The sequence below is a fragment of the Flavobacterium bernardetii genome (assembly GCF_011305415.1).
Taxonomy (GTDB): Bacteria; Bacteroidota; Bacteroidia; order Flavobacteriales; family Flavobacteriaceae; genus Flavobacterium; species Flavobacterium bernardetii.
Genome location: NZ_JAANOQ010000006.1, coordinates 115,343 through 173,013, shown reverse-complemented (window position 1 = coordinate 173,013; position 57,671 = coordinate 115,343). Strand labels below are relative to the sequence as shown.

Here is a 57,671-nt window from a genome sequence, read left to right as displayed (position 1 = left end):
AACATGGTCTAAAGGCAGAAAATACGCACCAACTATTCATGCTTTAAAAGCGAAATTAAACGCAATTAAAGAATCGGAAATCAATCACTTGAAAAAGAAAAACGCCGATTTTAATGAAGAATATGCTGAAATTATTACCGCAAAATTAATTCAAAAAATAACCAGTCATTTTGCCAATCATTTAAAAGATGATAATACCGTTGTGGAAGAAAGTGTGGAATGGATTAACAAGGTTTTTCAAATTGATAACTTAACCATTAAGTAATTAAGGAAGTTAAGATGACAAAAAAAGAGGTAACTGATTTATCATACAAAATTGTTGGTTTAGCTATTAAAGTACATAAAGCACTTGGTCCAGGACTTTTAGAAAGTATTTATGAAAAATGTTTTAAATATGAGTTGGAGAAAAATGGTTATGACGTTAAACAACAAGTAATAGTTAATTTAGAATATGATGATTTAGTTTTTGATTCTAACTTAAAAGTTGATTTATTAGTAAATGATTGTATAGTTATTGAATTAAAATCTGTTGATAGACTAATGCCAATTCACGAAGCACAACTATTAACTTATATGAAAATATTAAAAAAGCCTCAAGGGTTGCTTATTAATTTCAATACAATAAAAATTACAAGTGAATTAATACCTTTGGTAAATGATTTTTTTAAAAAATTAGATGAAGAATAATTCTTAATTTTAACAAACTTAAAAATCTTAATTCCTTAATGGTGAGAAAAAATTAAATTGAAACTTGAAACCTGAAACTTGAAACAAAAAATTATTAGAATAGGAACTCGCGATAGCGAATTAGCACTTTGGCAAGCCAAAACAGTTGAAAAACAGTTAAACGATTTAGGGTATAAAACCGAAATTACTGCCGTAAAATCGGAAGGCGATATTGTTTTAGACAAACCTTTATACGAATTAGGAATCACCGGAATTTTTACGAAGACTTTAGATATTGCAATGATTCAAGGCAAAATTGACATTGCTGTGCATTCCATGAAAGATGTACCTACGCAATTGCCAAACGGAATTATTCAAGGTGCAGTTTTAGAAAGAGCTTCCACGTTAGATATTTTAGTGCATAAAGGAAATTTAGATTTTCTAACGCAAGAAAATAGCATAATTGCCAGCAGTAGTTTACGAAGAAAAGCAAGCTGGTTACACAAATACCCAACGCATGCTGTAGAAGATATTCGCGGAAACGTAAATACACGCTTACAAAAAGTAGCCGATTCTGAAACTTGGAGTGGCGCCATTTTTGCCGAAGCAGGTTTAGAACGCATTAACGTAAAACCTTCCACTTTTATTCCATTAGATTGGATGATTCCAGCGCCAGCTCAAGGTGCGATGTTGGTAGTTTGTAATGCAGAAGATTTATTTTCTTTAGATGCCGTTTCGCAATTAAATCATGTTGAAACAGAAATTTGTACTTATATTGAACGTCAATTTTTAAGAACGTTAGAAGGTGGTTGTACCGCGCCAATTGGAGCAATAGCTACTTATAACGAGAAAGAAGATGTAATTGATTTTACAGGTGTCTTATTTTCAATTGATGGAAAACAAAAACTAGAAGTCAAAAAAACAGTAGAAGTTTCCGAATGGAAAAAACTAGGATTCCATTGTGCTCAAGAAATTTTAGCCAATGGCGGAACAGCAGTAATGACTGAAATTAAAGAAAAACTAAAGAAATAATGTCTGATAAAACCACAATACTTTCAACCAAAACACTTTCTACAATTCAAAAACAAGTATTGTTAGACGAAGCTATTCAAGTCATTGAAGCCGATTTCATTAAAACAGAAAACGCTTCTTTCGAAATTAAAAACCTGAACAAAAATTTGATTTTTACGAGTCAAAATGCGGTTTTAAGTATTTTACAACATCCAACAATCGAACAATTAAAACAAAAAACGGTTTTTTGTGTGGGATTAAAAACGAAAGAATTACTAAACGAAAACGGTTTTACAGTTGAAGCGTACACAGGTTACGCGGAAGATTTAGCCGAAATTATTACGTTGGTGTATTCAGATGAAAGTTTTACTTTTTTTAGCGGAAATCTTCGAAGAGATACTTTGCCAGAAATGTTAACAGAAAACGGAATTAGTTTCAATGAAATTAAGGTCTACGATACGACTTTAACACCACATAAAATCTCAGAAAAAGTAGATGGAATTCTGTTTTTCAGTCCATCAGCCGTAACAAGTTATTTGAAAAAGAACACGCTTGCCAACGAAAAATTATTTTGCATCGGAAATACAACTGCTGATGCTTTAAGAGCGGTGTTGTCTGAAACTAAAATTAAAAACATCAAAACGGCGTACCAACCAAGTGTTGAAAACGTGATTGAACAAGTTATAGAATATTATAAAGCCCCCTAACCCCCAAAGGGGGAATTCGGAAAGCTTAAAAAAAATACTAAATTAAAAGTTTTAAAAAATTAATAAAATGAAAAATAACGATATTCAAGTTCCCCCTTCGGGGGTTAGGGGGCTTAAAAACGATTTATTCCTACGTGCCTTAAATAACGAATCTGTAGAACGTCCACCAGTTTGGATGATGCGTCAAGCCGGAAGATATTTACCAGAATTTAGAGCGTTACGCGACAAATACGATTTCTTCACTCGTTGTGAAACGCCAGAATTAGCAGCAGAAATTACAGTTCAACCAATTAGAATTGTAAAACCAGATGCGGCTATTTTGTTTTCAGATATTTTGGTTGTACCACGTGCGATGGGAATTCACGTAGAATTAAAAGACAATTTAGGACCAATTATTCCAAATCCAATCCGTACTTCGCAAGATGTAGAAAAAGTTTTCGTTCCAGATGTGAATGAAACGTTGGGTTACGTTTTTGATGCGATTAAATTGACCAAACAAATGTTGAACGATGAGGTGCCATTAATTGGTTTCGCAGGTTCGCCTTGGACAATTTTCTGTTACGCCGTAGAAGGAAAAGGTTCTAAAAGTTTTGATACTGCTAAAGGGTTTTGTTTTTCGAATCCAGTTGCAGCTCACGTTTTATTACAAAAAATTACAGATACAACTATCTTATATTTAAAAGAAAAAGTTAAAGCAGGTTGTAACGCCATTCAAATTTTCGATTCTTGGGGAGGAATGCTTTCTCCAGTAGATTATCAAGAATTCTCATTTCAATATATCAACCAAATTACCGAAGCTTTAGCAGAAATGACTCCAGTTATTATTTTTGGAAAAGGATGTTGGTTTGCCTTAGGAGATATGGCAAAAACAAAAGCTTCTGCATTAGGAGTTGATTGGACGTGTTCTCCAAGAAACGCCCGTTATTTATCAGGTGGAAAAATCACGTTACAAGGTAATTTCGATCCATCAAGATTATTATCGCCAATTCCAACCATCAAAAAAATGGTACACGAAATGATTGACGAATTCGGAAAAGACAATTACATCGTAAACTTAGGTCACGGTATTTTACCAAATATCCCAGTAGATCACGCCAAAGCATTTGTGGAAGCGGTGAAGGAATACGGTCAGTAAGCAGTCGCAGTTTTCAGTGTCCAGTTTTTAGTAATCAGTTGTAAATGAATAAAATTTTAGTTTTCAGTTTGTTTTTTTTGAGTTTAAATACATTTTCTCAAAACACAAAAAAGGACAGTCTTGCCATACAGAAGATTGTTAAAAAATACAATCCTAAAAATGAAATTCAAAAAGTAATCACTATTTCTGATAGTGATGAAGTGAATTTAATTAGTAATTATATCGTTAAAAAAAACACTGAGAAGGCTAAAGCGGATGATAAAGCAAATATTATTTTAAATTCTAGTATTGGTAAAAGATATATCAAAGGAGATAAATCCCTTATTTCTGAAATAGTTAAAGTTCTTGAGAGTAATGATGGAGAGAAAATAATTTCAATATTGAAAGATTTAGATCTTGATTATTCAGAAAGAAAAAAAGGGCTAAACTTAGAACAAAACATTTTAAATTCGATTGTTAAATTATTAAATAATCCTGATTTTGAACATAGAATTATTCAGTTTTTAGGTTTTAATAATGTTGTTGGTAGTGAAAAAATTTTAGAAGAAAGATTTTTATCAGGAAAGTCAAAAGATAATGATAGAATTTTCTATTGGCTAGCTTCTAATTTTAATAATAAAAAAGCTTTAGATTATATTCATAAATCTTATTTTGATAAAAAATTTGATGTAGAAAATATGGATTGGTTTTTAAGTAGTTTTTCAGAATATATTGAAAAAGAAGATGTAGAAGCTATTCAAAAAATAAGAGAAATAGCTTATGATTATTTGCAAAAAAAACCCATACAGAAATCAGATTTAGAAAACAAACTTCAGTTGAGTATAGTTGGAGGTAGAGCTACTACTCTTACAATGTTGGAAGTTTTAATAAAAACGAAAGATAATAGAGTTACTAATATCCTAAATGATTTCTTAACAAGTTTAAAAGGAACAAAATACTTTAACGAAGTTCTTTTAAATACGGAGAAACTTTTATTTTTTACTTTTTCTAGTGAAAAGAAAAGAGAGTTTATAGTAAAGAATTTAAATAGTAAAGATGATTTTTTTGATACTTTAGATGTTATCAAAGAAGAAAATCAATTTTTTAAAGATCCAAACATATGTAAACAGATTCTTTTAAATTTTGAGAAGTTTAATTTTACAGACGAATTTGAATTTTACAGGTTAATAAATCATTTTGAAGATCTTGAAAAGGAAATGGTTATCAATACTATTAAAGAAAATATTAGTAATGATTCTTTAAAAGAATATTTAATAAAAAGGTATTCTGTTTCTTTGTGGTCTATGAATGAAATCAATGATTTTCTTTTAAAAAATGAAATCATCAGCACAGAAATTTCAAATGAAAAAATCGAAAATTATAAAAAGAAAGAGTTTTCTGTTGAAAATTTAAATACAATTGAAGCATGTTTAGATATTTCTGAAATTAGTTTGAATTTTGATACAGAAGTTGGAGAATTTCCAGTAGATTATACTGTTCTGTTAAATGATTTTGCTAAAATTTCTAAAAATAAAATTCAAGATATTAAATCTTATTTACAATATAAAGTGGATTACGATAACGGAGAAGCTTATTATCAATTTTTGGTTTCCTATAAAAATAAATGTTATGTTTTGATTCCAGAAAATTTTGGTGATTGGTATGATATTGAATCTTTTGAAAAACTATTAAATGTTATTATTTCAGATACAAATTGTAAAGAAGAATTTGTTTCTATAAGTACCGGCGGACAAGATGCTTATTATATTTTTGGAGAAAAAGATAAAGTAAGTTTAATTCGTAATACATTTTATCCAGAATATAACAATGAAAAATAAATTCTACACCTACATACAAAACCTTCAAGACCAAATTGTTGCTGGACTAGAAGCAGTTGAAGGAAAAGCCAAATTTCGTGAAGACATTTGGGAACGACCAGAAGGCGGCGGCGGAAGAACACGCGTAATTGAAAACGGTCAAGTTTTTGAAAAAGGTGGTGTAAATATTTCTGCAGTTCATGGTAAATTGCCAGATTCGATGCGAAAATTGTTCAACGTTGGTGAAGCTGATTTCTTTGCTTGTGGTTTGAGTTTGGTTATTCATCCCAAAAACCCAATGGTGCCAACAGTTCATGCGAATTGGCGCTATTTCGAAATGTATGATGATAACGGAAATGTAATCAACAGTTGGTTTGGTGGTGGACAAGATTTAACTCCGTATTACCTGTTTGAAGAAGACGGAAAACATTTTCATCAAACGTGTAAAACCGCTTGTGATAAGCATAATCCAGAATTTTATCCAAAATATAAAAAACAATGTGACACCTATTTTTGGAACGCTCACAGAAACGAAGCCCGTGGTTTAGGAGGTTTGTTCTTCGATTATTGCAAGGAAACGGATGACATGAAAATGGAAGATTGGTACAATTTCGTAACAGAAGTTGGAAATTCTTTCTTAGAAGCGTATGTTCCAATTGTAGAAAAAAGAAAAGATTTACCTTTCACTTCAGAACAACGCACCTGGCAAGAAATTCGCCGTGGTCGTTATGTAGAATTCAATTTGGTTCATGATAAAGGCACACTTTTCGGACTAAAAACCAACGGAAGAATAGAAAGTATTTTGATGAGTTTACCACCACATGTGCAATGGGTATACGACCATCATCCAGAAAAAGGTAGCACAGAAGATAAATTGATACAAGTTTTAGAAAATCCGATAGATTGGATATAATTCCAGCGGAGTTACATATTTCTAGAGAAAAATTAATGCAAGTTTTAGAAAACCCAATAGATTGGATATAAAATCAAATAATTATGAAAAAAGCAATAATTATAGTTTTAGCAACTGGTTTGTTTTCTTGTAACTCACAAAAAGGAATACAAACAGACTACGAAGTAAACAAAAATGAAACATTCGAAGTGATTCTAAAGTCTAATCCGACTACAGGATATTCTTGGAAATGGGTAAAAAATCAATCTTCAAAACTGGTTGACTCAGTAAGTACATCTTATACCCAAGATAAAGCCGAATCTGGCATGGTTGGTGTTGGTGGAAAAGAAATTTGGAAATTCAAAGGAAAAGAATCTGGTGTTGATACTTTAGTTTTTGAATACGCTCGTTCTTGGGAGAAAAATACTGCTGCTGAAACAAAAAAAGTAGTGGTAAGAGTAAAGTAAAATTCTAAATCAACAAACAAAAAATTTAGATACAGTAAACTCCGGCGGAGTTAAACATTTATAGAGAAAAGTTAATTAAAGTTCTAGAAAATCCGATAGATTGGATGGTGTGCTAAGATCACAAATCCCACATCGTAAATCGTAAATAAAAAAATTATGTTTCCATTACAAAGAGGCCGTCGTTTAAGAGTAAACGAATCCATAAGAAGTTTAGTTCGTGAAACCACATTAAGTCCAAGTGATTTTATGTTTCCGATGTTTATTACAGAAGGTGAAAATGTACAAGTAGAAATTCCTTCTATGGTTGGAATTTGTCGTCGTTCGATTGATTTAACAGTGGAAGAAGTGAAAGAAATTTTCGCTTTAGGAATTCGAGCGGTAAATATTTACGTAAAAGTAGACGAATCCTTAAAAGACAATACAGGAAAAGAAGCTTGGAATCCTGATGGATTGATGCAACGCGCCATTAAAGCCATAAAATCAGCTTGTCCAGAAATGATTGTGATGCCAGATGTAGCTTTAGATCCGTATTCGATTTATGGTCATGATGGAATTATTGAAAAGGGTGATATTGCTAATGATGCTACCAATGCAGCTTTAGTAAAAATGGCCGTTTCTCATGCGCAAGCGGGTGCCGATTTTGTAGCACCAAGTGACATGATGGACGGAAGAGTTTTACGTTTGCGTGAAGGTTTAGATGCTGCAGGTTTTCATAATGTTGGAATTATGAGTTATTCTGCGAAATATGCTTCTGCATTTTATGGTCCGTTTAGAGATGCGTTAGATAGTGCGCCAGTTGATAATGTTGAAATTCCTAAAGATAAAAAAACGTATCAAATGGATTATGCCAATCGTATCGAAGCGATAAAAGAAGCCTTAATGGATGTGGAAGAAGGTGCCGATATGGTGATGGTTAAACCAGGAATTGCGTATTTAGATATTGTTCGTGAAGTGAAAAATGCCGTGAATGTTCCTGTAACGGTTTTCCATGTTTCTGGAGAATATGCTATGATTAAAGCCGCTTCAGAAAGAGGTTGGTTAGATCATGATAAAATTATGATGGAACAATTAATGTGTATCAAAAGAGCGGGTGCGAGTTTAATTTCGACTTATTTTGCCAAAGAAGCTGCGATTTTATTAAATAAATAATGAAGTGATATTTGTCATTTTTATTCTTGAAATAAAGTTATAGATTTGACAATCAAAATAAATTCGAAATGAAAAACTATAGAAAACTTCTTTGTTTAGCGGTACTGACTTTAGGTTTTGTTAGCTGTGGCGAAAAAAAAGAAACGGATCCAATGGGAAATCCTATTGAGGAAACAAAAACCACAACTACAGCACTTTCTTCTAAAGATTTAGGAAAAGAATTGTTTGAAGGAAAAGGAATGTGCGCTACTTGTCACAAACCGGATGCCAAAATTGTAGGGCCAAGCATCAAAGAAATTGCTAAAATGTATACCGAAAAAAAAGCGAGTATTTCCATGTTCTTACAAGGAGAAGCCGATCCAATTGTTGATCCGACTCAGTTTGAAATTATGAAAGCAAATTTCGCGATAACTAAAACAATGACCGAAGAAGAGCTTAAAGGCTTGGAAGATTACATGTTAAGTATAAAATAAAAAAAGCTCAAAACTATGTTTTGAGCTTTTTTGTGCGGGTGAAAGGACTCGAACCTTCACACCTTGCGGCACCAGATCCTAAGTCTGGCGTGTCTACCAATTTCACCACACCCGCGTGTAATGGAGTGCAAATATATAAACATTGTTTGCTTCTACAAAATAATTTTGTTTTTTTATTTTTATCTTAATGAAATTCAAAATATATCTTATAAAAAATTAATGTTTTTATTGTGTTATTCAAAAAAAATTAATGTTTTTTATCGATTATTTTTATATTTTATCGATTATATTAAAATAATTATTATTATAGCCCTCTATAATATTAATTATCCCCCAGATATGAAATCAAAATTACTAAAATTTGGTTTGCTTTTTTTTGTCGCTATAGTTGTTTCTATAGTTACTTTTAGCGTTTTTTCTGATTCAGAAAAAGTAAAAAGCAATTCCCTAAAAGATGTTCCTCAAACTAATGATGATTTAGTTGTTGAAGAAAAACAGCAAGATGTAACTACAAAAAATTACATTGTTGATAATCAGAAAGATAATTTTAAACAAAATGTCGTTTCTAAAGTTCAGATTTTGTCTGAAAAGCACTCTCAATTATTAGAAAAGCCAAACCAATTAAGTGAAATTGATGTTTTAAGAAAGAAACATCAAGAAATACTTGATAAAGAATTTTTCAAGAAAACATTTTTATTATCTAAATCTGAAAGAAAGGCTGAAGGACTTCCTCCTAATAAATATTTTGAGCAAGATTATGCGTTAACTGCTAATCCAACCTTAGGAAGACCTACTGGGGAAAATTTAGCAGAAATTAGAGTTCAATTAGAAAATATTAGAGAAGCTGCATTAACTAATAGAACTCCTGGTGATGGTGCGGATAACCCATGGATAGAAAGAGGACCAAATAATGTTGGTGGTCGTACAAAAGCATTAATTTTTGATCCTACAGATGCTACTAACAAGACTGTTATTGCAGGAGGTGTTAGTGGAGGTTTATGGAAAAATACAGATATAACGGTAGCGACTGCTTGGACAAGAATGGCCTTGCCAGAAAATTTAAATGTTTTAACACTTGTAGTTGATCCAATAAGTTCAAGTACTTGGTATGCTGGTACTGGAGAATCTTATACAGGTGATGTTGTAGGAAATGGTATATGGAAAACAACAGATGCTGGTAAAAGTTGGTATCAAGTTTTTGGAGGTGGTGCAACAACTTCAACACAATATTCATTATTTAATTTAACAGTAACTTCATCTGTTATTGGTGCAACAAATAAAAATTATGTTACTTCTTTAGCAAGTTTTGGTGATCCAATACCTAGCAGTCCTATAATTTCTGCTCAAATTGCATTGGTTAATGATGGAACAGCACCAACTGATGATGCTTGTTCGTTATTACCAGCAAATTCAATGGCTGGAAAAATTGCTTTAATAAGAAGAGGGACATGTACTTTTGAATCAAAAGTTCTTCAGGCGGAAGCTGCAGGTGCAGTTGCAGTAATTATTATGAACAATGTTGCAGGTGGTGGCGTACTAGGTATGGCAGATTCTGGTTTAGGTGTTACAATTCCTTCTCTTATGGTTTCAAAAGAAGACGGAGATTTACTTGTTGCTGGATTATCAGGTGCAATTGGAACTTTTAACCCTACTTTACCTGGACAGTTTAACGGAAACGGAGTAGTTAATGTACAATTAATTAATGACATTGCTATTAAAAATAATGGTGGTGTTTCTGAAATATACGCAGCTGTCGGAGATGGTTTTGGAAGTGGTTCTTATTTAAATCATAGTGCTTATGGTGTGTATAAATCTATCAACGGAGGCGCAACATGGACAAAATTAAATTTACCAACAACAGCAAGTGGTAATCAAACTTGCCCAATGGATATAGAAATTGCTGTTGGAGGAAAAATTTGGGTTTCTTCAACACACAGTACTACTTTTAATGATGGTGGAGGGAAAATATTTGTATCTACAGATAATGGAGCTACTTTTACTGAAAAACATTCTATTGTTGGTAATGGAGGTGGTGCACGTGTAGAAATTGAAGCGTCGCATACAACTGCAGATAAAATTTATGTTTTATCACAATTAGATCAGGCAGATCCTGCAGCTCCTGTTAAGGAAGTTCAATTACTAAGAACGCTAGATGGATTTAATACCGCGCCAACAGTTTTACCTTTGCCAGGTACATCTCCAGGAACTGAAGCTCGTTTAACTACTTATGGATTTACAGGTGCGCAAGCTTTTTATGATTTGTTTATAGAATCAGACCCAACTAATGATGCCAATGTATTTGTTGGAGGAATTAACATTCATAGATCTACAAACAGTGGTGCGGCATGGACTCAAATTACAAGTTGGGGTAGTGATGTGCATTCTGATCAACATGCTATGACATTCAGACCAGGAACACCAAACTCAGCAATTTTTGGAAATGATGGTGGAGTTTATTATTGCGCAAGTTTATCTGCAGCTACTTTAGCTTCAGGTACTGATGTTGTTGCAAGAAACACTGGATTTAATGTAACTCAATTTGTGGGTGTTGCAGTTTTACCAGGTGGTATTGCTGGAAATTCAGGTGACTTTTTTGTTGCAGGTGCTCAAGATAACGGTAGTAACTCTTTTCCTCAAACACCAAGTTTAACGGTAGGAGCAGCGGCTGGTGTTACTGGAAGTTTAGAAATTCAAGGTGGAGATGGTGGTATTCCGTTATACTCACAAGATACAGATGAATATATGGTTACGAATTATGTATATAACGATAATGTTGTGTGCAGACCAATTAATAATACTGGAACAAGAACATTAAATGATGCAACTGTTGATAGAGGTTTGTTTTATTCAGCCTTTGCTTTAGATTCTGCAAACGATATTGTGTATTCTGATTTTTCAGATAGTGCAACAAGAATTTATTATATTAGAAGATATATAAATATTAAATCAGGTACAGTTACAAGAGTTGATTTAACGAATGCTTTGTTAACATCATACCCAACAGCAATTTCTCCAGGAAAAGTTACAGCTACAACATTATATGTAGGAACTGCAAATGGAAAATTATTAAAAATAATTAATGCAAATACTGTGACTGCTGCAAATTCAGCTTCAGCCGTGCCTGCTACTTCTGGTTGGTCTGAAATTACTGGACCAAGTTTCGTAGGTTCAATTTCTGATATTGCTTTTGGAGCAAATGACAGTCAAATTTTTGTAACTATGAGTAATTATGGAGTTACAAGTATTTGGTATACACTTAATGGAGGAACAAACTGGTATAGTTTAGAAGGTAATTTACCTGATTTACCCGTAAGATCAATTTTACAAAACCCTTTAGCAACTAATGAGCTAATGATTGGTACAGAACTTGGTGTTTGGTATACTATAGGATTTAATCCTGCAACTTCTGCAACTCAGGCGTTAACTTGGCATCAATCTTTTAACGGAATGAGCAATGTAAAAGTTACGGATTTAGATTTACAACCTAATTCACCAACAGCACCAACAGCATATACTGTTTATGCTGCAACATATGGAAGAGGTGTTTTTTCAAGTCAATTATGGTTTTGTGGAGCAACATCAACAACATGGAATGGTTCTGCTTGGAGTGCTGGGGTTCCAACCTCAAAAACCGCAGTAGTATTTTCAAGGAATTATACTTCAACAGCAAGTTTAGATGCTTGTTCTGTGACAGTAAACACAGGAGTTGCGGTAACATTTGCTACTGGTCATACTTTAAGAGTGGGAGATAATATTACTGTAAATGGTACAGGATCATTAACTATTAACAATGATGCAGCTTTAATTCAACACGGAAAACATGCCGTGAATACAGGAAATATCATTGTAAAAAGAAATTCTGCTTCAATGGTAAGATTAGATTATACAGCATGGTCTTCTCCAGTTTCAGGACAACAGTTACAAGCTTTTTCTCCAAGTACGGTTGCCACTCGTTTCTACCAATATTTATACACGGGAACAACAACTCCAACTGCTTATCAAGCCGTAACTGCAACAAATAATTTTGTAGCTGGAAAAGGATATATGATAAGATCAGCAAATAACTGGCCTGTTACTGCTACAGTATTTAATGGTCAATTTACAGGTGTTCCTAATAATGGAATTATTACTCAGCCAATCGGTTTAGGATATAATCTATTAGGAAACCCTTATGCATCGCCAATAAGTTCAGATGAATTTATTGTTGATAATGGTTTTGTAAGAACATTATATTTTTGGACGCATACTGCTCCAGCTAGTGGAGGAATTTATCCAACAAATAATTACGCGTCTTACACATTATTAGGTGGTGTAGCATCTGCATCTGGTGGAGCCATACCAAATAATAAAATACAAGTAGGTCAAGGATTTTTCGTGAATTCTGTAGGTGCATATACTGCAAAATTTACAAATGAAATGAGAGAAGATGCTATAACTACAACTCAATTTTTTAAAGGTGGGAATGCATCTAGCAAAAAGATTGAAGAAGAGAAACATAGAGTTTGGTTAAATTTAAACAGTAAAACAACTCCAATTAACCAAATCTTAATTGGTTATATTCAAGGAGCTTCTCCTGATGTTGATGAGAAAATAGATGGTAAAATGTTAGACACATCTAACACGATGCTATATAACTTTATTGACAACAAAGAATATGTAATTCAAGGAAAAGGATTACCATTTACAGACCAAGATATTGTTAAATTAGGATTGAAAGATGTTGAAGCTGGAGATTTCGAAATTAACATTGAACAAGTAGATGGATTATTTGCTAAACATGATGTATTTATTAAAGATAAGTATACAAATGCTATTCATAATTTAAAAGAAGGTTCTTACTTCTTTACTTCTCCAGTTGGTACTTTTAATGATAGGTTTGAAGTAGTCTATAAAACAACAACAAAAGAAGAAGTAGTAGCAACAAATACAGTTGATGTTTTAGTTAAAAATGATATCTTAACGATTAAGTCATACCAATCTGAAATTTCAAGTATTGAAGTTTATGATGTTTTAGGAAAACTAATTTTCACTAAATCAGGAATAAATAGTAAAGAATTCAATACCAATCAATTAACATCTAATAATCAGGCTTTAATTGTGAAAATTCAATTAAAAAATGGAGAGATTCTAGTAAAGAAAACTATTTTATAAGTTTTTTATAAGTTTTTAAAAAAGCCCACTTTTGTGGGCTTTTTTGTTAAATAGTGTATTTCATCGATTAAATGTATTTTTTCATCGATATTATTATTTTTTTTAATATTTTGGTCCACCAAATTTAATAATTATGAAAAAAACCTACACATTTTTTATTAAACTTACTTTTTTTATGTTAATCCCTGTTGTTTTCAATAATGGGTACTCACAAACAGAAAAACAAGTACAAGAGATAATAAAAGATTATGACATGATTAAAGCAAAACAATTGCTTCAAAATGTAAAACAAAGAGAGCTTCGTGAAAAAGGAGAAGTGGAAGAATTCGCGAGAAATAATAATTTGCCAATTTATAGAGAAAATAAAAATGGTGGATTTGATCAATTAATGCGAATAACTGACGGCATTCCTATTTATTATTCTATTGATAATGCTGAAGCGGCAATATCAACACGTGTTCCACATTTAAGATCAGGTGGAAGTTTAGGACTAAATTTAACAGGAACAGGTTTAGTGCCACGTATGTGGGATGGCGGACCAATTCATGCACACCAAGAATATGCTGGTAGAATAGCAATGGTTGATAACACTGTTAGAAATTCAAATAGTTTTCACGCTATTCATGTTATGGGAACAATTATTGGTTCTGGAGTTACTGCTGCCGCTAAAGGAATGGCTCCAGCTGCAACATCTAGATCATTTGATTGGGATAATGATGAATCTGAAGCTATTACCGAAGCTATGAATGGGATGTTGTTGTCAAACCATTCTTATGGAACACCAATTACCAATCAAACTACTGGTGTTAATTTACCGGCTTGGTATATGGGGTCTTACGTGCAAGATTCTTATAATTGGGATGAAATTGCCTATACTTTTCCAAATTATTTACCAATAATGTCAGCAGGAAATGATGGTGGTAACAATGGTAATGCAACCCCAACTACTGTAGGTTATGATAAATTGAATGGAAATAAAAATTCAAAAAATGTTCTTACTATAGCTAACGCTAGAGACGCAACTGTTGACGCAACTGGAGCAATTACTGCAGGAGGCGCAATTCATGGCTCTTCAAGTCAAGGACCATCTGATGATAGGAGAATTAAACCGGATGTTTCTGGAGATGGAGCTGGAACGGGTTCAGGAATTTATTCTGCAGGAAATGGTTCAGGAACTGGTGGTTCTACTACACAATATACAACAATGTTAGGAACTTCTATGGCTGCACCTAACGTAACAGGTACATTGACATTAGTTCAACAACATGCGAATAATGTTAATGGTAAATTTATGAGAGCTGCAACACTTAAAGGTTTAGCGTGTCATACTGCTACAGATAGAGGTAGACCAGGTCCAGATGCTCAATATGGTTGGGGTTATTTAGATGCTAAAAAATCTGCAGAAACAATTACTGGAAATGGAATATCTTCATGGATTTCTGAAGAAACTTTGACGCAAGGACAAACTTACACAATGCAAGTTGTAGCAACTGGAGGTACAACGCCTTTATTAGGTTCGATTTGTTGGACTGATGTTGCAGATGAAAGTAAAGTTAATAATGGAATTCTAAATGATGCTGTCGCTGATTTAACTAATGATTTAGATATTAGAATAACACAAGCTACTAATATATTTTATCCATGGAAATTATTACCAGTTGCAACTGATAATGCAACTAGAGCTGAAGATAATAATGTTGATGTTGTTGAAAGAATTAATATTGATGCACCCACTGCAGGAACTACTTATACAATTTCTGTAACTCATAAAGGAGTTTTAGCAGATGGCCCACAAAAATTCTCATTAATAGTTACTGGTATTACATCAAATTTTACATTTAAAACATTAGCAGATACACAATTAAAATGTTCTAATACGGGTAATGCAGTTTATAATTTTTCAGTTAACAAATTGGGTGGTGCAAATGTGAATTTTACTTCTGCAAATGTTCCTGCTGGAGCTAATTTAGTTTTTAGTCAAAGTGCATTTTCTGCAAATGGTACATTTGATGTAACCATTAGTAATTTAGCTAATGTTGCTGCAGGATCATACACAATTGATATTATTGGAAATAATGGGATAGAAACTGAGATTAGAAAGATATATCTAAAAGTTTTTCATCCAACATTCACTACACAAACGTTATTAAGTCCTGCAAATGCTCAAACTGGCGCTACGACTATTCAAACATTAACTTGGCAAAATGATTTAAATGCTACAAATTGGGATGTTCAAGTTTCAACAATGCAAAATTTCTCAACAATTGCCTTTTCTGGAAACGTAACAACACCATCGTTTACGGCAATTGGATTGGCTTCTAATACTACTTACTATTGGAGAGTTAAACCAAATAACAGTTGTGCAGCGGGAACATATTCTACTGAAAGAAGTTTTAGTACTGCGATTATTGATTGTTCAAATACACCTTTTATAGCAACTGATTTTACTAATGGAACTATTGCTGCTACTGCAAATGCACTTGCAACAGTTCCTGTTACGGTATCTGGTGGTTTAATAATTGGAAAAATTACTGCAACTATAAATCTAACACATACGTATGTTCAAGATATGACAATTACTTTAACAGGTCCTGCTTCTATTGGTAGTCCAGTAATTAAATTGCAAGAAGAAGCTTGTGGTGGTCAGCCAGATATAGATTGTACTTATGATGATTTAGGAGCAGCAGCTAATTGTAACCCAACATCACCAGCAATATCAGGTTTAATTAAATCATTCGAATTATTACATGGTTTGGATGGATTACAAGCAGATGGAACTTGGATTTTGACAGTTAATGATCCTTATAATGGAGATGGAGGTTCAGTTAATTCATTTAGTTTAAAGATTTGTAATAAACAAATTCCATTGTCTTCAACTTCGATAGTTTCTAACGAAAATTTGAATATTTTTACCCAAAATGAAAAACTTAATATTATTTCTTCTGAAGAAATACAGTCAATTACTGTTTTTGATATTCTTGGAAAGAATATTTATAAAAAAGAAAATGTTAATGATAAATCACATGTAATTTCATCATTTTCAAATAAAAATCAAGTTTTAATTGTTAAGATTGTCCTTTCAAATGGACAAATAGTTGAAAAGAAAGTCATTTTTTAAGAATTTTAATAATTGATGATAATTTATAAAGCCCGCAATTTTGCGGGCTTTTTTTATTTATAATATGCATTTCATCGATTATTTTTAAATTTTTGATAATGTTAATGTTTTTTTTATAAATTAGTAAACCCAAAATAAATTATTATGAAAATTACCTACTCATTTTTTATTAAGCTTACTTTTTTTATGTTAATTGCTGTTGTTTTCAATAACGGTTATGCTCAAACAGAAAAACAAGTACAAGAAATAATAAAAGATTATGATATGGCTAAGGCCAATCAGTTACTGCAAAATGTAAAACAAAGAGAGTTTTTACAACGAAAAGAAGTTGAGGCTTTTGCCAAAAAAAACAACTTACCTATTTATAGAGAAAATTCAAAAGGGAACTTTGATCAATTGATGTATATTACTCCTGAAGGAATTCCAATTTATTATTCTATTGATAATGCGGAAGCAGCAATTTCAACACGTGTTCCACATTTAAGATCAGGCGGAAGTTTAGGTTTAAATTTAACCGGAACTGGAATGGTACCACGTATGTGGGATGGAGGTCCAATTCATAACCACCAAGAATATACAGGTAGAATTACTATGGTTGATGGAACAACTAGAAATGCAAATAGTTTCCATGCCATTCATGTTATGGGTACAATTATTGGTTCTGGAGTTGTGGCTAATGCAAAAGGAATGGCGCCAGCAGCAACAGCTAGATCTTTTGATTGGGATTCTGATGAATCTGAAGCTATTACCGAAGCTATGAATGGAATGTTGGTATCAAACCATTCTTATGGAGTGCCAATTACAAATCCATCTACAGGAGTTAATTTACCAGCTTGGTATATGGGGTCTTATGTAGATGATTCTTATAATTGGGATGTAATTGCATATACTTTTCCAAATTATTTACCAATAATGTCTGCGGGAAATGATGGATCAAACAATGGTAATGCAACCCCAACAACAACGGGTTATGATAAATTAAATGGAAATAAAAACTCAAAAAATATTTTAACAATCGCAAATGGAATTGACGCCACTTTTAATGTTGCGTCACCTTATGCAATAACAGCTGGCGGAACTGTACATAGTTCTTCAAGTCAAGGCCCATCAGATGATAGAAGAATTAAACCAGATGTAACTGGAGACGGAGCTGGTACTGGTAGTGGTATTTATTCTGCTGGTAACGGTTCAGGAACTGGAGGTTCTACTACACAATATGCAACAATGTTAGGGACGTCTATGGCTGCGCCTAACGTTACAGGAACATTAACATTGATTCAGCAACATGCAAATAATGTTAATGGAAAATTTATGCGAGCTTCTACTCTAAAAGGACTAGTTTGTCATACAGCTACAGATAGAGGTAGACCAGGACCAGATGCAAATTACGGTTGGGGTTTAGTTGATGCAAGATCTTCAGCGGAATCAATTACAAATAATGGTTTAACATCTTGGATTTCTGAAGAAGAATTGGCTCAAGGACAAACTATTGTAAAACAATTTGTAGCCACTGGTGGAACAACGCCACTTTTAGGTTCTATTTGTTGGACTGATGTTCCAGATATTTCTAAAGTTAATACTACTTCAACGGTTAATGATGCTGTAGCAGATCTTACGAATGATTTAGATATAAGAATAACACAAGGCGCTTCTACTTTTTTCCCTTGGAGATTAACAAATGTCGCTACCGCTAATGCAACAAGAGCGGGAGATAATCCTGTTGATAATGTAGAAAGAATTAATGTTGACACGCCAACTGCAGCTACTGTTTACACAGTAACTATAACACATAAAGGGGTTTTAGCAGATGGGCCACAAAAATTTGCTTTAGTGGTAACTGGAGTAACTTCTAATTTTACTTTTAAAACATTAACTGATACTCAAACAAAATGTTCTAATACTGGTAATGCAGTGTATCCTTTTTCTTTAACAAAAATTGGAGGAGCTAATGTAGTAATGAGTTCAGCAAATGTTCCAGCTGGTGCGACTTTAGGCTTTAGTACAAATAATTTTTCTGCGACAGGAACTTTTGATGTTACTATAAGTAATTTAGCAGCTGTTGCAGCTGGAAGTTATACAATTGACATAATCGGAAATAACGGAACAGAAACTGAAATTAGAAAAATATTTTTAACTGTTTTTCATCCAACTTTTTCATCTCCAACGTATACATCTCCAGCAAATGGTTTAATAGGGGTAACAACAAGTACTTCTTTATCTTGGCAAAATGATGCAAATGCAACCGGTTGGGATGTTCAAGTTTCAACATCGCCTACATTTAGTGTATTGGCTTTTTCAGGTAATGTTACAACACCTTCATTTAATTTGACGGGATTAGCTTCACAAACAATTTATTATTGGAGAGTTAGACCAAAAAACAGCTGTGCTACACCTGCTTATGAAACTATGAGAAGTTTTCAAACAGCTATCATAGATTGTACACCAGCTTCATTTGTAGCAACTAATTTTTCTAGTGGAGTTATAAATACTACAGCAAACTCTGTTGCTACTGTTCCAGTTTCTGTAACAGGTGGTTTAACAATAGGTAAAGTTACTGTAAGTGTAGATATTTCTCATACATACGTTCAAGACATGACAATCAGATTAACAGGTCCAACTTCAATCGGTAGCCCAGTTGTGATATTACAACAAGAAGCATGTGGCGGTCAACCTGATATTAGCTGTACTTATGACGATGCTGGTATTGCTCCAGCTTGTAATGTAACATCTCCGGCAATTTCTGGAACAATTAAAACTTTTGAATCACTTAGCGCTTTTGATGGTTTATTAGCTAATGGAACTTGGACTTTAACAGTTAATGATCCTTATAATGGTGATGGTGGAAGTATTGATGCATTTAGCTTAAAAATTTGTAGTAAGTCTGCAATTTCACCTGTTCCAGTATTAACTTCAAACACAATAAATGTTGTTGCCACATCAACTTCTGTAATAACTTCTGCAGATTTAAATGCGACTTCAACAGCTCAAACAGATTTACAACAAACATATACTTTATTAGAATTACCCTCTTTAGGAAACTTAAAAAAGAACGGAACTAATTTAATAGTAGGAAACACATTTACACAAAAAGACATTAATGACGGAATTGTTTCTTACACAAATACAGAGGTTACTACAACATCAACAACATTTAAAATAGATGTAAAAAACGCAAGTAATGGTTGGGTTCCAAGTAGAACAGTTACAATAAACATTGTTCCTTGTGGAAGCGTAACGACTACTTGGAACGGTTCAGCATGGACAAACGGAACTCCTACAAAAATTACTGCTGTAACTTTTTCTGGGAATTATACTTCAACTGGAAATGTTGAAGCTTGTTCTGTAGTTGTAAACGCAGGAAGTAATGTAACAGTAAATTCGGGCCATACCTTTATATTAAATGGTGCTCTAACCGTTAATGGAACTGGAACATTTACAGTAAATAATAATGCAGGATTAAGACAAATTGATGCAGCAGTTGTTAATGTAGGTAATATTATTGTAAAAAGAAACTCTGCAGCTATGGTACGATTAGATTATACCGCATGGTCTTCACCAGTTTCTGGACAACAATTGCAATCATTTTCGCCAAGTACTTTAGCTACAAGATTTTATCAATATTTATTTACAGGATCTACAACTCCAACAGCTTACCAAGCAGTAACAGCAACTAACAATTTTGTTGCTGGGAAAGGTTATATGATTCGTGCAGCAAATAACTGGCCAGTAACTGCTACAGTTTTTAACGGTCAGTTTACAGGTAACCCAATAAATGGGAATGTTCCTCAAAGTATTGGAATTGGATATAATTTAATAGGAAATCCTTATGCTTCACCAATTGATGCAAGAGCCTTTTTATCATCAAATCCTACAATTGGGACATTGTATTTTTGGACACATACAGTAGCTGCTGTAGGAAGTACTTATCCGCAAAATAATTATGCTTCATTTACTACATTAGGCGGAGTAGCTGCTGCTGCTGGTGGCGCAGTTCCAAACGGAACAATTCAAACAGGACAAGGTTTTTTTATAAATGCAACCGCTGCTGGGAATGCAAATTTCTTTAATACTCAGCGTGTAAATGCATCTGTAAGTACTCAGTTTTATAAAAATTCAAACGAAGTGTCAACAATTGTCGAAACTGAAAAACACAGAATTTGGTTAAACTTAAATGATGCAACAAATTCATACAATCAAATATTAGTCGGTTACACAAATGACGCAACTAATGGGTTTGATAATGCTATTGATGGTGAAGTTTTAGAAAAGTCTAATACTATGTTGTATAATGTTATTAATGATGCTGAATTTGTGATTCAAGGTAAAGGATTACCATTTGTTGATACGGATGAAATACCATTAGGATTGAAAGCTACACTAGCTGGTAATTATAATATTTCATTAGAAAATGTTGACGGTTTATTCACTACACAAGATATTTTCCTAAAAGACAAAGCAACAAATAGCATCCATAATATTAAAGCGACACCTTATAACTTCTCTACAACAGAGGGTGTGTTTAATAACAGGTTTGTATTGGTTTATAAAAATGCACTTTTGTCAAATGAAAGTTTTGAGTCAAATGAAAGTTTAATGATTTTTACCAAAGATGAAAAACTTAATATAAGTTCATCAGAAAAAATGGAGTCGGTTAGTATATTTGATCTTTTGGGAAGAAATATCTATAACAAAGAAAATGTAAATGATAAATCACTTATTATTTCATCCTTCCTAAATAAAAATCAAGCTTTAATTGTGAAAATTAAATTAGCAAATGGGCAAACAATTGATAAGAAAATAATTTATTAATCATATTTAAAATTAACAAATCAAAAAAGCTTCACAATTTGTGAGGCTTTTTTGCATTTCGTCTAATTTATTGTCTGTTTGTCGGTTTTTGTTAAATATTTTTTTATATTCGTAACCTCAAATTAAACGAACCTACTACTATAATGAAAAATAAACTACTTAAGACCAGTGCTTTAACAGGATTAATTGTGTTTAGCTGCTATTTTGCCAATCAAAATGGATATTTACAGCAATTTAATCTAGAAAAAAAGGAAACTACGAAAAGCACAACGAATAATAATCAAAATGTTTTAGAAAGCTCAGTTTTAAAAACTGTTGAAAATACAACAGAACCTATTATTGCAAATTCAAAACAAAATTTCAGAAAAAAAGAATTAGTTTCTTCAAAACATGAAATTCAATCTATTGAAGAGAATGTTTCGACTTTAAGTAAAAAAGAATTCGATTCTATTGAAAAAATACGTGAGAAATATCAAAATGCAATTGTAAATCATCCTTATAGACAACGAATGAGTTTGCCGAAAATGGAGAGAAAAGCTATGGGTTTACCACCGAATGCTTACAATGAGCAGGAATGGTTGTATACTATGGATCCAAATTTAGGAAGACCTACTCCTGAAGTCACTTTAGATTTACAAAAAACGTTAGATAAACAATTGGAAATAGGTAGAGTTCCTGGTGATGGTTTAGACAATCAATGGGTAGAACGTGGACCAAATAATGTTGGTGGAAGAACTAGAGTTTTGGTGTTTGCTCCAGGAAGTACTACTAGAGTGTTTGCTGGTGCTGTAAGTGGTGGACTTTGGGTGAATAATGATATTACTAACGCTGCTACTTCTTGGACTCAAGTTTCGGGAGTGCCAAGTAATATGGCAGTTACCTGTTTTACAGTAGATCCTCAGAATTCTCAAATTATGTATTTAGGAACGGGTGAAGTATATACTTGGGGAGCTGTAAACGGAAATGGTGTTTACAAATCTATCGATGGTGGAACAACTTGGAGATTAATTTATGGAACTTCAATTGGTGCAGCACTTGCTGATCAATTATCATATATTCAAGACATTATTGCTTGGAGAAATCCTACAACTGGTTTAACCGAAGTTTATTTTGGTGCGGATGCCATGTTTTATTCTGAAGCAGTTGGAGCAACACAATGGGTTGGAACGAACACAGTAGGTCTATGGAAAAGTACTGATGGAGTAAATTTTGCAAGATTCACAAATGTTGCTTTGCAAACTGCAGCAGCAACTTATTGTGCGCCAAATAGTTTTTCAATAGATTTTGCAGGAAATCTTTTTATGGGAACTAAAAGAAGTGCTTTCGGAGCTGGTGGTGGAAGAATTTATAGATGTACTACTGGAGTAGATTGGGCTTTAGTGAGAACTTTAGCTGGAGTAAGCGGAAGAGTGCAATTAAAATGTTCTAGACAAACTGCCGGAAGAGCAATTGCTCTTTGTGAAGATTACGCCACTGACCTACCAGTTATTAAAAGATCAACAGATAATTTTGCGGCAGTTGAAACAACAATAGCTTTGCCAGTAAGTATAGGAGCTCAACCACCAGCTGCAAACGATTTTTGTAGACAACAAGCTTTTTATGATTTAATGATTGGATTAAACCCATCAGATGATAATGAAGTATATGTTGGAGGTATTGAAATTTTTAAAACAAATGCAGCTTTTACAGCAAATGCAGCAGGTATGTGGACACAATTAACGGATTGGACAGTTAATCCTACAGCTGCCGGAAATGCAGCAGCGGGTACTTTAGATGGAGTACATTCTGATCATCATGTAATGGCTTTCTGTCCAACTCAAACTTCTCGAGTAGTATTTGGTTGCGATGGCGGTGTGTATTATAGCAACAATTCTGGTACTGCTATTGGAGAAAGAAATAAAGATTACAATGTAACTCAAATTTATAAAGGTTCGTTAGATCAATCTGTTGCAAATAATAAAATGCTAGGTGGTTTGCAAGATAATGGATCGCAATTAATAAATAATCCAGCAGGAATTGGAGCTGGTATAGAAGTTTATGGAGGTGATGGATGTTGGGAATTTATTGATAAACAACAACAATATATGGTGAGTTCTTATGTGTACAATACTTATATATACGTAACCTATGCGGGTGTGGCAACTGCTTATATAGCTGATGATAATGGAGGAAGTGATGGAGATTTTGTTAATCAATGTGCTTTAGATAGTAATTTAAATGTTTTATATGCAAATGGAACTACGGGGGCAACTTATAGAATTTATAGATATGCTATAAATCCAGCTAACGGAGCCACAGTAACTACAACTTTATCTAATGCGGCAATAAACGCTATTCCAACTTATTTTGAAGTTTCTCCTTATACAGCCGATAGAGTTATGGTTGGATTATCTAATGGTAGATTAATTAGAATGGATGCAGCTTCTGGAGCAACTGCTTATACACAAATCGCAACTCCTTTCGCAGGTGCAATTTCTGATATTAAATATGGAAATTCTGAAAACGATTTATTTGTTACCATGCATAATTATGGTATAACAAGCGTTTATTATTCTGCAGATGGTGGGGCAAACTGGTCAAATAAAGAAGGGAATTTACCAAATATTCCAGTGAAGTGTATCTTACAAAATCCAAATGCTACCAACGAGGTAATTATTGGAACAGAATTAGGAGTTTGGTATACGGTTGACTTTAACGTGGCTAATCCAAATTGGAGAAGAGCTAATACAGGAATGAAAGACTGCAAAGTGTTGTCATTCGATTATAGAGCAGCAGATAGAACAATTTTAGCAGCAACTTTTGGACGTGGAATGTGGACAGGGCAATTCTGGCAATGTGGAACTACTACAAAAACTTGGAATGGTACAGCTTGGTCTCCTGCTGGAACTCCAACCTCAAAAGATGCAGTAGTTTTTGCAGGGAATTATAATTCTACTGCAACTTTAGATGCTTGTTCGGTAACGGTTAATGCTGGTGCTAACGTTGTGTTTAATTCAGGACATTCTTTAAGAGTGGGTGAAAACGTTACTGTTAATGCAACTGGTTCATTAACTATTAATAGCGGAGCGGCTTTAGTTCAATATACGAAGCACGCTGTTAATACAGGTAATATAATTGTAAAGCGTACTTCTACAAACATGGTTCGTAACGATTATACTGCTTGGTCATCGCCTGTTGTTAATCAGAATTTATTAGCGTTTTCACCAAATACTTTGGCGAATCGTTTTTATACCTATAATACAGTTAATACAGGAACATCAGCTACAGCTTACACTTCTGTAGCGCCAGGTTCAACAGCATTTGCAACAGCTAAAGGATATATGATTCGTGTAAATAATAACTGGACGTTAACTCCAGCGGCATATAATGGCCAATTTACAGGTGTACCAAATAACGGAACCTTAACTTTTGCCGTTGGTACTGGTTATAATTTATTAGGAAATCCGTATACATCTCCGATAAGTGCTTACCGATTATTAATTACGAATCCAAAAGTAAATACACTTTATTATTGGACGCATACTGTTGCTGCTGTTGCAGGATCATATCCACAAAATAATTACGCTTCTTATACAACTATTGGAGGAGTAGCAGCTGCAGCTGGTGGAGCAATTCCGAATGATAAAATTAATGTAGGACAAGGTTTCTTTGTTCTAGCTGCGACTCCTTATACTGTAACTTTTGAAAATGAATTGCGTGAAGACGCAACAACAACTACTCAGTTTTTTAGATCACCTCTAGCGGTTGAGAAAGATCAAGAAGCAGAAAAACACAGAATCTGGTTAAATTTAAATGATGGTACGAAAAGCTACAATCAAATATTATTAGGTTATACAACTAATGCAACAGATGGTATTGATAATAAAGTAGATGGTAAAATGCTAGACACCTCTAAAACGATGTTGTATAATTTAATTGACAATAAAGAATATGTAATTCAAGGAAAAGGATTGCCTTTCTCTGATGAAGATGTAGTGAAACTAGGGTTAAAGGTTACTGAAGCAAGTAATTTCGAAATTAATATTGAACAAGTAGATGGATTATTTGTGAATCAAGATGTGTTTGTTAAAGATAGTTATACTGGTGCGATTCATAACTTAAAAGAAGGTTCTTACTACTTTATTTCTCAAGCAGGAACTTTCAATGACAGATTCGAATTAATCTACAAAAAACAAACAAAAGAAGTAGAAGTAACTTCTGTAAATGCAGTTAATGTATTAGTGAGAAATAACGAGCTAACAATTCAATCGTATCAATATGCCATTGCAAATGTTGAGGTGTATGATGTTTTAGGAAAAGTAATATTCACTAAAAACGGAATCCATAACAAACAATTTAATACGAATCAAATCACAGCTACAAAACAAGCTTTAATTGTGAAAATTCAATTAGAAAATGGTGAAGTTGTAACAAAGAAAATTATGATGTAATCTTCAATATATAGAATAAGTAAAAAAGCCTGTAATTCTAAATTACAGGCTTTTTTTATTATAGAATCTGAACCAAGTTCAGATTGACAAATCAACTTTTATGCTTTATTGATTTTTATGTAATTCTGTAAAGTATTTATAGAATAACGGAATCGTTTCAATTCCTTTCATATAATTAAAAATTCCATAATGTTCGTTTGGTGAGTGAATCGCATCGCTATCTAAACCAAATCCCATCATAATTGTTTTGCTTTTTAATTCTTTCTCAAACAACGCTACAATTGGAATACTTCCTCCAGAACGAACTGGAATAGGTGTTTTTCCAAAAGCCTCTGAATACGCTTTTGAAGCCGCTTGATATCCGATGCTGTCAATTGGAGTTACATAACCTTGACCACCATGATGAGGTGTTACTTTCACAGTTACAGCACTTGGCGCAATTGATTCAAAGTGTTTTTTAAACAATTCTGTAATATTTTCCCATTCTTGATTCGGAACTAAACGCATAGAAATTTTAGCAAAAGCTTTACTTGCAATAACTGTTTTTGCGCCTTCACCAGTATAACCACCCCAAATTCCGTTTACATCTAAAGTTGGACGGATAGAGTTTCTTTCATTTGTAGTATAACCCGCTTCACCGTAAGTATCTGCAATGTTTAAGGCTTTTTTGTAATCGTCTTCAGAATACGGTCTTTTTGCCATTTCGGCTCTTTCTTCTAATGATAATTCTTCTACACCATCATAAAAACCTGGAATCGTAATGTGATTGTTTTCATCATGTAATGAAGCAATCATTTTTGTTAAAACGTTAATTGGATTCGCCACAGCACCACCATATAATCCAGAGTGTAAATCTCTATTCGGACCAGTAACTTCTACTTCAACATAGCTTAAACCACGTAAACCAGTAGTAATTGATGGTTGTGTGTTAGAAATCATTCCCGTATCAGAAATTAAAATCACATCACAAGATAATTTTTCTTGATTGCGTTCTACGAACCAACCTAAACTTTTTGAACCTACTTCTTCTTCGCCTTCAATCATGAATTTCACGTTACAAGGTAAATTGTTGTTCGCAATCATGTATTCGAAAGCTTTTACATGCATGTACATTTGACCTTTGTCGTCACAAGCACCACGAGCGAAAATAGCACCTTCTGGATGAATTTCTGTAGTTTTAATTACAGGTTCAAACGGAGGTGAATCCCATAATTCAATTGGATCTGCTGGTTGCACATCATAATGTCCATACACCAAAACAGTTGGTAAACTTGGGTCAATCATTTTATGCCCGTAAACAATTGGATAACCAGGTGTTTCACACATTTCTACCACATCGCAACCTGCTTTCTCTAAGCTTGTTTTTACCGCTTCAGCCGTATTAATTACATCTTGAGCATAAGCGCTGTCTGCACTTACAGAAGGCATTTTCAGTAGTTCAATTAATTCTTTAATGAAACGTTCTTTATTTTCTTGAACGTATTGTTTTATATTTTCCATGGTTGTTTTTTATAAAGTTCAAATATACGAAATGAATTTTAAAGGGAAAAGATAAAAGGCAAAAGGGAAAAAGCAAAAGATAAAAGATAAAAGGGAGAAGGGAAAGGAGGGAATTGGAATGTAAACAACACAGATTGGAGAAATTTTAGAAATTAGTATAATTTTTTTAATTTTTTGTTGGAAAAATCAATATCTAAAATCAAATTTAACAAGCATGATTAGCGAAATTTTTCAGATCTTTAAAATTTCTCTAATCTGTGTTGCGAAAAAAATCAAGTAAAAAATTAAAAAGCACCATTAAATAGCTGATTTAAAAATAATTGAACATTGAACATTGGAAATTGATAATTATTATTATCTTTGCACCCTTAATTAACCGAGGTCGAGTACCTCAAATTTAATCCACAAGATTATGCCAGTAAAAATTAGATTACAAAGACATGGTAAAAAAGGGAAACCTTTTTTCTGGATCGTAGCTGCTGATGCACGCTCAAAAAGAGATGGTAAATTCCTAGAAAAAATCGGAACTTACAATCCAAACACTAACCCTGCAACTATTGATTTAAATATTGATAGTGCTGTTCAATGGTTACACAATGGTGCACAACCAACTGACACTGCTAAAGCAATTTTATCTTATAAAGGTGCTTTATTAAAACACCATTTAGATGGTGGTATCAGAAAAGGTGCTTTAACTCAAGAACAAGCAGATGCTAAATTAGCTACATGGTTAGAAGCAAAAGCTGGAAAAGTTGACGCTAAAAAAGACGGTTTAAGCAAAGCGGATGCTGATGCAAGAGCTAATGCTTTAAAAGCGGAAAAAGTAGCTAACGAAAAACGTATGGCTGCACAAGCTGAAGCTGCAAAAGTAGAAGAAGTAGTTGAAGAAACTGCTACTGAAGAAGTTGCTGCTGAAGAAGCTACAGAAGCGCCTGCTGCTGAAGGAACTAACGAAGAAACAGAAGCTTAATATACTGCGATTATGCGTAAAGACGAATGTTTCTATTTAGGCAAAATCGCTAAAAAATTTAGTTTCAAAGGAGAAGTTCTTATCTTTTTAGATACGGACGAACCTGAACTTTATCAAAATTTGGAATCAGTTTTTATTGAATACAATAAAAATCTGGTTCCATTTTTTATTGAAAAATCTGCCATTCATAGAGATAAATTTCTTAGAGTTAAATTTGAAGATGTTGATACGGAACTAGAAGCCGACAACATGAAAAATTTAGAAGTGTATTTACCTCTAACTATGTTACCGAAACTTGAAGGTAACAAATTCTATTTTCACGAAATTATTGGATTTAAAGTTGTCGATCAACGTTTAGGCGATATCGGAACGGTTCATGCTATTTTGGATAATGCGGCACAACCTATTTTTGAAATTTTCAAAGGTCAAAAACAAGTTTTAGTCCCAATGATTGATTCTTTTATTATTGAAGTCAATAGAAAAGACAAAGAATTGGTTTTAGATACACCAATTGGTTTAGTGGATTTGTATTTGGAGTAGTCAACTTCAACATTCAAAATTCGTTATTCAACATTCAACATTCATTTTATGTTCAAATTCAAACAATTTTCAATTGAACAAGAAAAATCTGCCATGAAAGTGGGAACAGATGGCGTTTTATTAGGCGCTTGGACACCTTTAATCAATAATCCTTACAACATACTTGATATTGGTGCTGGAACAGGCTTAATTTCGCTTATGTTGGCTCAAAGAAGCTATGCGGAGCAAATTGATGCGATTGAAATTGAAGAAAATGCATACGAAGAATGTGTAGATAATTTTGAAAATTCATCTTGGGGCGACCGATTATTTTGTTATCATGCCGGTTTAGATGAATTTGTGGAAGAATTACAAGAAATTGACGAAGAAACACACGAGTTTGAAATGCTAGAACAATATGATGTTATTGTTTCCAATCCACCCTTTTTTACTGAAGATTACAAAACACCAGAAGAAGCTCGCGATTTAGCTCGATTTGCAGATGCACTTCCTTTTGATGAATTAATCGAAGCGGCTTATTTGTTATTGTCTGAAAATGGAATTTTATCAGTTATTATTCCCTATTCCGCAGAAGAAAATTTTATCGCTTTAGCGAAACAATCTTTATTGTATCCTTTAAAAATCACCAGAGTTAAAGGCACACCTACTTCTGAAATTAAAAGAAGTTTATTGGCATTCACTCGTGTCGAACAAACGCCAATTATTGGTGAATTAGTAATTGAAACCGCTCGTCATCAATACACTCCAGAATATACAGAACTGACAAAAGAGTTTTATTTGAAGATGTAGTTTAGGCTTTTTCAGTTGTTTATATGCATCTTTTTCAATAAAAAATCTCATTAACAGTTATTTAGTCATTAGAAGTTGATTGTATAACTACTATCACCTAAATCCAAATTTTCCATGAAAGAGTTTGAAACTATATTTTTTTTCATGTTCTAATTTTAATACATCTATTTCATAAGGCACCATAAACATACTTTCTCTAAGTTTATTAGCCACTTTGCTATTAAAAAGATGCTCATCAAACCCAAAAGTAGAAAAATAGAAACCATTTGTTTCGTGTTCTTTACAGGAACAAACATTTGCGCCAAACAATGTTGTAAATGCAACATCGTTATAAAAAGCAATGTCTCTCGGGTGTATGTTTCCTTTTTTTATTTCGTTAATTAACTGTTTGTTATCAAATTCTTTAAAAAAACAATAATCAAAATGCATAAAATAAGGAAAAATAATTGTTTGTACCAAACCGCCTTCTGGTTCTTTGTCAAAAGTTTTAGCTTTAGGTTGTTGTGTTATTCGGTATTTAATATCCTTATTTTTGATTTTTGCTTCCGAAAAAATAGTGGAATCTAAAATCCCGAGCAATCTTTCCCCAGGAAAACCTTTAGTAATTATTCGTTTTTTTAAAGAATACATGCTTTTTTGTTTAAACGATTTATACTCTTTTGTGTGTTTATTGCATTGATCGTTAATAGCAATATCATATACAAAATCTAAATAATCGAAATCTATTTTTTTTAGGTATAATTTTCTCGTTTTATTATATTTTTCTTTTAACTTATTTTCTTTTTCTAGCTTAGCGATATCTCCAAAAATTGGATAATTTTTTAAATGTTCTATTTTGAGTCCAAATTCAAATCCTTTTTCAATATATTTTATAAATGGTTTGTTGCTGTGTTTTGCAATTTGAGCGCATACAATTAAATCTTTTAAAAAAATGAAATCATAATCTTTAAATACCTTTTCATAATAAAAAAGTGAGCTATCAATATTTTGTTCTTTAAAGAAAAATATTTCTGCTCGGTTTATGTTTTTGTGATAGTTTGTATAGTCGGTTTCTTTATTATTCTGCGAATAAGTTAATAAAGAGAAAAGCAAAAAGAGAATTATTTTTATCATTTAACGTTATCTATTGTTTTATTTAATTTCTAACCATTTTATTACGCATTGTTTATTTTTTATAAACGTTATAAGAATAGCTTTGTTGTATGGAGTGTCGAGTAATTTGTATAAAACGCCAATTATGGATGAATTAGTCATTGAAACCGCACGTCATCAATATACTCCAGAATATATAGAATTGACTAAAGAGTTTTATTTGAAGATGTAGTTTTATTTAGATTTTATCCAATCTAATACATACGTTTTTGCAACTTCATCGATTTCATATAGAGATGTATTAAGCTCTAGGTTTTTAGAACTTGTTAAATAATGATTTAATGATTCAAAAACTTTAATATCAATATTTTTATTATTTATTTTTTTTAGAATAGAAGTGTTTGCAACTGGATCCACAAATATGTCATTGTCCCCAATTAAATAAATTGTTGGAATTGCAATGTTTTCGTAAACAGGAATAAAATTCTTTTTTAATAATTCTAAGTAAGACGAAAAAGTAATGTACCATCCAAAATCATTTTTTTTATAGCCATATTTTTTCATAGTACTATAAATCACTTTTTTTAAAGACATTTCATCTAAAGTAGCATTTCTATCTATAATTTTTGAAATACTATCCATGACCTTGAATTTAGTTTCATTATCACTATATTGAAGGTTTTTTTCTTGTTTGTTGAGTCCTGTTTTAATTTGATATTTTAATGATTCTGTTGCTCTTTCTACTGGAGTAGCCCATTGGATTAAAAAATCACATTTCAACCCTTTTTCTACAGCGCCTATTGTGATTAATCCTCCATAACTATGACCAATAAGTCCAATTTTTTTATTTATAAATTTCTCTGTTGTTTTTAATTCATTAAAAATAGATTGGAAATCTTCTGTCATTTCATTTATCGTGTAGGAGTTGTTGTTAAAAACACCTTCTGATTTTCCCACACCTCTTTCATCATATCTAAAGACTGCGATATTATTTTTTAATAATAATTCAGTTAAGATAAAATGTGAATTTCTAGTGTCTTTACCTGAACCTGGAACAATAAATACAATTTTGTCGTAGTTTGCTTTTGGTGTGATTAGCGTTCCAGTAAGTTTTATGTTGTCTTTTTTTTGTAAAACAGAATAATCATAAAATTCATAATTGTCTTTATTTGAAATCTCTTTTTCATAAAACATGATGTCTTGTGAAAACAGATTTAAACTCAATAATAAAAATAGGATAACAGAATTTTTTTTCATTTTATTTGTTTGATTTTTCTTATGATTTTGCTAAAATATATATAAGTATTTTAATAACTATTTTTTTAACGACTTCTTAACTTCTAAAGAATAGATGAAAATATAATTTTAAAATTACTCCACTTGATACATACTTCTAAACTGACAAAAAATTCTTTCAATTAAACGTAAATCTTCTGTGATAATAGCTGCAGAACTACGTATTTCTTGCTGAAATAGGATTTTCTTTTTATACGAAGTTTCCAAACCTTTTGGCAAAGCAATATCTATAAGTAAATTCCCGTCTTTGTCTGGCGTTAGTGAGATTCGTTTGAGATAGAAAAAATAGTAATAAATTATATGGCTAATAACTTTAGAATATGTAATAAAAAACTTATATTTGAGTATTAACCTAAAAATACTATTTTATGAAAACACGAAAATTAAATTTATCAGGATTCATTCAAAATGAATTAAGTAAAGAAGAAATTTTAACAATTAAAGGAGGTTTGGTTGGTGACCCACCAATAAAATATACAATACCAACACCAGCATCACCAATACCACCTATGCCACCTCTAACAATTTATCCTGAGCCACCTGGAGGAAATACAGTAGGTAATGGAGCAGGTTAGTAATATTATTTTGACTTTGAATTAAGTAATTGTTTGTAAATAGTTATGTATTGAGTCAAGTTAAAATTATATTAATAATTCAAGTTTTTAATGGATTGAACAGGAGTTATGCTTGTTCTTTTATTTAAAGATTTTGTAAATGAAATAGCATTCTTAAACACTCCACTTTCTGCAATAGCTTAAGTGGAGTGTTTTCTATATTTAGGATTTATAATCATCTCATTTATGGCATAATTAATTTTCATTTACTCCACTTGATACATGCTTCTAAACTGATAAAAAATTCTTTCAATTAAACGTAAATCTTCTGTAATAATAGCTGCGGAACCGCGCATTTCTTGTTGAAATTGAATTTTCTTTTTATACAAAGTTTCCAAACCATTTGGCAAAGCGATATCCATTAATAAATTTCCATCTTTATCTGGCGTTAATGATATTCGTTTTACTTTTCCTTTTAAAATTCCGAATTCTTTGTCAGGATAATTGGCTAAACGAATATTTACACGTTGGTTTTCTTTAATTTTTCCTGAGTTTAAAGCGGCTGCTTTTAGTTTACCAATGAAGCCATTTTGTTGTGTTGGAATTATGGCAAACATATTTTCTCCTGCTGTAATGTTTTGATTCACTGACCAAATTTGTAAAAACGAAACAATTCCTTCATCGGAAGCACGAAAAACATAGTTTAATTCCCAATCTTTAATGGCTTTTTTTAGTTGGTAAAACGCTTGTAACACATTAGTTTCTAAATTGGTGTTTTCTTTATTTTCGTTAATTTGAGTGGTTTGATTGTTTCTTTTTAAATCGTTTATCGAAGATTTAGTTTGAGAAATGGAGCTCAATAAATTTTTATAATTTTTCTCCGCTTGCAAATAAATTAAGCGTTGTTTTTCGATTTCTTGTGCTGAAATTACCCCTTTTTTAAATAGGGTTTCTTGTCGGTTGACATCATTTTTTTGAATTTGTAATTCATTTTCAGTAATTGACTTTTGAGCAATTAACAACTCTAATCTTTCGGCTAATTGTGTCTTTTCATAACCTTGCGCATTAGTTTCTACATCAAAAGGATGTAACTTTTTGTTTAAATGATCTGCAATATATTGTTTTTGAAAAACAGCAAAACTAGCTTCCACTTCTCCCAATTGAGCATTATTAAATTTTTCAAATGGGAATTCACTTTTATTCAAATCGATGTTTTCTATAGTCGATTTCAACAAAAAAACATCTTTATAGTTTGCCGAGTTTTCAATCACCGCTAAAGGTGTGTTGGCTTTCACGTTGGCTTTGTCTTCAATTAAAATCGCCTGAATTTTCCCATGTACTTTTGCGACTAATTTTTCTGGTGGCGTGTTAGTAGTGATAATAATTTCGCTTGTCACTACATCTGGATATCTGATAAACCAAGAAGTGAATAACAACAATAAAATAATTCCAAAAATTAAAAAGGTGCCCCAACGGATCATCCAATTCGGAACTTTGGTAAGAATATCTTGTACTTCTTCGCTGCGTAGTTCGAAGTCAGGAGCTGGAAGCTGGGAGTTTGAAGCTGGGAGTTTAGCGTTAGGTGTTTTAAATTCAGTCATTTTTTACTTTCGATTTAAAAGCAATTAACATATTCATTAAGTTAAAAGCTTCATTATATTGTTTGTCAAATATCTCTTGTGTAATGTAGTTTCTTCTTTTTGATTTATGTAAACAAGTTACAGTTTCAGCTAAAGAACGAACAGAATAACCAAGAAAACGATTAAATTCTGCATTTGATTGTAAGATTGAACCTTCTGAAATATTTAAAGCAACAGAATCAGAAGCTCTAAGTATTTGAGAAGAAAGGTTATATATCTCATGTTTAGGAAATAGCAATGACATAGTATAAATTTCTTCGCCATAGTCCATCGCTCTTTGCCAAATTATTAATTTTTCAAATTTGAAACTCATTGATATTAATTTTTATTTTCCATTATCTTCCATCTTCCATCTTCCATCTTCCATCTTCCATCTTCCATCTTCCATCTTCCATCTTCCATCTTCAGACTTCCCGCTTCTAACTTCCTAACTGCAACTGATTTCGCACTAAATTAAAGTAGTTTCCTTTTTTTGCCACTAAGGTTTCGTGGTTTCCTATTTCAATTATTTTTCCTTTTTCTAATACCACAATTTGATCAGCATTCATAACCGTGCTTAATCGGTGCGCGATAACCACAACGGTTTTGTCTTTGAAAAATATATCTAGCTTTTCCATGATTTCTTTTTCGTTATTCGCGTCAAGCGCAGAAGTCGCTTCATCGAAAAACAACATTTCTGGGTTTTTATAAACCGCTCTTGCAATTAATAAACGTTGTTTTTGACCTGTACTCATTCCAACACCTTCAGAACCAATTTTGGTGTTATATCCTAAAGGTAAACCAGAAACATATTCTTTAATATTCGCAACATCTGCTGCATAAACCAAACGCGCTTTGTCGATAATATCTACGCCAATAGCAATGTTGTTAGCAATTGTATCATTGAAAATAAAACCTTCTTGCATTACGGCACCAATATTGTTTCGCCACGCTTTTTGAGAAATGTTTTTTAGTTGTGCATTTCCAATTGAAATTTCTCCGTTTTGTGGTTCGTAAAACTTTAAAAGTAATTTCATGAGAGTGGTTTTTCCACTTCCGCTTGTTCCTACAATGGCTGTGATTTTATTGGCTGGAATGGTAAGGTTTAAATTGTCTAACACGGAAATATCGGAACCTAAATAACGAAATGATAGGTCTTTAATCGTAATGTCTTCATTATTTGGAATATCATTGGATTGATGTACTTCTTGTTGAACTTCGTCTTCTTTTTCGTGAATTTCAGATAAACGCGCTAGGGAAATTTTAGCATCTTGAAGTTCTCTTACAAAACCAATAAGTTGTGAAATGGGTCCATTTAAACTTCCAACTATAGAACTAATGGCCAGCATCATTCCTAAGGTAATTGTACCATCAATAACCAGTTTGGCAGATAAAACAAGGATAAAAATATTTTTTAATTCATTAATGATTTGAGAACCTGATGATTGTGTTTGTTCTAAGATTAAACCTTTTGTAGAAACGCGGAATAATCTCGCTTGTACATATTCCCAACCCCAACGTTTTTGTTTTTCGGCATTGTGCAATTTGATTTCTTGCATTCCGTTTATCAATTCAATTACTTTGCTTTGTTCTTGTGAAACTTCTGAGAAACGTTTGTAATCTAATGTTTCTCGTCGCTTTAAAAAAAGGGTAATCCATCCGAAATACAAGATACTTCCAGCGAAGAATACAAAAAAGATCATTAAATTATAGTAAGCTAAAACGCCGCCCATCACAATCATGTTAAAAACAGAAAAGATAACGTTTAAGGACGATGTAGTCAATATTTTTTCAATTCGATGGTGGTCGTTGATGCGTTGCATGATATCACCCGTCATACGAACATCGAAAAAAGATATAGGTAAATTCATTAATTTGATAAAGAAATCAGAAATTAATGAAATGTTGATTCTAGTAGAAAGGTGAAGCATAATCCAGCCTCGAATTAATTCTAAACCCATTCTTCCCGCAAAAAGGAACAATTGAGCAAATAAAATCATGTACACAAAGCTCATGTCTTGGTTTTGAATACCAACGTCGACAATACTTTGCGTTAAAAACGGAAAAATTAATTGTAAAACACTTCCTGCTAGAAGATTAACAGCTAATTGTATTAAAAACGATTTATATTTTAGTACATAACGAGATAATAAGCCAAAACCTAAGGACTTTTTCTTACCATCTTTATCTGTAGTGACACTTTCTAAATCGTAAAAAATGGGTGTTGGTTCTAATAATAAAGCCACACCTTCTTGAGTGAAATTGTCTGCATTGTTTCCAATCCAGAATTTTATAAAATCAGTTTGATTGTATTCTATTAATCCGAAACCCGGATCTGAGACTAAATATTTTCCTTTTTTGATGTCATAAAGTACCACGTAATGTTCTTTATTCCAATGCAAAATGCAAGGCAAAGGCGCTTCGTTTAAGCGTTCTAAGTTTAATTTAACACCAAGGGTGCGAAAACCAATTTTTTCAGCAGCATCAGATAAAAAAAGCAAATTACTTCCTTCTCTTGTGGTTTCACTAAAATCTCTTAATTGTTGTATGTTTATGTTTTTGCCATAATGTTTACCTACTATTTTTAAACAGGTGGGGCCACAATCTTTGCTATCGGCTTGTTTGTAATTAGGAAATTTTTTCAATTCTTTTAATTTGGGTTCAAAAATAGTTAAAAACTACCTAAAAAATATTTTTAGGTAGTTAATGAAAATTAAGTATTATCGCCGTCACATGATCCTGTTCCAGTAGCTGAACACTTAGTTCCTGTCCAGATCGGTTTTTGAAATCTTGGTAATGCTAAGCATTGTGATTGACTCATTGTGAATTGGTAAAACTGGCATGAGCAAAATTGACTAAAATCGATGGCTATTCCACCTTTAATTGATTTCTGCTCATTTTTCTCAGTTGTTTAATTATCAATTTCTTTAAATTGGTTATACTGCTTTTAATGATTCTTCATATTTAAATTCTTTTTGAAAGTCAGTAATAAAGAATTTTAATTCACCTATATTATATTCATCAGGAAATAAATTTTCGTTAATTATTTTTATAGGTGTGTTGTTAAATTCATTTTTCAAACACCAAAAATATTGGTTCTGTAATTGTTTGTTGGTAAGTAAATGTGGTATTTCAATGTTCCATTTTCTTCTCCAAGTTTTTAAATCGGTTTGGTTAATATACCAATCTATTATAGCTTCTTTCGCTTTTTCTGGATCTTGTTCATTTAAAGCTAGCAAATTTTCCGCAACTGATTTATTAGGATTTTCTGTATTGCTAGGATTAACATTAAAAAGAATATTTAAATAGATTTTTTCAGAATAGTTTTGAAAAACCTCATAGGCTTCTTCAAATGTTTCACGACTAGTATTGCAACTTGGGTTTAATATTAGTGTTAATTGTGTAGAACTGTTTTTCTTGCCAAATGTTATCCCTTTTAATTCGTCAAAACCATCATATTCGTCAATACTTTTATAATGAAATTGGAAAAAATTGAAATTCCTTTTAAATTTTTTTAATTCCTTTATTTCTTTTTCAAATTTAATTTTGTTTACTACGATTTGATTCACAAAAAACCAAAAACATATCAGTAAAAGAGTTGAAAAAATGATGTTATAGAACGTTAATAGGGAAGTATTAATTCCATATATGTTAACAAATTCAAAAACAACACTTTGAATGATGATTATGAATGAAACCGCAATGTATAAAGTATACCATTTTTTTAGCAGATTTAGCATTTTGTTTATTTTTTAAAATTAATTAATTTGGGATGCAATCTAAAATTCTGTTTTTGTTTTTTTACAATCTGTTTCAATTGTTATGGATGTTGAGGTTTTATTGACATTCACAATGTTATTTTCATATACGGCCAAAAATTTATCTGGTAAATCCAAAAATTGTTCTTTAGAAGCCTTAATGGCTATGTTCTCAATAGAAGCAAATTTTGAGAATCTTTAATTGCAAATAGGCTAGGATAATTGGGATGAGATAAAAATAAATCTTCTAATGATTCTTTCTGGTTACTATAACCATTTTTATCTAAATATTTGTTCAGAAGAGTAACCATCTTATTGTTTTTTAAATTACTAATAGTAAGTATTCATAAACAATGATAAACTTTTCTAGGTCTGTTTAGAATAAGTAAAAGACAATAAGCGTCGTTTTTTTGCTGTTTTATGAATCTGACAATACTACAAAAAGGAATTCAGAAAAAATTACGGGAAAACCGCAATTTTATAACTTATTTTTTTAGATTTTAATTTCCTTAAAATAGGATAAAGTTAATTTATTATTGGATTTTCTTTTAAACAAGTTGAACCGGAATCGTTGCTATCGGCTTGTATGTGATTGAGGAATTTATATACTATTTTGGATTCTAATCAACAGTTATAAAATCTTCAAACAACGAATCGTTTTTTAACGTAGAAAATTTAATAAAATAGTTTCCTTTTGGGAATTCAATAGTGGTGTTTTCTATGTCATAAATGAAAATAGAAATTGGAATAGCGTTAAATTTTAGTTTATTATATTCGTTTTTATTGTAAATTTTAACTAATGTATTTTCCTTTTTATTAATTATAAGTTTTTTAAATTTTAGGTTTAGTTTTCCAAATTCTTCGTCTTTATATACATCTATTAGCGAAGGTTTTATGTTGTTTACAATATAAAAATCAACATTTGTAGCCAATCCATTAAATGTATTAAAATCTGTTGATGAGAAAATCTCAAACTCGGTTGGAATATCAGAAGTTATTTTTATTTGGTTTAGCGTCACAGGATTAATTCCGGTTAGTTCCTTGAAGTATTCTGCCATTCTTTTTTTTGGAGGATTTGTTTCCAAAATATGATCTATACCAGCATAGACGAATATTTTTGCATTTGAATCTTTAGTTATAATTTTTTTCAATTTTTAAATCCGAACAAATCTTATTTCTATTAAAATCAACAATACCTCTTCTATACCAAAAGGTACTCTTTTCATTAACTTCGTATTTACCTAATTTATACGTTATTCCTTTATTTGAAAGACCTATATTTATGTCATTTACATTTATTTCTCCAAAAATACAGTTTAGCTCAATATGTGTAAATAAGTGTTTTATCCAAGTAATCACATCGTCAGTACTTCTGTCATCACTTTCACTTTGAATATTAACTATCATCCTTTATTAAAACTATCTATTACATCATCTGGTAATGCTGGTAAAAAAACTTCTGCTCTCTTAATATTTACTGTGTTTTTATCAACCTTAAAAGGCAATGTTCCGTAAATTGTGAATCCTGTTTTTTCTTTACTGATATAATCTTCATAAATAGCAAAAAAAGAATGAGGCAAATTTCCTTTATCTATCTCCTTGTTAATATAAGGAATCATAAAATTCCAAAAATCATTCGCTTGTTTGTACGTATCTCTATTATGCCACATTATAGGCCACATTTCGTTTTTCCAACCAAATTTTTTAACTAAACTTACACACTCTAACGCTATTATTGAATCTGTAATTTTAAAAGAATCCCAAAAAGCATCATTTTTTTGTTTAACTGTAGATAAAAACAAGCTTTCATTAACTCTGTAAAATTGGTCTATTTTAATAAGTTTCTCAACTTCAATAAAAGCTTCAGGATTTTTCATCATTTGAAATTTCTTTTTTATTAAATCAAAATATTTAGGTGAAATCACCTTATTAATTTTATTTGAAATTGAATCAGAAAAAAAATAATCATAATCAATAACTTCTAATTCACTCCCTGCAATAATTGCGTTTTCAACTTCTCTTATTCCTTGCTTAGATTTATTAATTTTGAAATATATTGATGCTTTAGCCATATATAGATGCCCATAAATATTTATTTCTGAATGTTTTTTTGCAAATTCAATACTTAAATTATAATATTTTAATGCCTCAGGATAATTTCCATTTTCATCAAGGGCATTAGCTTTATCTACATTATGTAAATATATATCATATTCATTTTTAACTGTCTGATCACTACTTATTATCTTTATGAAAAAGAATATTGATAAATAGAAAAATTTAATTCTCATTTGACTTAATTTTAAAAATTAAAGAGGCTTAAAAAAGCCTCTTGTTAATTAATTTGACCACTCTCTATAGTCAATTGATGTTCCAGCTCCGTCAGTAATACCTCTTGTTTTTGTTCCGTAATTAACTTCATCACAAGTTGCACCTCCGTTTTTAGTCGTTTCAACCACTTTTCCACCAACAATTTTTAATATATTTTGAATTTCATTTTTTTAAATGGTTCAAACTTGTCTTTTTTTATACTTTCTAATTACATAATTTTAATTTCTAAATTATATAATTGGTTTTATATTCTTAAAACAATGTCATCTTCTTGTCTACGTGCACTTAGTCCTGACCTGAACACTGTAAGTGCAATACTACAAAAAGCAATTCAGAAAAAATTACGGTAATACCACAATTTTTTTAACTGATTTTTAGATTTTAATTCCCTTAAAATCAGCTAAAGTTAATTTAATGTTGGATTTTCTTTTTTCAATAGCGCTTAAAGATAAAGGCAAACTATTTATTAATTCTTTTGTTTTAACACCCTTATTTGTTAGCGATAAAATTTGAAAATCATATTGGTCCAGTTTTATTTTTGTTTGATTTGCCCATTTATAAACTTCTAACATTTCTTCGCTATAAAACAGTTTGTCTTTTTTTAGAGAATCTATTATAGCTGTGAAAGTAAAATTATCAACGTCATTTTTTGAGATAAAAACTTCTGGATTAACAAGATGTACAGCTTTTAACAAAATGTAAAATTCTGTATGCATTGTTATGAAAATTATTTTTGCATTTGGGTGTTTTGATTTAAAATGCAAAGCTAAATCAATACCGTCTTCAATGTTCGAAATGCTGTTTTTAGGCATGCTAATATCAAAAAGAGCAATGTCAATTTCTTTTTCTTCATTAATTATAGAAAGGGCTTTTTCTACTGATGTGGCTTCTAAGAAATTTTCAAACTTAAATGAATTTGTTTTTTTAAGCATAGTCACGTATGTGTCCAAAATGAAAGGATGGTCATCAACTAGTAATATGTTTTTCATTTAATGTTTTTTGAAAATAGGATAACGGCGACTTATTAAAATTCGTATATAAAGTTTTGAAAAAAATATTTACAATAAAATTTCCGACAAAAATACAGTATTAATAAAAATAAATTTGATGCTTGACTGTATTTTTAACTTTTGTTCTTCAATAAATCTAACAAATCAATTTACATTTGTTAAAAAATAATTACTTTTGCAATTCAAATTGATTTTTTAAAAAACAAACACATATGAAGCCAGATTTATTTCAATCGCCAGACTACTATTTGTTAGACGATTTATTATCAGAAGAGCATAAATTAGTACGTGATGCTGCAAGAGCATGGGTAAAAAAAGAAGTTTCTCCAATTATTGAAGATTTTGCACAACGTGCCGAATTTCCTAAGCAAATTGTAAAAGGTTTAGGTGAAATTGGTGGTTTTGGACCATACATCCCAGTAGAATATGGTGGTGCAGGTTTAGATCAAATTTCTTACGGATTAATCATGCAAGAAATTGAAAGAGGTGATTCTGGTGTACGTTCAACATCTTCTGTACAATCTTCATTGGTAATGTATCCAATTTGGAAATACGGAAACGAAGAACAACGTATGAAATATTTACCAAAATTAGCTACTGGTGAAATGATCGGTTGTTTCGGATTAACAGAGCCAAATTACGGTTCAGATCCAGGAAGCATGATTACTAACTATAAAGATATGGGTGATCATTATCTTTTAAATGGTGCTAAAATGTGGATTTCAAATGCACCTTTCGCAGATATTGCTGTAGTTTGGGCAAAAAATGAAGAAGGAAGAATTCACGGTTTAATCGTAGAAAGAGGAATGGAAGGTTTCTCAACTCCAGAAACACATAACAAATGGTCATTACGTGCTTCAGCAACTGGTGAACTTATTTTTGATAACGTAAAAGTACCTAAAGAAAATTTATTACCAAATAAATCTGGATTAGGTGCGCCGCTTGGATGTTTAGATTCAGCGCGTTACGGAATCGCTTGGGGTGCTATTGGTGCTGCAATGGATTGTTATGATACGGCTTTAAGATATTCTCAAGAAAGAATTCAATTCGATAAACCAATTGGTGCCACACAATTACAACAAAAGAAATTGGCTGAAATGATTACTGAAATCACAAAAGCACAATTATTAACTTGGAGATTAGGTGTACTAAGAAATGAAGGAAGAGCAACAACTGCTCAAATTTCTATGGCGAAAAGAAACAACGTTGATATGGCTTTAACAATTGCGCGTGATGCACGTCAAATGTTAGGCGGAATGGGAATTACAGGTGAATATTCTATCATGCGTCATATGATGAATTTAGAATCAGTTGTAACTTATGAAGGAACACACGATATTCACTTATTAATTACAGGAATGGACGTTACAGGTTTCCCAGCATTTAAATAATATCACAATGCTATTGTCAAGCTGAACTTGTTTCAGCTTCTCGAAATTTAGATTCTGAAGCAAGTTCAGAATGACAAATATTAAGTTTTGAATTAAGAAATAGATAAAATTGATTAAAAATGCTTCTCTTTTTAGAGAAGCATTTTTATTTTTGCTAAACTTTATAATGCAAAATTACGTAAGTAAGAATAGATCAAATAATTTTAAGTAAGATGAACACACAAGAAGTTAAAAACAGTATTGAAGATATAAAACAAGAGTTATTAAACCATTCGCTTTATAAAAATGTGACTTCAATTGAAGAGTTACACGTTTTTTTAGAGTATCATATTTTTGCCGTTTGGGATTTTATGTCGTTGTTAAAAGGATTGCAAATTCATTTAACCTCTGTATCTATTCCGTGGAAACCAATTGGAAATCCGGAAATTAGATATTTAATTAATGAAATTGTAGTAGCAGAAGAAACGGATATTTCTTTCGATGGAAAAAGACAAAGCCATTTCGAAATGTATATCGATGCGATGAACGAATGTGGTGCGACTACAAATCATATTTTCGACTTTTTAGATAATGTAGAGAAAACAAAAAACATATTTGTTTCGATTAAAGCTTCGAAATTACCAGAAGAAGTAAAGGCTTTTTTAAATTATACTTTTACGATTGTAGAAGAAGGGGAGCCGCATAAAATTGCTTCAGCATTTACATTTGGTAGAGAAGATTTAATTCCGAATATGTTTACCGAAATATTAAGAAACTTCCAAGTGAATTTTCCAACCGTAAACTTATCAAAACTTATTTATTATTTCGAAAGACATATCGAATTAGATGCTGATGAACACGGACCAATGGCCATGAAAATGATTGATGAATTATGTGGAGATTGTCCGAAAAAATGGGCTGATGTGAAGCAAGTTGCACACGATTCTTTACAAATGAGAATTCAACTGTGGAATTCAATTGATACTGTAATTACGAAACAATTAGTATAATAAAAAAGGCGACCATTGCACTACCCCCAAAAAGTTAGACACTATTTGGTCGCCTTTTTTGTTTATTTAAGATCATTTAAATCTGCTGTCTTATTAGGTGTTAGCTCTTCTAAACGTGCTAAAATTCTTTTGTGCATATGTTTGTGTTTTCGCACATCACCTGCATAATATCTGTTGTTTTGATGATATGTGGCACTATCAATTTTATATTTTTTATATATAAAGTCTTTTGAATCTATGTTGTTGGTTTGTAAAACTTCTGGAGAATTAGCTTTAGTTGCTTGTAAAACGGCAACATCAAACAAAATGTTTTCCATCGTTTCTTCGTCTAATAAAACTTTTGGCTTTTTAACGGGATTCTCACTACAAGCGAAAATTGTCAAAACAACACATAAATAAATGACTTTTTTCATAACTATTCTCTGTTAAAAGTTAATCGTTGTCCTGCAATTACATCTTTTACTTTTCCATTGGCATAAACCAATTTTCCGTTAACAAAGGTATGCGAAATACGTGATTTAAAATTAATTCCTTCTAAAGGAGACCAACCACATTTATATAAAATATTTTCTTTTTTCACGTTCCAAGGCATATGCGGATTCACTAAAACTAAATCGGCAAAATAACCTTCTTTGATGAAACCACGATTTTCTATTTTGAAAATCTTAGCCGGATTGTGACACATTTTTTCTACAATTTTTTCTACAGAAATTTTACCTTTAATATACGCTTCCATCATGACAACTAAAGCATGTTGTACCATTGGTGCGCCACTTGGACAGCTTGTATATTTGTTCTGTTTTTCTTCGAAAGTATGAGGCGCGTGGTCTGTTGCAATAACGTCAATTCTGTCATCAAGCAAAGCTTTCCATAAACCATCTTGATCAGTTTGTGTTTTTACTGCCGGATTCCATTTGATTAAATTTCCTCTAGTGTCGTAATCTTTATCGGTAAACCATAAATGATGTACACACACTTCAGCCGTAATTTTTTTGTCTTCTAACGGAATTTTATTTGTAAACAATTCTGTCTCTTTGGCTGTAGAAACATGGAAAATATGTAAACGAGCGCCCGTTTTCTGAGCTAATTCAATTGCTTTTGATGACGATAAATAACAGGCTTCTTCACTTCGAATTAAATGATGTTTGTTTACAGGAATGTCATCACCATATTCGGCAATGTATTTCTCTAAATTGGCTTTAATTGTTGCTTCATCTTCACAATGAACTGCAATTAGCATTTTTGTGGAAGAAAATATCTTTTCTAACGTTTCTGGATTGTCAACCAACATGTTTCCGGTTGATGAACCTAAAAATAATTTGATTCCAGCAACATTTTTCGGATTGGTTTTTAAAACTTCTTCTAAATTATCATTTGTACCACCCATCATAAACGAATAATTCGCATGAGAAGTTTTTGAAGCAATTTGATATTTATCTTCAAGTAATTCTTGAGTAATAGCGTTGGGAACGGTGTTAGGTTGTTCAATAAATGAAGTAATTCCACCAGCTACAGCAGCTCTACTTTCCGAAGAAATATCGCCTTTGTGCGTTAATCCAGGTTCTCTAAAATGTACTTGATCGTCAATCACACCGGGAAGTAAAAAACTACCTTCTGCATCAATAATGACACAGTTTGAAGTTTTAGGACTAATACTATCCGCAATTTGACTTATTATTTCATTTTCAATTAATACATCTCCTTCAAAGATGCTCCCTTCATTTACAATTCTTGCATTTTTAATTAAAAACGTGCTCATTTATAGTCTGTTAAATATTTTTCTAATTCGTAACATAATCACGCCAATAACGGCTTCTCTTATAATCGCACCACTCATTTTAGATTCACCTAAAGTTCTGTCGGTAAAAATAATTGGCACTTCTTCAATCTTAAATTTGTGCACAAAAGCACGGTATTTCATCTCAATTTGAAAGGCGTAACCCACAAATTTGATTTTATCAATGTTTATCGTTTCTAAAACATTTCTTTTGTAGCAAATAAATCCTGCTGTAGCATCATGAATTTGCATTCCGGTAATAAACTTCACATAAACAGAAGCAAAATACGACATTAAAACTCTGTTCAACGGCCAGTTTACTACATTCACACCTTTAGAATATCTGGAACCAATTGCTACATCTGCTCCGTTTTGACACGCCAAATATAATTTCTCTAAATCGTTTGGGTTATGAGAAAAATCGGCATCCATTTCATAAATATATTCATAATTATGAGATAAAGCCCATTTGAAACCATGTACATATGCAGTACCTAATCCAGATTTTTTCGTACGAACTTCTAAAAATAATTTTCCCGCATATTGTTGTTGCAATTCAATTACTTTTTGAGAAGTGCCGTCGGGTGAATTATCATCCACAATTAATACGTGAAAAGTGGAAGGTAACTGAAAAACGGCATGAACAATTCGTTCTATATTTTCAATTTCGTTATATGTAGGTATAATTACTATTCCTGCTGACATGAGATTTTATTTTCGTTGCAAAATTAAGATTTTTTTAGATTTAATGTCTTAATAATATAATAATTAATTCATAGTTATTTTTTTTGTTACTTTTGCGATATGAATATGATGCAATTATCCGAACGAATTTTAGTAAACAAAGATTGGGCCACAGTTTTATTTGTGTTAGCCATTGCTATCATTGCGATTAACAAATCTATCTTTTCTGTTCGATTTAATGAGTTTGTTAAATTAGGTTATTCAGATAAATACAATAAAGTATATAAAGAAACCAATAACTTGTTGAACTGGTTTACTATTTCTATGTTTATCATTCAATTAATTTCCTTTTCCTTCTTTATTTTACTGCTTTTAAGTTTTTTTAATTACACTAAAACGGGCAATTATATTACTTATATTCAAATTGTTACCTTTCTTTTTGTATTTGTTTTGTCGAAATTTTTAATTGAGAAAATTGTAGGAACAGCGATTGATTCTGAAAGTGTAGTAGATCAATTTAACTTGATAAAAACCAATTATAGAGCTTTTTTAGGATTTATTTTGTTGCCGGTTAATATAGTTTTGTATTATAATGCGGTTCCAATTAAAGAAGTTTTCTATGTAATACTCGGTGTTTTCTTGCTTTATAACGTTTTTACGTATTATTTTTTAGTAAAAACATATCAAAAGATGATACTTGGTAAATTGTTTTATTTTATTTTGTATCTTTGCACGCTTGAAATAGCACCGTATTATTTCATGTATTATTGGGTAACTAAAAATTAGGAATTTGTTAGATATGTCAAATTTGAAAGTAAAAACGATTTTGGTTTCTCAACCAGAACCGAAAGTGGAGAATTCTCCATATTATGATCTGCAAAATAAATTTAAGGTAAAAATTGATTTTAGACCTTTTATTCATGTGGAAGGCGTTTCGGCAAAAGAAATTAGAGTTCAGAAAATCGATTTAAATAATTTTACTGCAATTATATTTACTAGTAAAAACTCAGTAGATCATTTTTTTAGAGTAGCTGAAGAAATGAGATATAAAATTCCTGAGGATTTAAAATATTTTTGTCAATCGGAAGCTGTTGCATTTTATTTGCAAAAATATGTGGTGTACAGAAAACGTAAAATTTATGTCGGTCAGAAAGATTTTGTTGATTTGGCTCCGCTGATTAAGAAGTATAAAGACGAAAAGTTTTTATTACCAAATACAGATCAGTTGAATCATGATGTGCCACAAACACTTGATGGTTTAAAAGTAGATTGGAAGCAAGGAATTTTCTATCGCACAGTAATGAGTGATTTAACGGATTTAAAAGACGTATATTACGATGTACTAGCCTTCTTTAGTCCAACTGGAATTAAATCGTTATTTAAGAATTTCCCGAATTTTGAGCAAAACAATACGCGTATTGCGGTATTTGGACCTACAACTCAAAAAGAAGCTTTAGATCACGGCTTAAGAGTAGATATCATGGCTCCAGCACCTGGAACACCATCTATGACAGGCGCATTAGAAAAATATGTAGCAGAAGTTAATAAAGGAAAGTAATTCACTTTATTTTAAAATATATAAAGCGTTCAGAAATGAACGCTTTTTTTTATGTATTTATGTTTTTTTTGTAGTCACAAAAAAAACGCCTTGAAATGTTCAAGACGTTTTTTAAGTAGTGTTTTGGTTGTTTATGCTTTTATAATTTCGGACCTGCGTTTACTAAGGCAGCACCTTCTTCATTATCTGTATATTGTACAAAGTTCTTAATGAATCTTCCAGCTAAATCTTCCGCTTTAGTGGTCCATTCAGAAGCATCAGCATAAGTGTTTCTTGGATCTAATATGTTTGAATCTACATTGTTTAATGATGTAGGAACTACAAAGTTGAATGTTGGTACAACTGTAGTTTCAGCATTTTCAATAGAACCATCTAAAATCGCATCGATAATAGCACGAGTGTCTTTAATAGAAATACGTTTTCCAGTTCCGTTCCAACCTGTGTTTACCATATAAGCAGTTGCTTTATGTTCTTCCATTTTCTTTACTAACTCTTCTCCGTATTTTGTTGGGTGTAAAGTTAAAAAAGCTTTTCCGAAACAAGCAGAAAACGTTGGTTCTGGTTGTGTAACACCTCTTTCCGTTCCCGCTAATTTAGCAGTAAAACCTGATAAGAAGTAATATTTAGTTTGTTCTGGAGTTAACTTAGATACTGGAGGCATAACTCCGAAAGCATCTGCTGTTAAAAAGATAACTTTATTGGCGTGACCAGCTTTAGAAACTGGTTTAACAATATTGTCAATATGGTAAATTGGGTAAGAAACACGAGTGTTTTGTGTTACTGAACCGTCTTTGAAGTCAATTTTTCCGTTAGCATCTACGGTTACATTTTCTAATAACGCATCTTTACGAATCGCATTAAAAATGTCTGGTTCGTTTTCTTTGCTTAAATCGATAGTTTTTGCATAACATCCACCTTCGAAGTTGAAAACACCATCGTTATCCCAACCGTGCTCATCGTCACCGATTAATTCACGTTTTGGATCTGTAGATAAAGTGGTTTTTCCTGTTCCTGATAATCCGAAGAAAACAGCAACATCGCCATCTTTTCCTTTATTTGCAGAACAGTGCATAGAAGAAATTCCTTGTAAAGGTAAGTAGTAATTCATTAAGGCAAATAAGCCTTTTTTCATTTCACCACCATACCAAGTTCCACCTATTAACTGAATTTTTTCTGTTAAGTTGAAAGCTACATATACTTCAGAATTTAAATTATGAGCGGCAAAATCTTTAAAAGAAGTTTTTGAACCATTCATTACAACGAAATCTGGTTCACCAAATGTCATTAATTCTTCAGCAGTTGGTCTAATAAACATATTAGTCACAAAATGTGCTTGCCATGCCACTTCCATAATGAAACGCACTTTTAAACGTGTGTTTTCATTTGCGCCACAAAAAGCATCTACCACAAATAATCTTTTTTCAGATAATTGTGAAACAGTAGTTTCTTTTAAAGCATTCCAAGTGTCAGTTGAGATAGGTTTGTTATCGTTAACTGCTTTTTCAGAATTCCACCAAATTGTGTTTTCCGTTGTAGCATCTTTAACAATGTATTTATCTTTAGGAGAACGACCCGTGAATTCACCAGTCATTACATTAACCGCACCAAGTTCAGTTAATTGTCCTTTTTCAAAGCCTTGTAGTTTGTCGCTTAATTCTTCGTCATATAATAAATCGTATGACGGATTGTAAACGATTTCTTTAACATTTTTGATTCCATATTTTTCTAACGAAATCGATTTCGTAGATTGATCGTATGTATTCATAAAATAAATAAGTTATGTTGCTTTTATCTAAAGTGCAAAATTAAACAATAATTTGACAAATAAACGATTTCTGTTATTTTTTCATTAAAATTGCGTAAAATAAATATCCCCAAGAAAGGATTAGAAATAAACCACCGATTGGAGTGATTGGTCCAATTATTTTAGATTTAATTCCAGTAATCGTACTTGTTGTTAAAATGTAAATCGAACCCGAAAAAAATAAAACGCCAACCAAAACCAAATAAAACAAAACGGCTTTCTCTTTTAAAGTTATTATTTGTGTCATTCCAATAAATAATAGGAATAAAGCGTGATACATTTGATATTTCACACCAGTTTCAAAAGAAATTAATTGTTCTGGAGTTAATACTTTCTTTAAAGCATGTGCGCCAAAAGCGCCAAAAATAATGGCTAAAAACCCTAATATACATGCGGCTAATAAAATCTTCTTTTCCATGGATTTATTTAAATTTAGCACAAATGTAATAAACTTCAAAACAACTTTTTTTATAAATTCATGGTTTTATTTTTTAGAAATACAACATTTTATTACCTTCGTGTGATATTTCAAAGAAACAATGAGAAAGATTTTAATAATAGGAGCAGGAAGATCTGCTTCTTCACTTATAAAGTATTTATTAGACAAGTCGGAAGCAGAAAATTTATTTGTTACCATTGGTGATTTGTCTGAAGATTTAGCCAAAAAGAAAACGGGAAATCATAAAAATTCAAGAGCCATTTCTTTTGATGTTTTTAATGCCGACCAAAGAAAACAAGAAATTCAACAAGCAGATGTAGTCATTTCTATGTTGCCAGCTCACATGCATATTGAAGTGGCAAAAGACTGTGTTTTGTTTAAAAAACATATGGTTACTGCTTCTTATATCAGTGCAGAAATGCAAGCTTTAGACGCTGTGGCGAAAGAAAACAATATCGTTTTAATGAACGAAATTGGTTTAGATCCAGGGATAGACCACATGAGTGCCATGAAAATTATGGACGAAATCAAAAGCGAAGGTGGAAAAATCATTCTTTTCGAATCGTTTTGTGGAGGATTAGTAGCTCCAGAAAGTGATAACAATTTATGGAATTACAAATTTACTTGGAATCCAAGAAATGTAGTTTTAGCCGGACAAGGTGGTGCTGCAAAATTCATACAAGAAGGAAAATATAAATACATTCCATATAATAAATTGTTCAGAAGAACAGAGTTTTTAGAAGTAGATGGTTTCGGAAGATTTGAAGCTTACGCGAATAGAGATTCTTTAAAATATCGTGAAATATATGGTTTGGATGATACCAAAACATGTTATCGCGGAACCATTAGAAGAGTAGGATTTTCAAAGGCTTGGGACGTTTTTGTGCAATTAGGAATGACAGACGATACATTTATCGTGGACGATTCTGAAACCATGAGTAATAGAGAGTTTGTGAATTTATTTTTACCTTATCATCCAACAGATTCTGTAGAAATTAAATTCAGACATCAATTAAAAATCGACCAAGATGATGTTATTTGGGATAAATTATTAGAACTAGATTTATTAAGTAAAACCGCAATTTCAGGTTTAAAAAATGCCACTCCAGCACAAATGTTAGAAAAAATACTAGCTGACAAATGGACGTTACAATCTGATGATAAAGACATGATTGTGATGTATCATAAATTTGGATACGAAATCAATGGCGAAGAAAAACAAATAGATTCTACAATGGTTTGTTTAGGAGACGATCAAACCTATACGGCAATGGCTAAAACAGTTGGTTTACCTGTTGCTATCGCAGCCTTAAAAATATTAAATGGAGAAATTACTACGGCTGGCGTACAATTACCAATTTCAAAAGAAGTGTACGAACCTATTTTAAAAGAACTAGAAGCGTACGGTGTTTTATTTAAAGAATTCGAAGTGCCTTATTTTGGATATAATTATTCTATGTAATAGATTTAAATAAATTTCATAACTTTAATCCGAAATAGTAACTTATTTCGGATTTTTTATTTAAAATTATAAGCTATGAAGATAAATCACTTACAAATTGAAATTGACGGAATTGACAAAGAAATTCTTCGTAACTTAATGGAAGATGCCAGAAAACCGATTCTTCAAATTGCAAATAAACTCGGAATTTCAGGTGCGGCGATTCATCAACGTTTGAAAAAATTAGAACAAGCTGGCGTAATTTCTGGTTCGAAATATGTAGTAGACAATAAAGTTTTGGGTTATAAAACGATGGCTTTTATTGGAATATATTTAGAAAAAGCTTCCAATAATCCTGATGTGGTGAAAGAATTGAAAAAAATTCCAGAAGTTTTAGAATCGCATTATACCACGGGAAATTGGAGTATCTTAACCAAAATTATTTGCAGAGATAACGAACATTTGATGCAATTATTAAACCAAAAAATTCAAAGCATCAATGGCGTTTCTAGAACAGAAACTTATATTTCATTGGAGCAACAAATAGAAAGACAAATACAATTATAATTTACGATTTGGGATTTGGGATTTGGGATTTGGGATTTTCGAGTATAAAAAAGTCCGTCAAAATGAATTGACGGACTTTTTTGTTTTATTTTAAGAAATTAATCTCTTGAGCCTAAAATTCTATATGCCCAATATAGTAACGAAGCTAAAGCACCTAAAGCGGCAACTAAATAGGTTCTGGCAGCCCATTTTAAGGAATCTTCTGCACCAGCATATTCTTCTTGACCTAACATATTTTTATTTTTCAACCAAGCTAAAGCACGGTTACTTGCGTCATATTCTACTGGTAAAGTAATGAAACTGAAAGCCGTTGCTACAGCCATTAAAGCCAAACCAGCGACAGCGACATAAAATCCAATTCCAGATTTTGAAGCAAAACCTAAAATAATTCCACCCATAATTAACCATTGCGACATACTTGACGACACATTAACCATAGGCACCATTTTAGAACGCATCGTTAACCATTCGTAGGCTTGTGCATGTTGAACGGCGTGTCCAACTTCGTGAGCTGCAACCGCAGCCGCAGCCGCATTACGTTGGTTGTAAACCGCTTCTGATAAGTTTACGGTTTTATCTGTAGGATTATAATGATCGGTCAATCTTCCTGGAGTAGAAATCACTTTTACATCACTAATTCCGTGATCTGCCAACATTTTTTCTGCAATTTCAGCACCAGACATTCCGTTTCTTAAGGTAAGTTTTGAATAATGTTCAAACTTACTTTTTAAGCGCGAACTTACTAACCAACTAAATAGAGCAATTACTCCAATTATTATCATGTAAGGTAAATCAAACATAGTTTTTAATTTTAAAAATTTAAAGTTACAAAATAAGCATCAAATTATGAGCCAAATTTTAAAAATGACAAGTTGACATTAAAATAATTACTTATAAAGCAAATGATACATTTATTAGAAATTGATTTCTGTTTTTTTTCGAAAATTTTATTCTCAAATTGCAGAAAACTACTTTCCCAAGGTTTATTATTTATTGGAAATTCATAAGAAAAAGTGACTTTAGTTTGTTGGTGTCTTCTTCCAACTTCTTTAAATTTTAAACAAAATGAAGGTCCAATAAACGCTTTTTCATTAAACAAGGAAATCTGATTTCCATTGACTCCTGTTGATAAATTATTAAAATCTAAAGTATAATCAGTATAGTAAATGGCTAATTTGCGTTTGGCATAACTTATATTAAAACCCGTGCCAATTTCAAAATTCTTCACAATTTGAAAAACATAATGAGATCTCAATTTTATTCCATTCGAAATAAATCTATTTTTTGTTTTTTCGTTGCTATCTCCAGATGCAAATAATTCATATCCTAAGTCTACATCCGCATCATCACAATAGTAAATTACACCAGCATTAGCATTAATTTGAACTGGATTTATGGTTTGAATATTGTTTTTAGCTAAGTAAGAATTAATTTCAAAACCGTTATTAAATGAAGCACCCGCTCCAACAAATAATTTAAAATGGTCTTTTTCAACAGCAATATCATTCGCTTGAGCATTTAAATTCAAACAAAATAGAAGTAATAAAAGTCGTACTATTTTCATCTTTATTTTTTTAATTAGTAGAATAACACGAAATTTTGTTACATGAAAAAACCGCAGATTTACAGAAAATAATCTGCGAATCTGCGGTTAATTTATAAAGACACTTCGACTCCGCTCAGTGAGACAAAACGGCTAACCAACTAAATTAATAATTTTTCCTGGAACGATAATCACTTTGTTTGGCGTTCTGCCTTGTAATTGCGCTTGTGTTCTTTCATCGGCCATTACGATTTCTTCAATTTGAGCAGCTGTTAAATCTAACGGTAACTTAATGGTGAAACGCATTTTTCCGTTAAACGAAACTGGATATTCTTTTTCAGATTCGATTAAATATTTTTCTTCAAATTTTGGAAAAGGTTGTTTAGATATTCCTTCATAATCTTTCAATTCTTCAATTTTTAAATCTTTCAATCCTAACCATAATTCTTCGGCAATATGTGGCGCATAAGGCGAAACTAAAAGCGCTAATGGTTCTAAAATCGCACGGTGATTGCATTTTAATTGTTGCAATTCGTTTACGCAAATCATAAATTGAGAAACCGACGTGTTGAATGAGAAATTCTCAATGTCTTCCGTTACTTTCTTAATGGTTTTATGTAAAGATTTGTACATTTCTGCCGTTGGTTCGTCATTAACAATCACTGAACCATTATCGTCAAAGTATAACCTCCATAATTTTTTCAAGAAACCAGAAACTCCTGTTATTCCTGCTGTATTCCATGGTTTAGATTGCTCTAAAGGCCCTAAAAACATTTCGTATAAACGTAAGGTATCTGCACCATATTCTTCACAAATATCATCAGGCGAAACCACATTGTATTTCGATTTCGACATTTTTTCTACTTCACGACCCACAATGTATTTTCCATCTTCTAAAATGAATTCTGCATTTGAATAGTCGGAATATAATGGATGATTTTTGAATGCTTCAATGTTTAATTCGTTGGTGACGTCATTGATACAAGCTAAATCTACTTTTGATTGTTGATAGCCAAATATCGATAAGTCTATTTCTTTATAGGAAACACCTTCTTTTTTAAGTGTTTTTTCAACAGCCAAAAGAGAATTTTTTAAATATTTCTCAGAAATAATATTTTTTAATTTTTCAGAATCTTGGTTGATTAAATTTAATGGAACAATGATTTTTGTAATATCATATTTCAAAAGATTCTCTTGAATTTTTCCATCGATTTTTAATTCAAAAACAACTTTATAAAAATTAGCACTCATTCCCAAAATCATTCCCTGATTAATCAACTTCTTGAATGGTTCTTCGGTTGGAGCATAACCTCTGTCTTTTAAGAATTTATTCCAAAAACGAGAATATAATAAATGTCCGGTGGCGTGTTCGCTTCCACCAATGTATAAATCTACACTTTCCCAGTATTTTAAGGCTTCTTCGTTTGCAAAATCTTCTGTATTGTGAGCATCCATATAACGCATCCAATACCAAGAAGAACCTGCCCAACCTGGCATCGTGTTCAATTCTAATGGGAAAACTTTCGTGTCATCAATTAAATCATTGTTAACAACTGCATTGTTTTCAGAGTCCCAAGCCCAAACTGTCGCGTTACCTAATGGTGGTTGGCCGTCTTCGGTTGGTAAATATTTTTCTACTTCTGGTAAAACGATTGGCAAGTGTTTTTTATCAATCATTTGTGGCAAACCGTTCACATAATATACTGGAAAAGGTTCACCCCAATATCTTTGGCGAGAGAAAACAGCATCACGTAAACGGTAATTTACTTTTGCATTTCCTGCTCCAATTTCTTCTAAAGCTGCAATGGCTTTTTTCGTTCCGTTTTTGTAGTCTAATCCGTTTAAGAAATCAGAATGTACTAATTCGAAACCACTTTTTTCTCCGTAAGCGGCTTCTGAAATATCTTGGTTGAAAATGTTTTTAATTTCTGGCATTCCGTTGGTTCCTTTGAAGAAATTCGCGAAAGCATAATCACGTTCGTCACCACAAGGAACGGCCATAACAGCCCCAGTTCCGTAACCGGCTAATACGTAATCGCCAATCCAAACTGGAATAGGTTCTTTTGTAAACGGATGTTCCGCATAAGCACCTGTGAAAACTCCTGAAATGGTTTTAACGTCGGCCATTCTTTCACGTTCTGAACGTTTTGCTGTAGCTTCTACATATGCTTCAACCGCAGCTTTTTGTTCTGGAGTTGTAATTTGTGCGACCAAATCATGCTCTGGTGCTAATGTCATAAACGTAACTCCGAAAATCGTATCAGGTCGAGTGGTAAAGACATCAATTTTTGCATCGTGATTATTCACGTTGAAAGAAACCATCGCTCCAACCGATTTTCCGATCCAGTTACGTTGTGATTCTTTGATAGATTCACTCCAATCGATTTCGTTTAAACCTTGTAATAAACGTTCCGCGTAAGCAGAAATTCGCATACTCCATTGTGTCATTTTCTTACGAACTACGGGATGTCCACCACGTTCTGAAACGCCGTTTACAATTTCGTCATTCGCTAAAACTGTACCTAAAGCCGCACACCAGTTTACTTCGGTTTCTGCTAAATAGGTTAATCTATATTGTAATAAGATTTTTTGTTGTTCTTCAGACGTAAAAGCGTTCCATTCTGCTGCTGAAAATGGGGCGATATTATCATCACAAACCGCATTAACATTCGCATTTCCTTCTGAGGCGAAAATCGCAACTAATGTCGAAATATCTTCTGCTTTATCTGAATTTTTATTGTACCAAGAATTGTATAATTGAATGAAAATCCATTGGGTATGTTTGTAATAATCTGGATTCGATGTGCGAACTTCACGACTCCAATCAAAAGAAAAACCAATTCTATCTAATTGATTTCTGTACCCTTGAATCGTATTTCCCGATTTATCGATTCCACCTTCAATATTCATGCGAGTCGTATCTGCTGGATGTTGACCCGTTTGAATCGCATATTGTTCTGCTGGTAAACCAAATGAATCGTAACCTTGTGGATGTAACACATTAAAACCTTGATGTCTTTTATATCTAGCGACAATATCGGAAGCAATATACCCTAACGGATGCCCAACGTGTAAGCCTGCTCCCGAAGGATAAGGAAACATATCTAAAACAAAATATTTTGGTTTATCAGATGTGTTACTTGCAGCAAAAGTTTGATTTTCTGCCCAATATTGTTGCCATTTGGCTTCGATTTTTTCGTGGTGGTATTTCATGTTCTAGTTTTCAGGTTTCAGGTTTCAGGTTAAAAGTGATTAAGTCATATAAAACTTGAAACAAAAATTCGGTTGCAAATTTACATTTTTATATACTAAAGTTAAAACTTTGTTGTTATATTCTGTGTAAACAAAATTTCTTTACTATTTTTACAGCATAATTATAAAATTTATGGCACAATCGTTTGAGCAATATCAACGCAGAAGATTAATTTCTTCTTATTTTTCGGTAGTTTTTAGTATTTTTTTAGTGCTGTTTTTATTAGGCGCTTTAGGATTATTTGTGATTAATTCTGAGAAAATTTCGAATGATTTTAAAGAAAACATTCCTATGAGTGTGTACTTTAAAGACGAAGCCAATGATACTATTTTAAATGCTTTTGATACGGAATTGAAAAATTCGAAATTCATTAAATCATATGATTTTGTAACAAAAGACGAAGCAGCTAAAAACAATCCAGATATAGTAGGTAAAGATTTTATGGAGTTTTTAGGATTTAATCCACTTCAAAACTCGTTTGATATTCATTTAAAAAGTGACTATGTAACCAAAGCAGAAATCACCAAAATAGAAAATGAATTTAAACGAAACGCAAATATTTCTGATATCATTTACGATAAAGAATTAGTAGAATTAGTCAACGAAAACGTAACTGAAATTAGTTTTTGGATTTTAATTATCAGTGCGGTTTTAACTTTTGTTGCAATGTTGTTAATTAATGGTTCGATTCGTTTGTCGATTTACTCCCACCGATTTACCATTAAAACGATGCAAATGGTTGGCGCAACCAAATCATTCATTAGAATGCCATTTATCAAAACAAGTATTTTGCTAGGAATTATTGGGGCTGTTTTAGCGATTATTGGTATAGTTATTTTAGCGTTTTATATCGATGGAATGTTCCCAACTTTAGGAATAGCAAAAGATTATACTTCTCTTGGAATTGTAGCTCTAGGCGTTTTATTAGTTGGAATAATTATCACTTGGTTGAGTACGTATTT

Annotated in this window: 44 protein-coding genes, 1 tRNA gene and 1 pseudogene (2 of these 46 running past the window's edge); 26 read left to right on the top strand and 20 right to left on the bottom strand. The window is 32.0% G+C overall.

The features are described 5' to 3' along the window. The 10 genes from hemA to G6N05_RS11825 all read left to right on the top strand — a co-directional run. On the top strand, positions 1-265 hold the final stretch of the coding sequence (gene hemA, locus G6N05_RS11870; protein WP_166129444.1) for a glutamyl-tRNA reductase. It extends 995 nt beyond the left edge of the window; 265 of the gene's 1,260 nt are visible here — the last part of the coding sequence; its start codon lies off the left edge, out of view; its stop codon occupies positions 263-265. Between the two features lie 14 nt (positions 266-279). After that, positions 280-687, top strand: a complete 408-nt coding sequence (locus G6N05_RS11865; RefSeq protein ID WP_166129441.1) for a GxxExxY protein — start codon at positions 280-282, stop codon at positions 685-687. A 78-nt stretch (positions 688-765) separates the two neighbouring features. Beyond that, on the top strand, positions 766-1,698 hold the full coding sequence (gene hemC / locus G6N05_RS11860; protein WP_166129436.1) for a hydroxymethylbilane synthase: 933 nt from the start codon (positions 766-768) through the stop codon (positions 1,696-1,698). Continuing rightward, on the top strand, positions 1,698-2,384 hold the full coding sequence (locus tag G6N05_RS11855) for a uroporphyrinogen-III synthase (RefSeq protein WP_166129432.1): 687 nt from the start codon (positions 1,698-1,700) through the stop codon (positions 2,382-2,384). Before hemC ends, G6N05_RS11855 begins: the two co-directional genes overlap by 1 nt. A 67-nt stretch (positions 2,385-2,451) precedes the next feature. Then, on the top strand, positions 2,452-3,519 hold the full coding sequence (gene hemE / locus G6N05_RS11850; protein ID WP_166129427.1) for a uroporphyrinogen decarboxylase: 1,068 nt from the start codon (positions 2,452-2,454) through the stop codon (positions 3,517-3,519). A 44-nt stretch (positions 3,520-3,563) separates the two neighbouring features. Next, a complete protein-coding gene (locus G6N05_RS11845; RefSeq protein ID WP_166129423.1) occupies positions 3,564-5,336 on the top strand; it encodes a hypothetical protein in 1,773 nt (590 codons plus the stop codon). Then, positions 5,326-6,228: an oxygen-dependent coproporphyrinogen oxidase gene (hemF, locus tag G6N05_RS11840; RefSeq protein ID WP_166129419.1), complete on the top strand. Its 903-nt coding sequence runs from the start codon at positions 5,326-5,328 to the stop codon at positions 6,226-6,228. The genes G6N05_RS11845 and hemF overlap by 11 nt, the downstream gene beginning before the upstream one ends. Positions 6,229-6,311: 83 nt before the next feature. Continuing rightward, positions 6,312-6,674 (top strand): protease inhibitor I42 family protein, encoded by a 363-nt coding sequence (locus G6N05_RS11835; protein WP_166129415.1) that lies wholly within the window; start codon positions 6,312-6,314, stop codon positions 6,672-6,674. 156 nt (positions 6,675-6,830) lie between these two features. After that, complete coding sequence (gene hemB / locus G6N05_RS11830; RefSeq protein WP_166129411.1) at positions 6,831-7,823, top strand: porphobilinogen synthase; 993 nt, start codon at positions 6,831-6,833, stop codon at positions 7,821-7,823. A 68-nt stretch (positions 7,824-7,891) separates the two neighbouring features. Next, positions 7,892-8,296 carry a c-type cytochrome gene (locus G6N05_RS11825; protein WP_166129407.1) on the top strand — a complete coding sequence of 135 codons (405 nt, stop codon included), beginning with the start codon at positions 7,892-7,894 and terminating at the stop codon, positions 8,294-8,296. A 33-nt stretch (positions 8,297-8,329) separates the two neighbouring features. Here G6N05_RS11825 and G6N05_RS11820 read toward each other — a convergent pair. Continuing rightward, a tRNA-Leu gene (locus tag G6N05_RS11820) sits at positions 8,330-8,411 on the bottom strand. A 224-nt stretch (positions 8,412-8,635) separates the two neighbouring features. Here G6N05_RS11820 and G6N05_RS15785 point away from each other — a divergent pair. From G6N05_RS15785 to G6N05_RS11800, 4 genes are all read left to right on the top strand, one after another. Further along, positions 8,636-13,447, top strand: a complete 4,812-nt coding sequence (locus tag G6N05_RS15785; RefSeq protein ID WP_166129404.1) for a PA domain-containing protein — start codon at positions 8,636-8,638, stop codon at positions 13,445-13,447. A gap of 133 nt (positions 13,448-13,580) precedes the next feature. Then, on the top strand, positions 13,581-16,565 hold the full coding sequence (locus tag G6N05_RS11810) for a S8 family serine peptidase (RefSeq protein WP_166129400.1): 2,985 nt from the start codon (positions 13,581-13,583) through the stop codon (positions 16,563-16,565). Between the two features lie 144 nt (positions 16,566-16,709). Next, positions 16,710-21,374 (top strand): S8 family serine peptidase, encoded by a 4,665-nt coding sequence (locus G6N05_RS11805; RefSeq protein WP_166129395.1) that lies wholly within the window; start codon positions 16,710-16,712, stop codon positions 21,372-21,374. Positions 21,375-21,517: 143 nt separating this feature from the next. Beyond that, complete coding sequence (locus G6N05_RS11800; protein WP_166129391.1) at positions 21,518-25,804, top strand: T9SS sorting signal type C domain-containing protein; 4,287 nt, start codon at positions 21,518-21,520, stop codon at positions 25,802-25,804. A gap of 105 nt (positions 25,805-25,909) precedes the next feature. On the opposite strand, the gene G6N05_RS11795 is transcribed toward G6N05_RS11800, so the two are convergent. Beyond that, a complete protein-coding gene (locus tag G6N05_RS11795) occupies positions 25,910-27,304 on the bottom strand; it encodes a dipeptidase (protein WP_166129387.1) in 1,395 nt (464 codons plus the stop codon). A 412-nt stretch (positions 27,305-27,716) separates the two neighbouring features. On the opposite strand from G6N05_RS11795, the gene G6N05_RS11790 reads away from it, so the two are divergent. Genes G6N05_RS11790 through G6N05_RS11780 form a run of 3 tightly spaced genes read left to right on the top strand, consistent with a single transcriptional unit; the run spans position 27,717 to position 29,603 of the window. Then, positions 27,717-28,274, top strand: coding sequence for a 30S ribosomal protein S16 (locus tag G6N05_RS11790; RefSeq protein WP_166129382.1), 558 nt, complete (start codon positions 27,717-27,719; stop codon positions 28,272-28,274). Positions 28,275-28,286: 12 nt separating this feature from the next. Next, positions 28,287-28,814, top strand: a complete 528-nt coding sequence (gene rimM / locus G6N05_RS11785; protein WP_166129378.1) for a ribosome maturation factor RimM — start codon at positions 28,287-28,289, stop codon at positions 28,812-28,814. Positions 28,815-28,862: 48 nt separating this feature from the next. After that, a complete protein-coding gene (locus tag G6N05_RS11780) occupies positions 28,863-29,603 on the top strand; it encodes a tRNA1(Val) (adenine(37)-N6)-methyltransferase (RefSeq protein ID WP_166129373.1) in 741 nt (246 codons plus the stop codon). Between the two features lie 93 nt (positions 29,604-29,696). On the opposite strand, the gene G6N05_RS11775 is transcribed toward G6N05_RS11780, so the two are convergent. Beyond that, positions 29,697-30,716 (bottom strand): hypothetical protein, encoded by a 1,020-nt coding sequence (locus G6N05_RS11775; RefSeq protein WP_166129369.1) that lies wholly within the window; start codon positions 30,714-30,716, stop codon positions 29,697-29,699. Positions 30,717-30,840: 124 nt separating this feature from the next. Here G6N05_RS11775 and G6N05_RS15645 point away from each other — a divergent pair. After that, a pseudogene (locus tag G6N05_RS15645) lies at positions 30,841-30,927 on the top strand (tRNA (adenine-N(6)-)-methyltransferase); the annotation flags it as partial. 2 nt (positions 30,928-30,929) lie between these two features. On the opposite strand, the gene G6N05_RS11770 reads toward G6N05_RS15645, so the two are convergent. After that, positions 30,930-31,952: an alpha/beta fold hydrolase gene (locus G6N05_RS11770; protein WP_166129365.1), complete on the bottom strand. Its 1,023-nt coding sequence runs from the start codon at positions 31,950-31,952 to the stop codon at positions 30,930-30,932. A 407-nt stretch (positions 31,953-32,359) separates the two neighbouring features. On the opposite strand from G6N05_RS11770, the gene G6N05_RS11765 reads away from it, so the two are divergent. Next, positions 32,360-32,566, top strand: coding sequence for a hypothetical protein (locus tag G6N05_RS11765; RefSeq protein ID WP_166129362.1), 207 nt, complete (start codon positions 32,360-32,362; stop codon positions 32,564-32,566). A gap of 245 nt (positions 32,567-32,811) precedes the next feature. Here the strand turns inward: G6N05_RS11765 and G6N05_RS11760 are convergent, their stop codons facing one another. From G6N05_RS11760 to G6N05_RS11725, 8 genes are all read right to left on the bottom strand, one after another. Then, entirely contained in the window at positions 32,812-34,146 is a 1,335-nt protein-coding gene (locus tag G6N05_RS11760) for an HlyD family secretion protein (RefSeq protein WP_166129357.1), read from the bottom strand. Further along, entirely contained in the window at positions 34,139-34,498 is a 360-nt protein-coding gene (locus tag G6N05_RS11755; protein WP_166129352.1) for a four helix bundle protein, read from the bottom strand. Before G6N05_RS11755 ends, G6N05_RS11760 begins: the two co-directional genes overlap by 8 nt. A 106-nt stretch (positions 34,499-34,604) precedes the next feature. Next, positions 34,605-36,809: a peptidase domain-containing ABC transporter gene (locus G6N05_RS11750; RefSeq protein ID WP_166129347.1), complete on the bottom strand. Its 2,205-nt coding sequence runs from the start codon at positions 36,807-36,809 to the stop codon at positions 34,605-34,607. A gap of 291 nt (positions 36,810-37,100) precedes the next feature. Beyond that, a complete protein-coding gene (locus tag G6N05_RS11745; protein ID WP_166129344.1) occupies positions 37,101-37,904 on the bottom strand; it encodes a hypothetical protein in 804 nt (267 codons plus the stop codon). Between the two features lie 638 nt (positions 37,905-38,542). Then, on the bottom strand, positions 38,543-39,073 hold the full coding sequence (locus G6N05_RS11740; protein ID WP_166129341.1) for a hypothetical protein: 531 nt from the start codon (positions 39,071-39,073) through the stop codon (positions 38,543-38,545). Continuing rightward, a complete protein-coding gene (locus tag G6N05_RS11735) occupies positions 39,054-39,329 on the bottom strand; it encodes a hypothetical protein (RefSeq protein WP_166129336.1) in 276 nt (91 codons plus the stop codon). Before G6N05_RS11735 ends, G6N05_RS11740 begins: the two co-directional genes overlap by 20 nt. Beyond that, positions 39,326-40,213, bottom strand: coding sequence for a hypothetical protein (locus G6N05_RS11730; protein WP_166129332.1), 888 nt, complete (start codon positions 40,211-40,213; stop codon positions 39,326-39,328). Before G6N05_RS11730 ends, G6N05_RS11735 begins: the two co-directional genes overlap by 4 nt. A gap of 414 nt (positions 40,214-40,627) precedes the next feature. After that, positions 40,628-41,242 carry a response regulator gene (locus G6N05_RS11725; protein WP_166129328.1) on the bottom strand — a complete coding sequence of 205 codons (615 nt, stop codon included), beginning with the start codon at positions 41,240-41,242 and terminating at the stop codon, positions 40,628-40,630. A 233-nt stretch (positions 41,243-41,475) separates the two neighbouring features. Here G6N05_RS11725 and G6N05_RS11720 point away from each other — a divergent pair, with 233 nt between their 5' ends. After that, positions 41,476-42,654, top strand: coding sequence for an acyl-CoA dehydrogenase family protein (locus tag G6N05_RS11720; RefSeq protein ID WP_166129323.1), 1,179 nt, complete (start codon positions 41,476-41,478; stop codon positions 42,652-42,654). A gap of 212 nt (positions 42,655-42,866) precedes the next feature. Continuing rightward, positions 42,867-43,643: a DUF3050 domain-containing protein gene (locus tag G6N05_RS11715; RefSeq protein WP_166129318.1), complete on the top strand. Its 777-nt coding sequence runs from the start codon at positions 42,867-42,869 to the stop codon at positions 43,641-43,643. Positions 43,644-43,705: 62 nt separating this feature from the next. Here G6N05_RS11715 and G6N05_RS11710 read toward each other — a convergent pair whose 3' ends face one another. From G6N05_RS11710 to G6N05_RS11700, 3 genes are read right to left on the bottom strand one after another with little or no spacing between them, the layout of a single operon-like run. Continuing rightward, a complete protein-coding gene (locus G6N05_RS11710; protein WP_166129314.1) occupies positions 43,706-44,056 on the bottom strand; it encodes a DUF4296 domain-containing protein in 351 nt (116 codons plus the stop codon). A 2-nt stretch (positions 44,057-44,058) separates the two neighbouring features. Then, on the bottom strand, positions 44,059-45,402 hold the full coding sequence (locus tag G6N05_RS11705; RefSeq protein ID WP_166129311.1) for a dihydroorotase: 1,344 nt from the start codon (positions 45,400-45,402) through the stop codon (positions 44,059-44,061). Next, the gene (locus G6N05_RS11700; protein ID WP_166129307.1) at positions 45,403-46,125 is read right to left on the bottom strand and encodes a polyprenol monophosphomannose synthase; all 723 of its coding nucleotides are present in this window, start codon (positions 46,123-46,125) and stop codon (positions 45,403-45,405) included. A 105-nt stretch (positions 46,126-46,230) separates the two neighbouring features. Between G6N05_RS11700 and G6N05_RS11695 the strand changes: the two genes are divergently transcribed. Beyond that, complete coding sequence (locus G6N05_RS11695) at positions 46,231-46,890, top strand: DUF4271 domain-containing protein (RefSeq protein WP_317167485.1); 660 nt, start codon at positions 46,231-46,233, stop codon at positions 46,888-46,890. A 22-nt stretch (positions 46,891-46,912) separates the two neighbouring features. Continuing rightward, complete coding sequence (locus tag G6N05_RS11690; protein WP_166129701.1) at positions 46,913-47,662, top strand: uroporphyrinogen-III synthase; 750 nt, start codon at positions 46,913-46,915, stop codon at positions 47,660-47,662. A gap of 139 nt (positions 47,663-47,801) precedes the next feature. Here G6N05_RS11690 and pckA read toward each other — a convergent pair whose 3' ends face one another. Together pckA and G6N05_RS11680 are read right to left on the bottom strand one after the other, a co-directional pair. Then, positions 47,802-49,427 (bottom strand): phosphoenolpyruvate carboxykinase (ATP), encoded by a 1,626-nt coding sequence (pckA, locus tag G6N05_RS11685; protein ID WP_166129299.1) that lies wholly within the window; start codon positions 49,425-49,427, stop codon positions 47,802-47,804. Between the two features lie 73 nt (positions 49,428-49,500). Further along, the gene (locus tag G6N05_RS11680; RefSeq protein ID WP_166129294.1) at positions 49,501-49,884 is read right to left on the bottom strand and encodes a DUF423 domain-containing protein; all 384 of its coding nucleotides are present in this window, start codon (positions 49,882-49,884) and stop codon (positions 49,501-49,503) included. A gap of 121 nt (positions 49,885-50,005) precedes the next feature. On the opposite strand from G6N05_RS11680, the gene G6N05_RS11675 reads away from it, so the two are divergent. Continuing rightward, positions 50,006-51,367, top strand: a complete 1,362-nt coding sequence (locus G6N05_RS11675; protein WP_166129290.1) for a saccharopine dehydrogenase family protein — start codon at positions 50,006-50,008, stop codon at positions 51,365-51,367. 75 nt (positions 51,368-51,442) lie between these two features. After that, positions 51,443-51,913 carry an Lrp/AsnC ligand binding domain-containing protein gene (locus G6N05_RS11670; RefSeq protein WP_166129287.1) on the top strand — a complete coding sequence of 157 codons (471 nt, stop codon included), beginning with the start codon at positions 51,443-51,445 and terminating at the stop codon, positions 51,911-51,913. Positions 51,914-52,011: 98 nt separating this feature from the next. Here the strand turns inward: G6N05_RS11670 and G6N05_RS11665 are convergent, their stop codons facing one another. The 3 genes from G6N05_RS11665 to G6N05_RS11655 form a co-directional block, all read right to left on the bottom strand. Beyond that, on the bottom strand, positions 52,012-52,713 hold the full coding sequence (locus G6N05_RS11665; protein ID WP_166129283.1) for a zinc metallopeptidase: 702 nt from the start codon (positions 52,711-52,713) through the stop codon (positions 52,012-52,014). A gap of 44 nt (positions 52,714-52,757) precedes the next feature. Further along, positions 52,758-53,477 carry a hypothetical protein gene (locus G6N05_RS11660; protein ID WP_166129278.1) on the bottom strand — a complete coding sequence of 240 codons (720 nt, stop codon included), beginning with the start codon at positions 53,475-53,477 and terminating at the stop codon, positions 52,758-52,760. A gap of 132 nt (positions 53,478-53,609) precedes the next feature. Beyond that, complete coding sequence (locus G6N05_RS11655) at positions 53,610-56,669, bottom strand: leucine--tRNA ligase (protein ID WP_166129274.1); 3,060 nt, start codon at positions 56,667-56,669, stop codon at positions 53,610-53,612. A gap of 172 nt (positions 56,670-56,841) precedes the next feature. Between G6N05_RS11655 and G6N05_RS11650 the strand changes: the two genes are divergently transcribed. Then, positions 56,842-57,671 carry the 5' portion of a cell division protein FtsX gene (locus tag G6N05_RS11650; RefSeq protein ID WP_166129270.1) on the top strand. Its footprint extends 46 nt past the window's final position, so 830 of the gene's 876 nt are visible here — the first part of the coding sequence; it begins with the start codon at positions 56,842-56,844; its stop codon lies off the right edge, out of view.

Bases quoted from the DNA above. Each gene is read 5' to 3' on its own strand.
- G6N05_RS11865 (WP_166129441.1), top strand. From the start codon at position 280: ATGACAAAAAAAGAGGTAACTGATTTATCATACAAAATTGTTGGTTTA.
- G6N05_RS11855 (WP_166129432.1), top strand. From the start codon at position 1,698: ATGTCTGATAAAACCACAATACTTTCAACCAAAACACTTTCTACAATT.
- hemE (WP_166129427.1), top strand. From the start codon at position 2,452: ATGAAAAATAACGATATTCAAGTTCCCCCTTCGGGGGTTAGGGGGCTT.
- G6N05_RS11845 (WP_166129423.1), top strand. From the start codon at position 3,564: ATGAATAAAATTTTAGTTTTCAGTTTGTTTTTTTTGAGTTTAAATACA.
- hemF (WP_166129419.1), top strand. From the start codon at position 5,326: ATGAAAAATAAATTCTACACCTACATACAAAACCTTCAAGACCAAATT.
- G6N05_RS11835 (WP_166129415.1), top strand. From the start codon at position 6,312: ATGAAAAAAGCAATAATTATAGTTTTAGCAACTGGTTTGTTTTCTTGT.
- hemB (WP_166129411.1), top strand. From the start codon at position 6,831: ATGTTTCCATTACAAAGAGGCCGTCGTTTAAGAGTAAACGAATCCATA.
- G6N05_RS11825 (WP_166129407.1), top strand. From the start codon at position 7,892: ATGAAAAACTATAGAAAACTTCTTTGTTTAGCGGTACTGACTTTAGGT.
- G6N05_RS15785 (WP_166129404.1), top strand. From the start codon at position 8,636: ATGAAATCAAAATTACTAAAATTTGGTTTGCTTTTTTTTGTCGCTATA.
- G6N05_RS11810 (WP_166129400.1), top strand. From the start codon at position 13,581: ATGAAAAAAACCTACACATTTTTTATTAAACTTACTTTTTTTATGTTA.
- G6N05_RS11805 (WP_166129395.1), top strand. From the start codon at position 16,710: ATGAAAATTACCTACTCATTTTTTATTAAGCTTACTTTTTTTATGTTA.
- G6N05_RS11800 (WP_166129391.1), top strand. From the start codon at position 21,518: ATGAAAAATAAACTACTTAAGACCAGTGCTTTAACAGGATTAATTGTG.
- G6N05_RS11795 (WP_166129387.1), bottom strand. From the start codon at position 27,304: ATGGAAAATATAAAACAATACGTTCAAGAAAATAAAGAACGTTTCATT.
- G6N05_RS11790 (WP_166129382.1), top strand. From the start codon at position 27,717: ATGCCAGTAAAAATTAGATTACAAAGACATGGTAAAAAAGGGAAACCT.
- rimM (WP_166129378.1), top strand. From the start codon at position 28,287: ATGCGTAAAGACGAATGTTTCTATTTAGGCAAAATCGCTAAAAAATTT.
- G6N05_RS11780 (WP_166129373.1), top strand. From the start codon at position 28,863: ATGTTCAAATTCAAACAATTTTCAATTGAACAAGAAAAATCTGCCATG.
- G6N05_RS11775 (WP_166129369.1), bottom strand. From the start codon at position 30,716: ATGATAAAAATAATTCTCTTTTTGCTTTTCTCTTTATTAACTTATTCG.
- G6N05_RS11770 (WP_166129365.1), bottom strand. From the start codon at position 31,952: ATGAAAAAAAATTCTGTTATCCTATTTTTATTATTGAGTTTAAATCTG.
- G6N05_RS11765 (WP_166129362.1), top strand. From the start codon at position 32,360: ATGAAAACACGAAAATTAAATTTATCAGGATTCATTCAAAATGAATTA.
- G6N05_RS11760 (WP_166129357.1), bottom strand. From the start codon at position 34,146: ATGACTGAATTTAAAACACCTAACGCTAAACTCCCAGCTTCAAACTCC.
- G6N05_RS11755 (WP_166129352.1), bottom strand. From the start codon at position 34,498: ATGAGTTTCAAATTTGAAAAATTAATAATTTGGCAAAGAGCGATGGAC.
- G6N05_RS11745 (WP_166129344.1), bottom strand. From the start codon at position 37,904: ATGCTAAATCTGCTAAAAAAATGGTATACTTTATACATTGCGGTTTCA.
- G6N05_RS11735 (WP_166129336.1), bottom strand. From the start codon at position 39,329: ATGATAGTTAATATTCAAAGTGAAAGTGATGACAGAAGTACTGACGAT.
- G6N05_RS11730 (WP_166129332.1), bottom strand. From the start codon at position 40,213: ATGAGAATTAAATTTTTCTATTTATCAATATTCTTTTTCATAAAGATA.
- G6N05_RS11725 (WP_166129328.1), bottom strand. From the start codon at position 41,242: ATGAAAAACATATTACTAGTTGATGACCATCCTTTCATTTTGGACACA.
- G6N05_RS11720 (WP_166129323.1), top strand. From the start codon at position 41,476: ATGAAGCCAGATTTATTTCAATCGCCAGACTACTATTTGTTAGACGAT.
- G6N05_RS11715 (WP_166129318.1), top strand. From the start codon at position 42,867: ATGAACACACAAGAAGTTAAAAACAGTATTGAAGATATAAAACAAGAG.
- G6N05_RS11710 (WP_166129314.1), bottom strand. From the start codon at position 44,056: ATGAAAAAAGTCATTTATTTATGTGTTGTTTTGACAATTTTCGCTTGT.
- G6N05_RS11705 (WP_166129311.1), bottom strand. From the start codon at position 45,402: ATGAGCACGTTTTTAATTAAAAATGCAAGAATTGTAAATGAAGGGAGC.
- G6N05_RS11700 (WP_166129307.1), bottom strand. From the start codon at position 46,125: ATGTCAGCAGGAATAGTAATTATACCTACATATAACGAAATTGAAAAT.
- G6N05_RS11695 (WP_317167485.1), top strand. From the start codon at position 46,231: ATGATGCAATTATCCGAACGAATTTTAGTAAACAAAGATTGGGCCACA.
- pckA (WP_166129299.1), bottom strand. From the start codon at position 49,427: ATGAATACATACGATCAATCTACGAAATCGATTTCGTTAGAAAAATAT.
- G6N05_RS11680 (WP_166129294.1), bottom strand. From the start codon at position 49,884: ATGGAAAAGAAGATTTTATTAGCCGCATGTATATTAGGGTTTTTAGCC.
- G6N05_RS11675 (WP_166129290.1), top strand. From the start codon at position 50,006: ATGAGAAAGATTTTAATAATAGGAGCAGGAAGATCTGCTTCTTCACTT.
- G6N05_RS11670 (WP_166129287.1), top strand. From the start codon at position 51,443: ATGAAGATAAATCACTTACAAATTGAAATTGACGGAATTGACAAAGAA.
- G6N05_RS11665 (WP_166129283.1), bottom strand. From the start codon at position 52,713: ATGTTTGATTTACCTTACATGATAATAATTGGAGTAATTGCTCTATTT.
- G6N05_RS11660 (WP_166129278.1), bottom strand. From the start codon at position 53,477: ATGAAAATAGTACGACTTTTATTACTTCTATTTTGTTTGAATTTAAAT.
- G6N05_RS11655 (WP_166129274.1), bottom strand. From the start codon at position 56,669: ATGAAATACCACCACGAAAAAATCGAAGCCAAATGGCAACAATATTGG.